Origin of the sequence: Bacillus sp. AFS041924 (assembly GCF_002577195.1) — a bacterium.
Lineage (GTDB): Bacteria > Bacillota > Bacilli > Bacillales > Bacillaceae_G > Gottfriedia.
Map to the genome: position 1 here is coordinate 115,344 of NZ_NULG01000007.1, position 57,671 is coordinate 173,014.

General features: G+C 33.8%; 52 protein-coding genes, 1 pseudogene and 1 riboswitch (2 of these 54 cut by a window edge). Of the genes and pseudogenes, 15 read left to right on the top strand and 38 right to left on the bottom strand.

The window, feature by feature from the left end:
• Positions 1–373 carry the end of a ThiF family adenylyltransferase gene (locus COC46_RS02590; protein ID WP_098808216.1) on the top strand. The gene continues 638 nt to the left of window position 1, outside the view, so 373 of the gene's 1,011 nt are visible here — the last part of the coding sequence; the start codon falls outside the window, past its left edge; it ends in the stop codon at positions 371–373.
• Between the two features lie 203 nt (positions 374–576).
• Here COC46_RS02590 and COC46_RS02595 read toward each other — a convergent pair whose 3' ends face one another.
• The 3 genes from COC46_RS02595 to COC46_RS02605 are packed head-to-tail and all read right to left on the bottom strand — an operon-like array spanning position 577 to position 3,499.
• Entirely contained in the window at positions 577–777 is a 201-nt protein-coding gene (locus tag COC46_RS02595; protein ID WP_098808217.1) for a cation transporter, read from the bottom strand.
• Between the two features lie 13 nt (positions 778–790).
• A complete protein-coding gene (locus COC46_RS02600; RefSeq protein WP_098808218.1) occupies positions 791–3,184 on the bottom strand; it encodes a heavy metal translocating P-type ATPase in 2,394 nt (797 codons plus the stop codon).
• Positions 3,185–3,199: 15 nt separating this feature from the next.
• The gene (locus COC46_RS02605; protein WP_098808219.1) at positions 3,200–3,499 is read right to left on the bottom strand and encodes a metal-sensing transcriptional repressor; all 300 of its coding nucleotides are present in this window, start codon (positions 3,497–3,499) and stop codon (positions 3,200–3,202) included.
• A gap of 116 nt (positions 3,500–3,615) precedes the next feature.
• Here COC46_RS02605 and COC46_RS02610 point away from each other — a divergent pair, with 116 nt between their 5' ends.
• The 3 genes from COC46_RS02610 to COC46_RS22530 all read left to right on the top strand — a co-directional run bounded on the left by COC46_RS02610 (position 3,616) and on the right by COC46_RS22530 (position 5,223).
• Positions 3,616–4,152, top strand: a complete 537-nt coding sequence (locus COC46_RS02610; protein WP_098808220.1) for a hypothetical protein — start codon at positions 3,616–3,618, stop codon at positions 4,150–4,152.
• 267 nt (positions 4,153–4,419) lie between these two features.
• Positions 4,420–4,770: an ASCH domain-containing protein gene (locus COC46_RS02615; protein ID WP_098808221.1), complete on the top strand. Its 351-nt coding sequence runs from the start codon at positions 4,420–4,422 to the stop codon at positions 4,768–4,770.
• 18 nt (positions 4,771–4,788) lie between these two features.
• Positions 4,789–5,223 (top strand): hypothetical protein, encoded by a 435-nt coding sequence (locus tag COC46_RS22530; RefSeq protein ID WP_098808313.1) that lies wholly within the window; start codon positions 4,789–4,791, stop codon positions 5,221–5,223.
• An 89-nt stretch (positions 5,224–5,312) separates the two neighbouring features.
• Here COC46_RS22530 and COC46_RS02625 read toward each other — a convergent pair whose 3' ends face one another.
• On the bottom strand, positions 5,313–6,977 hold the full coding sequence (locus COC46_RS02625) for an acyl-CoA dehydrogenase family protein (protein WP_098808222.1): 1,665 nt from the start codon (positions 6,975–6,977) through the stop codon (positions 5,313–5,315).
• Between the two features lie 25 nt (positions 6,978–7,002).
• Positions 7,003–7,377, bottom strand: coding sequence for a MerR family transcriptional regulator (locus COC46_RS02630; protein ID WP_098808223.1), 375 nt, complete (start codon positions 7,375–7,377; stop codon positions 7,003–7,005).
• A gap of 255 nt (positions 7,378–7,632) precedes the next feature.
• Between COC46_RS02630 and poxB the strand changes: the two genes are divergently transcribed.
• Positions 7,633–9,369 (top strand): ubiquinone-dependent pyruvate dehydrogenase, encoded by a 1,737-nt coding sequence (poxB, locus tag COC46_RS02635; RefSeq protein WP_098808224.1) that lies wholly within the window; start codon positions 7,633–7,635, stop codon positions 9,367–9,369.
• A gap of 233 nt (positions 9,370–9,602) precedes the next feature.
• Here poxB and COC46_RS02640 read toward each other — a convergent pair whose 3' ends face one another.
• The 4 genes from COC46_RS02640 to COC46_RS02655 all read right to left on the bottom strand — a co-directional run bounded on the left by COC46_RS02640 (position 9,603) and on the right by COC46_RS02655 (position 13,549).
• Complete coding sequence (locus tag COC46_RS02640) at positions 9,603–10,286, bottom strand: ABC transporter ATP-binding protein (protein WP_098808225.1); 684 nt, start codon at positions 10,284–10,286, stop codon at positions 9,603–9,605.
• Entirely contained in the window at positions 10,286–11,371 is a 1,086-nt protein-coding gene (locus COC46_RS02645) for an ABC transporter permease (protein WP_098808226.1), read from the bottom strand. The genes COC46_RS02640 and COC46_RS02645 overlap by 1 nt, the downstream gene beginning before the upstream one ends.
• 115 nt (positions 11,372–11,486) lie before the next feature.
• Positions 11,487–12,875: a HAMP domain-containing sensor histidine kinase gene (locus COC46_RS02650; protein ID WP_098808227.1), complete on the bottom strand. Its 1,389-nt coding sequence runs from the start codon at positions 12,873–12,875 to the stop codon at positions 11,487–11,489.
• On the bottom strand, positions 12,872–13,549 hold the full coding sequence (locus tag COC46_RS02655) for a response regulator transcription factor (protein WP_098808228.1): 678 nt from the start codon (positions 13,547–13,549) through the stop codon (positions 12,872–12,874). Before COC46_RS02655 ends, COC46_RS02650 begins: the two co-directional genes overlap by 4 nt.
• 421 nt (positions 13,550–13,970) lie before the next feature.
• On the opposite strand from COC46_RS02655, the gene COC46_RS02660 reads away from it, so the two are divergent.
• Complete coding sequence (locus COC46_RS02660; RefSeq protein ID WP_098808229.1) at positions 13,971–14,354, top strand: DUF4183 domain-containing protein; 384 nt, start codon at positions 13,971–13,973, stop codon at positions 14,352–14,354.
• Between the two features lie 401 nt (positions 14,355–14,755).
• Here COC46_RS02660 and COC46_RS02665 read toward each other — a convergent pair whose 3' ends face one another.
• Positions 14,756–16,000: a helix-turn-helix domain-containing protein gene (locus tag COC46_RS02665; RefSeq protein ID WP_098808230.1), complete on the bottom strand. Its 1,245-nt coding sequence runs from the start codon at positions 15,998–16,000 to the stop codon at positions 14,756–14,758.
• Positions 16,001–16,188: 188 nt separating this feature from the next.
• Positions 16,189–17,904 (bottom strand): M4 family metallopeptidase, encoded by a 1,716-nt coding sequence (locus COC46_RS02670; protein WP_098808314.1) that lies wholly within the window; start codon positions 17,902–17,904, stop codon positions 16,189–16,191.
• 271 nt (positions 17,905–18,175) lie between these two features.
• Here COC46_RS02670 and COC46_RS02675 point away from each other — a divergent pair, with 271 nt between their 5' ends.
• From COC46_RS02675 to COC46_RS02685, 3 genes are all read left to right on the top strand, one after another.
• On the top strand, positions 18,176–18,976 hold the full coding sequence (locus COC46_RS02675) for a DUF4047 domain-containing protein (protein WP_098808231.1): 801 nt from the start codon (positions 18,176–18,178) through the stop codon (positions 18,974–18,976).
• A 10-nt stretch (positions 18,977–18,986) separates the two neighbouring features.
• Positions 18,987–19,535 (top strand): signal peptidase I SipW, encoded by a 549-nt coding sequence (gene sipW, locus COC46_RS02680; RefSeq protein WP_098808232.1) that lies wholly within the window; start codon positions 18,987–18,989, stop codon positions 19,533–19,535.
• A 67-nt stretch (positions 19,536–19,602) separates the two neighbouring features.
• The gene (locus tag COC46_RS02685; protein WP_098808233.1) at positions 19,603–20,217 is read left to right on the top strand and encodes a TasA family protein; all 615 of its coding nucleotides are present in this window, start codon (positions 19,603–19,605) and stop codon (positions 20,215–20,217) included.
• Positions 20,218–20,263: 46 nt separating this feature from the next.
• On the opposite strand, the pseudogene COC46_RS02690 reads toward COC46_RS02685, so the two are convergent.
• Positions 20,264–21,374, bottom strand: a pseudogene (locus COC46_RS02690) (oxalate decarboxylase family bicupin).
• Positions 21,375–21,544: 170 nt separating this feature from the next.
• Positions 21,545–22,105: a DEAD/DEAH box helicase family protein gene (locus tag COC46_RS02695; RefSeq protein ID WP_098808234.1), complete on the bottom strand. Its 561-nt coding sequence runs from the start codon at positions 22,103–22,105 to the stop codon at positions 21,545–21,547.
• A gap of 283 nt (positions 22,106–22,388) precedes the next feature.
• Here COC46_RS02695 and COC46_RS02700 point away from each other — a divergent pair, with 283 nt between their 5' ends.
• Entirely contained in the window at positions 22,389–23,741 is a 1,353-nt protein-coding gene (locus COC46_RS02700; RefSeq protein ID WP_098808235.1) for an Nramp family divalent metal transporter, read from the top strand.
• 159 nt (positions 23,742–23,900) lie between these two features.
• Here COC46_RS02700 and COC46_RS02705 read toward each other — a convergent pair whose 3' ends face one another.
• Entirely contained in the window at positions 23,901–24,776 is an 876-nt protein-coding gene (locus COC46_RS02705) for an alpha/beta fold hydrolase (protein ID WP_098808236.1), read from the bottom strand.
• A gap of 349 nt (positions 24,777–25,125) precedes the next feature.
• Positions 25,126–27,189, bottom strand: coding sequence for a sigma-54 interaction domain-containing protein (locus COC46_RS02710; protein ID WP_098808315.1), 2,064 nt, complete (start codon positions 27,187–27,189; stop codon positions 25,126–25,128).
• Positions 27,190–27,483: 294 nt separating this feature from the next.
• Here COC46_RS02710 and COC46_RS02715 point away from each other — a divergent pair, with 294 nt between their 5' ends.
• On the top strand, positions 27,484–28,905 hold the full coding sequence (locus COC46_RS02715) for a YfcC family protein (protein WP_098808237.1): 1,422 nt from the start codon (positions 27,484–27,486) through the stop codon (positions 28,903–28,905).
• A gap of 42 nt (positions 28,906–28,947) precedes the next feature.
• Positions 28,948–30,120 carry a beta-aspartyl-peptidase gene (gene iadA / locus COC46_RS02720; RefSeq protein ID WP_098808238.1) on the top strand — a complete coding sequence of 391 codons (1,173 nt, stop codon included), beginning with the start codon at positions 28,948–28,950 and terminating at the stop codon, positions 30,118–30,120.
• A 90-nt stretch (positions 30,121–30,210) separates the two neighbouring features.
• Here iadA and COC46_RS02725 read toward each other — a convergent pair whose 3' ends face one another.
• The 13 genes from COC46_RS02725 to COC46_RS02785 form a co-directional block, all read right to left on the bottom strand.
• Positions 30,211–31,401 carry a M20 family metallopeptidase gene (locus tag COC46_RS02725; RefSeq protein ID WP_098808239.1) on the bottom strand — a complete coding sequence of 397 codons (1,191 nt, stop codon included), beginning with the start codon at positions 31,399–31,401 and terminating at the stop codon, positions 30,211–30,213.
• A gap of 60 nt (positions 31,402–31,461) precedes the next feature.
• The gene (locus COC46_RS02730; RefSeq protein WP_098808240.1) at positions 31,462–32,307 is read right to left on the bottom strand and encodes a MetQ/NlpA family ABC transporter substrate-binding protein; all 846 of its coding nucleotides are present in this window, start codon (positions 32,305–32,307) and stop codon (positions 31,462–31,464) included.
• Positions 32,304–32,972 (bottom strand): methionine ABC transporter permease, encoded by a 669-nt coding sequence (locus COC46_RS02735; protein WP_098808241.1) that lies wholly within the window; start codon positions 32,970–32,972, stop codon positions 32,304–32,306. The genes COC46_RS02730 and COC46_RS02735 overlap by 4 nt, the downstream gene beginning before the upstream one ends.
• Complete coding sequence (locus COC46_RS02740) at positions 32,962–33,978, bottom strand: methionine ABC transporter ATP-binding protein (protein ID WP_098808242.1); 1,017 nt, start codon at positions 33,976–33,978, stop codon at positions 32,962–32,964. Before COC46_RS02740 ends, COC46_RS02735 begins: the two co-directional genes overlap by 11 nt.
• A 168-nt stretch (positions 33,979–34,146) precedes the next feature.
• Positions 34,147–34,264, bottom strand: a riboswitch (SAM riboswitch).
• Between the two features lie 325 nt (positions 34,265–34,589).
• Positions 34,590–35,381, bottom strand: coding sequence for a sulfite exporter TauE/SafE family protein (locus COC46_RS02745; protein WP_098808243.1), 792 nt, complete (start codon positions 35,379–35,381; stop codon positions 34,590–34,592).
• A gap of 61 nt (positions 35,382–35,442) precedes the next feature.
• Positions 35,443–35,670, bottom strand: coding sequence for a sulfurtransferase TusA family protein (locus COC46_RS02750; protein WP_098808244.1), 228 nt, complete (start codon positions 35,668–35,670; stop codon positions 35,443–35,445).
• Positions 35,671–35,694: 24 nt separating this feature from the next.
• Positions 35,695–36,822 carry an MBL fold metallo-hydrolase gene (locus COC46_RS02755; protein WP_098808245.1) on the bottom strand — a complete coding sequence of 376 codons (1,128 nt, stop codon included), beginning with the start codon at positions 36,820–36,822 and terminating at the stop codon, positions 35,695–35,697.
• A 44-nt stretch (positions 36,823–36,866) separates the two neighbouring features.
• Entirely contained in the window at positions 36,867–37,439 is a 573-nt protein-coding gene (locus tag COC46_RS02760; protein ID WP_098808246.1) for a sulfurtransferase TusA family protein, read from the bottom strand.
• Positions 37,440–37,495: 56 nt separating this feature from the next.
• Positions 37,496–37,792 carry a rhodanese-like domain-containing protein gene (locus tag COC46_RS02765; protein ID WP_098808247.1) on the bottom strand — a complete coding sequence of 99 codons (297 nt, stop codon included), beginning with the start codon at positions 37,790–37,792 and terminating at the stop codon, positions 37,496–37,498.
• Positions 37,793–37,812: 20 nt separating this feature from the next.
• Entirely contained in the window at positions 37,813–38,289 is a 477-nt protein-coding gene (locus COC46_RS02770; RefSeq protein WP_098808248.1) for a DsrE/DsrF/DrsH-like family protein, read from the bottom strand.
• 125 nt (positions 38,290–38,414) lie between these two features.
• Positions 38,415–38,675: a metal-sensitive transcriptional regulator gene (locus COC46_RS02775; RefSeq protein WP_098808249.1), complete on the bottom strand. Its 261-nt coding sequence runs from the start codon at positions 38,673–38,675 to the stop codon at positions 38,415–38,417.
• Between the two features lie 398 nt (positions 38,676–39,073).
• Positions 39,074–40,549 carry an aminotransferase class V-fold PLP-dependent enzyme gene (locus COC46_RS02780; RefSeq protein ID WP_255294791.1) on the bottom strand — a complete coding sequence of 492 codons (1,476 nt, stop codon included), beginning with the start codon at positions 40,547–40,549 and terminating at the stop codon, positions 39,074–39,076.
• A gap of 302 nt (positions 40,550–40,851) precedes the next feature.
• Entirely contained in the window at positions 40,852–42,189 is a 1,338-nt protein-coding gene (locus tag COC46_RS02785) for a D-serine ammonia-lyase (protein ID WP_098808250.1), read from the bottom strand.
• A gap of 167 nt (positions 42,190–42,356) precedes the next feature.
• Between COC46_RS02785 and COC46_RS02790 the strand changes: the two genes are divergently transcribed.
• Positions 42,357–43,550, top strand: coding sequence for a chromate transporter (locus COC46_RS02790; RefSeq protein ID WP_098808251.1), 1,194 nt, complete (start codon positions 42,357–42,359; stop codon positions 43,548–43,550).
• A gap of 99 nt (positions 43,551–43,649) precedes the next feature.
• Here the strand turns inward: COC46_RS02790 and COC46_RS02795 are convergent, their stop codons facing one another.
• The 9 genes from COC46_RS02795 to COC46_RS02835 form a co-directional block, all read right to left on the bottom strand.
• On the bottom strand, positions 43,650–44,771 hold the full coding sequence (locus tag COC46_RS02795; protein ID WP_098808252.1) for a glycerate kinase: 1,122 nt from the start codon (positions 44,769–44,771) through the stop codon (positions 43,650–43,652).
• A 9-nt stretch (positions 44,772–44,780) separates the two neighbouring features.
• A complete protein-coding gene (locus COC46_RS02800) occupies positions 44,781–47,003 on the bottom strand; it encodes a glycoside hydrolase family 65 protein (RefSeq protein WP_098808253.1) in 2,223 nt (740 codons plus the stop codon).
• Positions 47,000–48,034: a Gfo/Idh/MocA family protein gene (locus tag COC46_RS02805; RefSeq protein WP_098808317.1), complete on the bottom strand. Its 1,035-nt coding sequence runs from the start codon at positions 48,032–48,034 to the stop codon at positions 47,000–47,002. Before COC46_RS02805 ends, COC46_RS02800 begins: the two co-directional genes overlap by 4 nt.
• Positions 48,034–48,846 (bottom strand): sugar phosphate isomerase/epimerase family protein, encoded by an 813-nt coding sequence (locus tag COC46_RS02810; RefSeq protein WP_098808254.1) that lies wholly within the window; start codon positions 48,844–48,846, stop codon positions 48,034–48,036. Before COC46_RS02810 ends, COC46_RS02805 begins: the two co-directional genes overlap by 1 nt.
• Positions 48,847–48,912: 66 nt before the next feature.
• Positions 48,913–49,971: a zinc-dependent alcohol dehydrogenase gene (locus tag COC46_RS02815; protein WP_098808255.1), complete on the bottom strand. Its 1,059-nt coding sequence runs from the start codon at positions 49,969–49,971 to the stop codon at positions 48,913–48,915.
• Positions 49,972–50,006: 35 nt separating this feature from the next.
• Complete coding sequence (locus COC46_RS02820; protein ID WP_098808256.1) at positions 50,007–50,861, bottom strand: carbohydrate ABC transporter permease; 855 nt, start codon at positions 50,859–50,861, stop codon at positions 50,007–50,009.
• Entirely contained in the window at positions 50,845–51,729 is an 885-nt protein-coding gene (locus tag COC46_RS02825; RefSeq protein ID WP_098808257.1) for a carbohydrate ABC transporter permease, read from the bottom strand. Before COC46_RS02825 ends, COC46_RS02820 begins: the two co-directional genes overlap by 17 nt.
• Before the next feature lie 166 nt (positions 51,730–51,895).
• Positions 51,896–53,164 (bottom strand): ABC transporter substrate-binding protein, encoded by a 1,269-nt coding sequence (locus COC46_RS02830; protein WP_098808318.1) that lies wholly within the window; start codon positions 53,162–53,164, stop codon positions 51,896–51,898.
• A gap of 30 nt (positions 53,165–53,194) precedes the next feature.
• Entirely contained in the window at positions 53,195–54,877 is a 1,683-nt protein-coding gene (locus COC46_RS02835) for an alpha-amylase family glycosyl hydrolase (RefSeq protein WP_098808258.1), read from the bottom strand.
• Positions 54,878–55,323: 446 nt separating this feature from the next.
• Between COC46_RS02835 and COC46_RS02840 the strand changes: the two genes are divergently transcribed.
• Positions 55,324–56,343, top strand: coding sequence for a LacI family DNA-binding transcriptional regulator (locus COC46_RS02840; RefSeq protein WP_098808259.1), 1,020 nt, complete (start codon positions 55,324–55,326; stop codon positions 56,341–56,343).
• 22 nt (positions 56,344–56,365) lie between these two features.
• Entirely contained in the window at positions 56,366–57,037 is a 672-nt protein-coding gene (pgmB, locus tag COC46_RS02845) for a beta-phosphoglucomutase (protein WP_098808260.1), read from the top strand.
• Positions 57,038–57,114: 77 nt separating this feature from the next.
• Here the strand turns inward: pgmB and bioB are convergent, their stop codons facing one another.
• On the bottom strand, positions 57,115–57,671 hold the 3' portion of the coding sequence (gene bioB, locus COC46_RS02850; protein ID WP_098808261.1) for a biotin synthase BioB. It continues 439 nt past the right edge of the window; only the last 557 of its 996 coding nucleotides appear in the window; its start codon lies beyond the right edge, outside the window; its stop codon occupies positions 57,115–57,117.

The window sequence follows — 57,671 nt, forward strand, 5'->3', positions numbered from 1 at the left end:
ACAATCGATTGATGTTTGGAAGCATGAAAAGTCTGATATAAACATCGAAAAATTAAAGAATCATAATTGCCCAACTTGTGGTCCTATCAGAAGTTATCCATATTTAAACGATGATTATCAAATGAAGTCATATGTATTATGTGGAAGAGATGCTGTCCAATTGAGTTTATCTTCTATTAAAGTTCCGTCACTACGCGACCTTTCTAAAAGATTAATAAGGGTAGTAAATGATTTGATTGTGAATCCTTATTTATTAGCATGTACCTTTGAAAATCACCGAATTGTTTTATTTAAAGACGGTCGAGCAATTATTCACGGTACAAAAGAACCAGCTGTTGCTAAAGAGATCTATCGTAAAATTTTAATAGAATAGAAGAAGTCCCTTTCGAGGACTAATAATTTTTGTTTTTATTAGTCTTAGAAAGGGACAATTATAATTAACTCATTTAAATTACTTGGACTCTTGTCCTGCTGTTCCCGCTAAAGCTAGACTCTTCATCAATTGGAAATTCAATAACTGTTCTTCCAACATTAATACAGCATTATGGCACATCCACTTTATTTATATATCATTAATTAAACGATATCGTAACCTTGATCTTCAATAGCCTCTTTCACTTTTTCAATTGTTTCATCGTTTGAAGAATTGAATGTTACTTCTTTATTTTCTAAACTTACGATTACATTATTTGTACCAGACACTCCTTCTACAGCTTTCATAACTGCAGCCTTGCAGTGTCCACATGTCATACCATTTACTTTTAAAATTGTTTCCATCACTTAAATCCTCCTAAAGTTTTATGCGTTTTAATCTTAATGCATTTAAGACTACCGATACAGAGCTGAATGCCATTGCAGCACCCGCAATCCAAGGCAGTAATAAGCCTAAAGCAGCAATCGGTATACCTAAACTGTTATAAAATAACGCCCAAAATAAATTTTGGCGAATATTTTTCATTGTTTTCTTACTTAATGCGATAGCTTTTGGAATATGCGATAAGTCGCCGCCTACTAATGTAACATCCGCTGTTTCAATCGCTACATCTGCACCAGTACCGATTGCCATTCCAATGTCAGCCTTCGCTAGAGCTGGCGCATCATTAATCCCGTCTCCAACCATCGCAACGATTTTCCCTTGTTTTTGTAGATTAGCTACTATATCTGCCTTTTTCTCTGGTAAAACTTCAGCAAATACATTTTCGATCCCAACTTGATCAGCAATCGCTTTTGCCGTATGACTATTATCACCTGTTACCATAAATACATCTATTTTTAAATCCTTTAATGCTTTTATGGCATTTCTTGAAGATTCTTTAATGGTATCGGCGACAGCAATCATTCCTTCTAATTCATCGTTTATTGCTACTAGCATGCCTGTCTTTCCAGCCGATTCAAATGCTATTAATTGTTCATCAACAGAAGAAAAGTCAATCTTCTTATCTTTCATTAATTTTCGAGTACCGATATACACCTTCTGATTATCAATCATTGCTTCTACCCCATGTCCAGGTATAGCAATAAACGCTGTAAGATCTGTCAGCTGCACATCCTGTTTAAGAGCATATTGGACAATAGCCTGTGCTAAAGGATGCTCTGACATTTTCTCTACACTTGCAACAAGCTTCAAAAAATCTTCTCGTTGTTTTAAATTAATGATATCTGTTACTTCGGGCTTTCCTTTTGTAATCGTTCCTGTTTTATCAAGAATGATTGCATTTATTTTTTGTGTAGTTTCTAAATATTCTCCACCTTTATACAAAATACCGTTTTCTGCACCTTTTCCACTTCCAACCATAATCGAAGTCGGAGTAGCTAGACCTAGTGCACAAGGACATGCAATGACTAAAACAGCAATAGCTACTTCAATCGACTTAGGTAAATTTTGCGGATCTATTACGAAAAACCAAATAATAAATGTTAAGATCGCAATCCCAATTACAATTGGAACAAATAGATTCGAAATTCGATCGGCTAGTCTTTGAATAGGAGCTTTCGAACCTTGAGCTTCTTTAACTATTTTCACAATATTGGCTAGCGCAGTGTCTTTACCAACCTTTTTTGCTCTTATTGTTAAAATACCATTTCCATTTACAGTTGCTCCAACTACACTGTCTTCAGCCTTTTTATCAACTGGTAAAGACTCTCCAGTAATCATTGATTCATCGACTGTAGAAACTCCCGAAACTATAACTCCATCGACAGGAATCTTCTCTCCAGGTTTAACTAGAAGTAAATCTCCAACTTTTACAGCTTCCAATGGTACGTATAGTTCTTTTCCATTTTCTAAAACTGTTGCTTCCTTTGCTTGTAATTCCATTAGTTTAGAAATTGCCTCGGTAGTTTTTCCTTTAGCGATGTGCTCAAAATATTTACCAAGCAAGACTAATGTTATTAAAACTGCACTTGTCTCAAAATAAAGATGTGGCATATACGCACTATTCGTAATTGTCTTAATCGACTCAACTAAACTATAAAAATAAGCAGCTGAAGTTCCTAGTACTACGAGTACATCCATATTTGCACTATAATTTCGAATTGCTTTAAATGCTCCAACGTAAAAATGCCAACCAATCATAAACTGAACAGGAGTCGCAAACAGTAATTGGAACCACGGATTCATGAATAAATGTGGCATCCAACTATTCGTACTAAATGGAAGATGTGATACCATAGAGTACAATAATGGAAGAGAAAGCAAGATTGAAACGATTAATTGAATCTGTTTGATTCTTGTTGAGTCCTTTTCTTTAACTTCATCTTCATTTTTTATAGATGCCTCATAGCCTATGTGACTAATTTTATCTATTATTGATTGAACTGAGCGCACTTCAGGCAAATAGGAAATCGTAGCTATATTCATAGCTAGATTTACATTAATTTTTACAACTCCATCCATTTTACCTATTACTTTTTCAATTCGGGCCGAACAGGCAGCACATGTCATTCCTTCGATATTTAATGTAACTTTTTCTAATACAACCTCGTAACCAATCGTATGGATTTTTTCGATTAAATCAGTAGTTTGATATTGTCCTTTATCATATAGTATAGTGGCTTTTTCTAATGCAAGATTTACATTTGCTTTTAAGCCATCCATTCGATTTAAGCTTTTTTCGATTCGGGTTGCACATGCGGCGCAAGTCATCCCCTCAATACCAAGGGTTAACTGCTTTGCTTCATTCATTATTGATCAACCCCCTTATTTTACGTAGCGCTTAATAACCTCCATTAATTCGTTTACCGATGCTTCACCATTGTTTTCTTTAACTGCTTTCACCATACAATGATTCGCATGTCTTTCAATTAATGAGAAACTTACTTTTTTCATAGCAGCTTCAATTGCCATTATTTGCGTTAATATATCTATACAATAACGGTCCTCTTCGACCATTTTTTGAATCCCTCTTACTTGCCCCTCTATTCTACGAAGACGCTTCATTAAGTCATTTATTTCGTCTTCACTTCTAGGAACCATTTGATCATCATGGCAATTTTCCATTTTATCACCTCACCATTATTATATACTCGTAGGGGGTATAGGTGTCAATTTTTTATTCTATTTATTTTAAGTTGTCCATATGATGATATAAAGCAAATAGTTAGGGGGTATCAAATATGTTCATCAGTTGGGTATGTATTAGCATAATGCTCTTTATAACGCTCATTTCGATTTATCTCAAACCAACTAAAAATGACCACATGCATCAAATGATGTATATGATGACGATCAGTATGACTACTGGTTTAACAATAGGTGTGCTAATTACCCTTTCCAATCAACAACAATTTTTCCATTCCTTACTGATTTCTATGGCGGTCTCTGCACTGATTGGATTATGCATCGGCTGGAGATTGCATTTCCTTGCACTACTTGAGGGAATATTCACAGGAATGATGGCTGGTATGATGGGTAGTATGATTGTTGTCATGCTTTCAATATCAGAGGCACGATCTTTGTTATTAATTTGTTTATTGTTATTAACTTGTTCGACAATATTTTGTTCTACTATGTTGTTAAACGAGCGATTTCCGAAACTACTATCATCATTCTTTCCAGTAATTATCATTTCTAGCCTGCTGCTTATCTTAACAGTGTTTTATTCTTTTACTCATTTTGAAACTACTTCTGTTTCACAAGAATTACAAGATTAATATGTTGAAAAAGTAGGAAGACGAAGGCAACTAACCATAGAAATTAAAGCCTTTATCGTTATTCAAAACTCCCTTAAGATAATGTTTCTGAAGGGACTTTTCTTATGCCTAAAAAGATTAATCTTCAATTGATTAGTAACATAATTTTTTATGTCGCTGTGTTATTTGGGCAAGGATATTATTAATAGCTATCCATTGTTTGTGGGAAGCTATATGATAAGATGAACCTGTGGTTGAAAATTGAATTGGAAAAGGAAGATTGCACAGATGACAAATCAGAATGAAACTAACGCTTTACCGCCAAAAACATGTACAATTGAACGCCTGATCACGCAAGTGGAAGATATCGAAAAAGTGCTGAACGGACAAAAAACGGCTACTCGTCGCAATGGGAGATATGCAGATATTGGGGAAGTGATGAGTCTTCAAAATCGCCAGTATGTTGTTGAACGGGTTTATTCGCAATCTCTTGGTGAATTGACCGATGAGGATGCTAGGCAAGAAGGTTATACGAATGTAGAAGAGTATAAACAATCGATCCTGTCAATCCACCCAGGTATGCCTTGGCTGCCAAAAATGAGGGTATGGGTTCATGAGTTTCGCCCCATCCAAGATTGATTGGATATAAAAATGGATATGCTATATCGATTACTTCTTTATATACATATTTTTAGTGTAATCTTATCGATTGGTCCTTTTTTTGTATTGATTCCTTTACTCAAAAAATTGCATACCTCTGAGTCCACGATACAACAAGGTTATCTGGATGTGTTCCGTTTTGCTGTCAGATTGGCTAAGCATGCCGGGCATGTGCTTGTTTTGTCAGGAGTCTTATTGGTACTGGCAGGCTCATGGTCATGGAAAACATCTTGGATCGTGATGACTATTCTTCTTTTGGTGAGTTCATTATTTTTTCTTGCTAGAGCCTTCTCGCCGACAATTAGGAAATTTAGTCAACCAGACCAAGACCAGAGCATCTTGATTCAGTTGCTTCGCCGATCTATTTGGATTTATATCATACTTTTGATGGTGATGCTATTATTTATGGTGGTAAAGCCTACATTATGGTAGGCAAGATTAAGCAGACTGGCATTCTTTAATTGTAGAAGTCAGTCTGCTTTTTTATTTCTTTACTTAAACGAATCAACACTAATTTGATATCATTTATTTATCGAAACCTTATTATTAACAATTTCATCATAATACTTTAAATGAATTTGTTCTTTATTTATATCATCTTTAAAATAACGTTCATGGATCATTACTTTAGCAATATACTCTTTTCGAATATGATCTTTCGCATCTTCAAGAGCAGTAACAGCTTCAACCAAATCTGCCATTTTATTTGCTATTTTCTTAGCATAATATGTTTGCGTATTAGCATCCAAAGTATATACATATTGAACAACTTCATTTAATTCATCGAGCTTTTTCCTTACAATTTTACTTTCATCAACTAATGTTTTGGGTACCTCTATTAGTTTTTCCTCAATATATGATTTAAAAATTGCGTAACCATTCATCTTTTTAAACAGTCTTAAAATCTCTAAACCTAAAATATTAGCTGTTCCTTCCCAGACTGTAAGTACTTGAGCATCTCTTAAGAGGCGAGGTGTAACAAAATCTTCTATATATCCATTACCTCCGTGCATTTCTATTGCCTCGTGTGAGAAATGTATCGCTTCTTCAGCTGTGCGCATTTTTAAGATAGCAATTAAAAGTCTGACTAGTGCTTGTTCTTCTTTTGTTCCATTTTCTTTACCGATAACTCGATCGTATAAAGCGACTAGATTAAATACTGCACTTGTTTGTACTTCTTGAATTGATCCAAGTTTTGATAGTGTCTCTTGAATCATTGGAAACGTTGTAAGTAATTGTCCATATGCAGGTCTATTTCCAGCATATTTTTTCGCTTCTATATAGGCCCTTCTCATTATTCCAACGGAGGCTACAGCATTACATATTCTAGATAAATTCAATGCTTCCATCATATAGTTAATTCCTCTAGAAGGATCTCCAATTAGAAATGCTTTCGCTCCGTTAAACTCAATTTCTCCTGACGGAACCGCTCTGACACCTAACTTATCTTTTAAACGACGAATCGTGAATCCATTATTTGTTCCATCATCATTCTTCCAAGGAACTAAAAATAAGCTTAAGCCTTTACTTCCAGAAGGCGCCCCCTCAATTCTTGCTAATATCGTTGTAATACCACACTGGCCTGCATTACTAGCAAAATATTTTTCTCCATAAATTCGATAGTAATCTCCTTCTTTAACTGCTTTAACTGTATTGGCTCCAACATCTGAACCGCCCTGTCTCTCAGTTAAAAAAGTCGCTCCTTCATATAATTCTGTTTCACCGGTCGATAATAAATGAGGGAGATATTTCTCTTTCAATGCTTCATCTGCATATCTTTCAACTAAAAATGTGGCAGCCATTGATAACGTAACCGGACAATAAAAACCAGCCTCAGTTTGTGATAATAAGTAGCCTTGCGCATAGGAATATATATAATTTCCTATAATCCCTAGCTTTGGAATTGGTTTATGGAGATAGCCAACAATCCCTCTATTATAAGTATCCTTAACAGTTTGCTTATAACCTTCATTTACCCAAACATGTGAAATATCATTACCGTATGCATCATACTTGATTAATCGTGGTTGCCCTTCTCGATCTGTATGAATCGCACGCTGATCAATTTCATTCGCACAAAGCTCTCCAAATTCCTCTAATTCACTATTAGCCCATGCAAAAAAATCTTCATTTAAGAATTTCCTTAAAATCATTTGTAGATTAAGATCTTCTTTATAAAAATTCATTAAATCTCCCACCTGCCTCTATTTATTAAATCTCTAATAAATTCCGTTCAAGCTTACTTTTCATTTTTCTGATTTCTTCTTTTAGTTGGAGGAGCTCGTTTACTTTTTCATCGATCTCTACAATCTTCTGATTTCCATATTCAATTGTTTTCTGTAATTGTTTTTTACCTGTTTGATCAGCCGTAAATAAATCAATCATTTCTTTTATTTCTTGCAAATTAAACCCTAAATACTTCCCTCTTTGAATTAAATAAAGACGTGTACGATCTTTTTGAGAATACTTTCTTCTACCACTTTCTGTATACGTAGGGTGTATTAATCCGATTTCCTCATAATATCTCAGGGTTCGATGAGTCGTATTAAATTCATTAGTCAACTCCCGAATCGAATAAAACTTCAATATTCCCTCCTCCTTTAAGCTATAGATTTATTATAAATCTTACGTAAACGTAAGTTTCAAGATAGAATCCTTCGACAAATTAAGAGCTAGATTGATTTTAATAGACATTAAAGTACTTATTCTTAGTATCCTCTGCTTTTCCTGCCTTTTTTTGGTATAACGATTTGAGTTTCTGCAAAGCATAAATTTATCTGTAGCCTAAGGCTTAATAAATTGAATTTGTTCCCAATAATGGTGAACTAGAAGGAGATTACAATGAGGAAAACGATTGCTGATTTACTGATTGATTCATTGATTCAGGCGGGAGTTACTAGAATTTATGGTATTGTTGGCGATTCTTTAAACGCAGTTTTAGATTCAATTAAAAACTCAAAAAGAATTGAATGGATCAGTGTTCGCCATGAAGAAGTTGCAGCCTTTGCTGCGGGTTCAGATTCTCTATTGAGTGGAAGTATAGCGGTTTGTGCAGGAAGCAGTGGACCTGGTAACCTTCATCTAATTAATGGTTTATACGATTGCCACCGAAGTCGGATACCTGTTCTTGCGATTGCAGCTCATATTCCAAGTATTGAAATTGGAAGTGAATATTTTCAACAAACTAAACCTGAGCAATTATTTAAAGAATGTAGTCACTTTTGTGAAACGGTGTATCGAGCAGAACAAATGCCACGTCTAGCAACGATTGCCATGCAGCATGCAATTGCAAGAAAAGGTGTATCTGTACTTGTACTACCTGGCGACATTGCTGCACTAGAAGATCATCAAACTGTTCCAGAACAAGTCATTCATGTTACTAATCCACTGATTAGTCCATCTAAACCTGAGCTAGAGAAACTAGCTGGGTATCTAAATGATGGAAAAAAAGTTACGTTACTTTGCGGAGCAGGCTGTGAAGGTGCACACTCTCATTTAATGCTTCTTTGTGAAAAATTAAAATCTCCAATGGTTATTGCGCTTAGAGGTAAAGAATTCTTAGAATACGATAATCCATATAACGCTGGGTTAACTGGGTTAATTGGTTACTCATCAGGATATCACGCGATTATGGATTGTGATGTACTATTGATGCTTGGAACTGATTTTCCTTATCGTCAATTTTATCCGGATGACTCTGTAATCTTACAAGTAGATATTCGAGCAGAGCATTTAGGTAGACGAGCTGCCATCACTTATGGATTATGTGGAGATGTAAAAGAGACAATTAGTCAGCTATTACCTCTTTTAACAGATGTGAAAGATTCCAGTCATTTAGAAAAGTATGTATCAGCTTACGAAAATGTCCGTAATGATTTAGATAAATTTGCTGTAGGAAAACCAGGTCGTACACCGATCCACCCTCAGTATTTAACGAAGATGGTAAGTGACCTTGCAAATGAAGATGCTATATTTACATGTGATGTCGGTACTCCTACATTATGGTCTGCAAGATATTTACAAATGAATGGAAAGAGAAGATTACTCGGATCATTTAATCACGGAACAATGGCTAATGCGATGCCTCAAGCGATTGGTGCCCAAGTTTCACAACCTGATCGCCAAGTTGTCGCATTATGTGGTGATGGAGGCCTATCAATGCTAATGGGCGATTTATTAACAATCCACCAGCATAAATTACCTGTAAAAATAATTGTTTTTAATAATAGTGCGCTAAGTTTTGTAGAATTAGAAATGAAAGCTGCCGGTTACTTAGAAACTGGAACAACTTTAGAAAATCCTAACTTTGCTTCATTAGCCCAAGCGATGGGAATAGAAGGCTATCGTGTAGAAGACCCGGCTGATTTAGAATCTACTGTACAACGTGCGTTTGAGCACAATGGACCAGCATTAATTGATGTTTTAGTAAACCGTCAGGAATTAGCAATGCCTCCTAAAGTGAGTATTGAACAAGCTCATGGCTTTACTCTATGGACATTAAAAGCTGTATTAAATGGACATGCTAGTGACGTGATTGATCTTGCTAAATCGAATCTATTAGATCGATTCCATCTATAATTTAAGGACCCGTTTGGACTAAAACGGGTTCTTTTGCTGTTGAACACATATTTTCATATCATCCTAATTGATATTTAAGCCACTTTGATCGTTAATTAATCCACTTTCTCTGTTAATTAAGCCACTTTCTCATTTAATTAAGCCAAGTTCACTATTTTTCAAGCCATGTTCACACACTGTTCGCGTTTTTCACTATAAAAAAAGAACCCGCTCAATTGAAACGGGTTCTTCCACTAAATTTGTTCAGTAAGTTTTCCATTTTCGATATAAACTACACGATCACATAAATCTAGCATCCTTTTATCATGCGTAACCATAATCGCAGCTTTTTGTCTTTGTTTAACTTCCTTTGAAAGCATTTCAACGACTGCTCTTCCTCTTTCAGAATCGAGACTAGCTGTTGGTTCATCCGCAAAAATGACTTCTGGATCATTCATAAGTGCTCTAGCGATTGCCACTCGTTGTCTTTCACCACCTGATAGATTTTCTGGATAATTTCTCATCCTTTTAGATAATCCTAATTGCTCAAGTAGTTCATTAGCTTTCTTTTCTGCAACTTTATTTTTTATCCCTGCTAATTCTGCAATTAATAAAAGCTGATCTTTAACTGTTAAATATGGGATTAAATTAGACATTTGAAAAATGAATCCAATTTTAGATAGTCTAAATTCATTCAGCTTATTTGCAGGGAGATTGCTAATTTCGATACCATCTATTAAAATTTTCCCATTACTCGGAGATAGTAATGCTCCTGCTATTGAGAGGAAGGTACTTTTTCCTGAGCCTGAAGGACCTACGACTGCTACTAGTTCACCAGCTTTTACTTGAATGGAAACTTGATCTAATACCGTTGTTGCTAACGAATCTCCATCATTATATATTTTGCTAATATTATCTAGTACTAGTTTATTACTCATTAAAAAGCCCTCCCTATTGCTTCAATCGCATCAATTTTTACTACTTTTAATAAAGAAATTAATGAGCCAACAATTGCAACAAATAGAAATAATAAAGAACTTCCTATAATTAATTGAGCATCAAATACAAAAGGTAAACCTGCTGGTAATACTTTCGATAATCCAAATGTTATTGAAATGCTAATTATTAAGCTAAAAAGTGTAAGCGTTAAAACTTGAAAAATGATGTTTTTCGCTAAATAACTAGTTTTTGAACCTATAGCTTTTAGCACTCCGAATTGATTAATTTTTTGAATTGTAATGATATAGAAAAAGACTGCCAACACAAATGCACCGATAAAGAATAGAAAAACAATCATCATTAGTAACGAGCCCTGTTCTTCTTTATAACCAGGTATTCCTTTTAATGCTTGTTTTTTATTAATTACTTCTACTCCTGAGACTTTTTCATTTATCTTTTTTGCAGTAAATTCATTTGTTTTTAATGCAATAGTATTAAATGAATTCTGCCTATTCAAAAGGGGCCACTCTTTATAATTCACATGAATAACCGGTGCATGACTATATGACTGATTCTCCGTAAATCCAACAAGTTTGAACTCTTTACCTGAGATTTGATCTGTAATACTATCACCAATTTGGATTCCTTTTTCTTTCAAGGAAATATCTCCAACAACTTCATTCGTTGTTGTATTATTAATCATTTTGCCTTCAATTATCTTAGGAGCTGCTATTCCATTCACATCAATTCCAAATATGGTAGCATCTATTTTTTTAGATGTCCCTTCCTTCAGAAAAGTAGTCATTTGAACTCCTAAAGTTGTTGAATTTTTCTCACCAGCAAGTTTCTGAACTTCATTTATTTGTTTTTCCGTTAACATTGAATGATTAATTTGTTTACCTGATTCCTTTTGTAAAACAAAATAGTTTGAGGCCATGCTATCAATGGATGAAGCATTATCAAATGACAATCCTTTTGCTAATCCTGAAACAAATAACACAAGAAAAGATATGAGGATCATGATTAAGCTGATTAATAAAAATCGTAATTTTGCATGTTTAAATTCCCTTAATGCAAGAAACACCTGTCATTCATCTCCTTTAACATACTAAATTTGTAGAGTATAAAAAATAAAATCACTCTTTGTAATTTAAAGTATAGGAATGTTAGATGAACAACAGGTGAACAGTCGATTACAATTATAAAATATGATTATTTGGAATGGATAGATGAAATTTAGTTCCTTCGCCAACTTTACTGATTACCTCAATACGCCCATTATGCAATTCAATGATTTGTTTTACGATTGCTAAACCTAAGCCGCTGCTAGATTCTTTTCGGTTCCTTGCTTTATCAACAATAAAAAATCGATTAAAAATTTGCGTTAAATCATGTTCAGAAATGCCAATTCCAGTATCTTGAAATTCGATTTGAACATGATCTTCATTACTACTAAGTTTTATTGAGATTGATCCACCTTGATGATTGAATTTAATACTATTTGTCATTAAATTTGTCCAAACTTGATGCAGCAAATTCTTATCAGCGTAGACTAAAGTTTGTGGTAATTCTAAATCAATAGCCAAATCCTTGTTTCTCCAACTCCATTCAGTTGTAAAAACTACTTGTTTTATTTGTTCTGCCACATCAAACGATGTTTTTTGTAAAATACTTTCTTCCTTATCTAATGCAGCTAAGGTTAATAATTGTTTACTTAATAAGGACATTCTTCTACTTTCTTCTTCTATGATCGATAAGTAATGATTTCTCTGCTCTTCAGATAAGCTTTTAGTTTGAAGTGATTGCGAAAACCCTTGTATTGATGCAAGTGGTGATTGAATTTCATGAGATACATTCGAAACAAATTCCTGGCGCATTGCCTCAATTTGCCCCAATTTTTGTGACATATGTGAAAAGTTGTTTGCAAGTTTTCCTATTTCGTCTTGACGATTAATTTGCAAATGAACATTGTATTTTCCTTCTGAAATCTTTTTAGTTGCTTCAGTTAATTTAATAATCGGTTTTACAATATACCTTGTACTAACTAAAACTAATATAATACTTAATATGATTGTCAGTAAAAGGAGAATTGAAAAGAGAATACGTAATTCTCCAAATTGAAGCTGTACATTTGGTCTCATAAAAAGTGCTAGCTGATTATTCCCTGACTTGACCGGAACACCAATTGTATTACTCAAAGTGTTATCAAAAAAACCAGTCACAAATAATGATGTAGGGAATTCAGCAATGCCGTGATAAACCTTTCCGTTTATCACGGAATCAATCACTTTACGATCTAGTTTTTTATCTCTAAAAGAACCACCATAATAGGATTTATTTTCTTCTTCATCCACTATTAAAATTTGATATCCTAATTTACTCACACTATTTAAATAGTTACTTAGCTCTATTTCATTATTATCTTCATAAAAAGTGCCAATATCTAGAGCCATTTTAGTTAATTTTTTATCATTATAAGGCTTTAAATTATAGTGGTAATACACATTAGAAAAAAAGAATGACAATAAACTGCTACAGATCATAACAATGATGATTGTAAGAACAATTCTTATGTATAAAGTTTTCACTTTTTAGAGACCTCCAATTTATACCCAACACCACGAACAGTTTTAATACTAAAATCATCTGTTAGAGTAGAAAATCTCTCACGTAAACGTTTAATATGAACATTTATTGTTCGATCATCACCCTCAAAATCAGCACCCCATATTAATTGGATTAACTCATCTCGTGTAAAAATTCGATCCGGATAACTTGCCAATTGAGATAATAATTCAAATTCCTTCATCGGAAGCATTAATAATTTGCCACTACAATAAACCTCATAGCTCTTCCGATCAATAACCGTCTCGTTCAGCTTAATTTTTTGAGAGCTAATCATATTGTATCGCCTTAACAATGCCTTAATCCGAAAACATATTTCTTTTGGCTCAAAGGGTTTTGTTAAATAATCATCTGTTCCAACAGCAAAACCTTTTTCTTTATCAGAAAGCTCGCTTTTTGCAGTTAATAATATTACTGGAAAATCATAATACTCTCTAATTTCTTCACAAAGCTGATACCCATCTTTACCAGGCATCATGACATCTACAATCGCTAAATTAATTTGTCGACTCTCTAGTAAAGCAGAAGCCTCATCTCCGTTAGCTGCTTCAAATGTCGAATAGCCTTCTGATTGTAAATACATTTTCAGCAATTCTCTTATATGTGAGTCGTCATCAACGATTAAAATTCGAATCATAATTTATCCCCATTCTTTGAAATTAGTACAAATCATATCATATTTTAATTTTAATATCCTTTTTCGATCTAATTCATGGGTAGAAATACCGAAGTAATATAATACGAAAAAAAAAATTCAATAATATAGTTTGTCCCCCATACATTTCTCTATTTTTAAACATAAAATTATTATGTAGTTTAATAATGGCTGTTTTCGTATATCTTGTTGTTCTTTAAGAAGATGAATGGCTGATTTCACTCCTAAATGTTTATTTATTGAGTAATTGGCGAACAACTCAAAATTTCACTTTTTCTGATACTCCTACAGAAACCCCACACTTTTTTCAAATAAGCTTCCTTATTTACTCTGTGTTTTAAAAGATATGTTAATATACGACAATCATTTCGAAAAGAGTCCATTGTAGAAAGAGCAAATCCAAATGGCACTTCAACTAGTGAAAATTCTCGACTCTGCTTCTTCAACTATTGAAACTGTCCCAACTGATTCAAGATTCTTCTACGTAACAACCACTTCAACAGCAGCTGGTGCAACTTTAACAATTGACCCAGCTGATTTTTTAACTGATACTAGTGCAGCAGTTGCTACACTTCCTACTTTACCTACAAATAATAGTTACTTTAATATCTACATTAACGGTGTTCTACAAATGAGTGGTATTTCAGCATATCCCCCTGGAGCAACAGGCGTTGGTTCATTAGCGATTACTGTACCTGCTGGAGGAGACGGAATTTTAGCCGATACTCCAATAGTGTTAGAAATAGTAAGTTTTGCACCTACATCTAATATTACTGTTTCAACCTAAAAATGCTCAAAAAAAGTTCCTTTATTTATGGAACTTTTTTTAATTATTTACTAATATTTTGATTATAAAAGCACTTGTGTGAGGATAATTTCTACTTTCGGGTTTGCTTTCTGTTGGGATCAAGGGAATAGTGGAGATAATTACAAGATTGCACCAATTTTTTCTCCGATTTAAAAAGAAATTAGAACGATTCTGTTAGCTTTCCATCTGAAAGTCAATTCCACTGTCAACATTTAGTGTGAAATCCATTAACTGGTATGGATAATTTTATATCTTATTTGCAGTTTTGATCATTTTATTTTCACTTCTCTAAGTTATATTTGTAGCTATGACGAAACTACAGTATTTATTCTGAAATAAAATAAAAGAACTGCCTACAACAGTCCTTTAGTTATTAATTTTCACAGCCCTATTAAGTAGTTAGACATTTCAACTGCCTTCTCAAACTCTTTTTCTTTTACATAATAATCATATAACTGCTTACCATATCGCTTCATCAAAATAGTATGATTACGTGACTTAAAATAAGGAAATGCTGTCTTTTCTATGTATTTAATATATTCTTTCGTTTTATTTTCAATGGAATAGATTAGTAATGTAAAAAGTACTTGATAATGTTCATTATTTAGACCTTCTGCAACTGATAGACCCTTTTGAGCATTATTCAATAAGGCGGATTTTCGCATTAATTTACCTTCTAACGAACTTTTAAGATAATTATTAAGTCGTTGGAGATAGTTTACAGAAGGCTTTTTCTCCAATTGTAACGCCGCTTTATAATATTTTTGTGCTTTTTCATAATCTTTTCTTTTAAAGTATTCCAAAGCAAAGTTATTTAATAACATCCCTGTTTTATCTGGTGCATTGAGCGTTTCACTATCATGAATTAGGTTTATATATGATTGTTTCAATGCTTTAAAATCTATGTGTACATCGTTGCTTGCATGTAAAAGCATAATTGATTCAGCATTTATAGCACGTAAATAATTACTTGTATCTTTAAAATGTTTAAGAGCCTTTTCTGCATATACATATGCCATCACTTTTGAATCACTCCAGCCATATGCTACCGCTAAGTGATAGTAGTATTCCGGATTACCATACTCATTTATATCAATTTTCTTTAAAGTTTGTATTGCTTTATGATGATTCTCTGTACTTGAGTTATTGTAATTACCTAAATAATAAATCCCCATTACGTGCAAAAGGAGATTTCTTTCAAAAGGAGTTAGATTCTTATAGTTTCTTTGTACACATTGAATTATCGTATTAGTGTTTATAAGGTCGTTTTGTAAGAGAAAATATCTTGCTAAAAGTAGTTGATATAGGGCATCATATTTTGGCGAATTAATAAAAGGGCTTTTATCCAGCTCATTCTTAAATGATTCAACTTCTTTCATTCTTAGCTTAATTATTGCTGTATGCCAGTTTTGTAGTTTCTTTTCTAGATTTTCAAAGCTAGTAATTTCTTTTCGAATATCAATTTGTAATCGTTCAGAAAATAAGGTAATAATCTCAGAGGAATAGGATGTAGTCCCTCGTTCAATTTTCCCTACGTGCTTGGAAGAGCAAATTCCTTTTCCTAGTTCTTCTTGCGTTAGTCCGGCTTTTGTGCGATAAAATTTTATAACTTCTCCCTCGATCAATGAATGCTCCCCCTATCCTAAAATTTATACTAAATATACTATATATTTAATATTTTTTAACAGTTATATTGTCACTGTTTATTAAGTTTTTTTAATAGAAAACTAATTATTCGGACTAACAGGAAAAAGTTAAAGAAAATAAGAAAACCATGAACAGCCAAGTTTGTTCATGGTTTTTAAGTTAATTATTATTTAACACCAACAGCATCATATGCATCCATTACTGCTTTTGTTTGTGTTGATGGTAGACCAGTAGTTTTGCTATCTGGATATAGATCACGAGCAGCTTGGATTGCAGCTTCACGCATTTCTTTAAATCCAGAAGAAGGTGTTAAATACATTGTTAATGCGCGGTAGTAAATTCTCTCCGCTACTGTACGTTGCAATTTAGCTACTGTTATGCCATTATGTGTGCCACCCTCAGCGATTAAGTATGCAGCTTTATTGTTGATACTACTGTTGATGTGCACGCCACCTTTGTCTTCTGCCCCCAAATAACGATCATCATAATGATCAGGGTATTTATTATCCTTTAATCCATAAATCGGATTAAGTGACTTAGTTTTTGGATTGCTTAATGAACGAAGTCCGCCATCTCCATCTTTTGTAGGAGTGTAGATATCTTCACCCATTTCCCAATCAGATGGAACTGTTGCACCTGCAGCATTCATTTCGGCCAATGCCCCAAAGATATCTGCCAATGATTCATTAATTGCACCAGACTCTCCTTGGTAAGTTAGGTTTGCTGTTTTTTCGATTACACCGTGTGTCATTTCGTGACCTGTAACGTCCAAACCGCCAGCTAATGAACCAAGAATAATTCCATCACCATCTCCGTATAGCATTTGTTTTCCGTTCCAAGCTGCATTATTCCATTTTGAACCAATATGTACCGTACTGATTAACGGCATACCTTTACCATCTAAACTGTTACGCTTGTGTATTGATTGGTAGTACTTATTTACTTTATCAGAGTTCATATGCGCTGATACTCCAGCAGGATCATAGAAGAAATTAGTTGAATTTTTTGTTTCTATTTCAAATCCTGTAAATCCAAATAATGCTGAAAGAAGGATAAACGGTGTTTCCCCCATACGATGAGCATCGAAAGTTGCAAGTGGCACGATATTTGGTGAAGTAGTAGTACCACCAGCAATTGATCCTCCATATAAATAACTTGTACCAGTTGTAGTGTCTTTTCCTACAGGGAATGTCTGCATTTTACCAAATACATCTAAACCTCTTCCAACCGCAACAGTAAGTTTTGCTGGATCCGCTAAACTGTCAATTGCATTGAAGCTATCGATTATTTCTCCATTTGTTGCATCAACAAAATAGTGGAAATATCCAGGTGCAGGTACAGAAGTTGAAGCCTTAACTAAATATGTTAAATAATACTTTCCATTATGTGGATAAATTGTTAAATCAGTTTCTATTCCATCATAATTAGTAACAGTTCCAATTTTGGACTCAATGCTCTCTTTAGCAGTTGTTTCTGCATCTTCCTTAGAAATATCCGCTTCAGTTGGAATAATTGTACGTGCTAATTTTTGAGTTACATTTCCAAATGATGCATATACATTGTTATTTGCGTCTATTGCTACGGCTTGTCCTGAACCATAGATTGGAATTCCTTTATATTGTTCAACCGTTCTTACATGGTAAGTATTTGTCGTGCTATCAGCTTGTTCACTTACAATTTTAAACTGTTCCCAAGTAGATCCCGTTCTAGCAAGATCAGTTACTTTAGAGTTAAGGTATGCTTTTACAACTTCTTCCTTACTTAAAGCTTGATCAACCGTTGCTGCACTTGCTTTTACATTTACAAATGAAGGTAAAGTAGTTAGTCCGCCTCCAAATGCTACAGTTAATGCCATTATTGCTGGAATTGCTTTGCTTCCCATTTTTTTCTCTTTTTTCATTTTCAAAACATTCACCCCTTATTTAATTTGTTTTGCGACTGCAATTTTCATTATTGAGAAAATTCCAAATTAAATCAATACGTCGAAGTCGGGTTCTTTTTTAGTTGTTTTTTCAAGTGTCTCCCTTATCAACGACTAATTTCGACAATATACTACTAGTATTTAACCCGAAAATAACCCGGTTTCAATTTTCTGACAACTAAGTAATAATGAATTTCAACAGGGCTTTTTGCAAAGGAGTGATAAACAAGCGATGAAAAAAGTCTCGATAATAGTGAGTTTATGTTCGATTCAATTTTACTTAGCTATGCAAACAATTGGTCAAACAGAGGCTACATTTTCTAGCCAGGCATCAACAGAACAAGTTGTTTCTGCAGCGATTGTATTTCCTAAAACAATCCAAACTCACTTAGTTGCTGCAAAGGTTCATTCATCAAAGGCCAACCAATTATATGAATCAATGATAAATACATCAGTTAATGGTGCTTCTGACTCTGAATTATCCGATTTACTTAACAACGTTCTTAATGAGGAACAGGAATTGTATGAAGAACTAAAAAGTTTACATACAATTCAAGAGGAAATGAATTCCTATCAATCTCAAATTCAAGCACTTTCGAAAGCAGAACGTAGTAGCTATGAATATGTAAGTAGCAGCTACCAAGAAGTTAAACAATTGAGTTTACAAATTAATAAAACCATCAATCTACAAGAAATTAAAAAAATCAAATCTAGCATTCAAGAAAAAATCAAGGATCGTACAGAGAAAGTAGAAAAAAATAATGGACCTCAAAGTAATACTGACTCTGTAAAACACGATACTAACTCTAAATCAGTCCAAAATGAGACAGACTCTGTCATAAACAATACTGAATCCATTCAAAATGACACGGATTCTGTCAAAAACAATACTGAATCCGTTCAAAATGACTTGGATTCTGTCAAAAACAATCCTAAATCCGTTCAAAATGACACGGACTCAGTTCAAAACAATGCTGATTCAGTCCAAAATGAGACTTCAGATAATTCTAACAATAAAACTCAGAATGAATAGGTGATAACCCATGTTAAAGAAAGTTCTATCAATTATAGGTAATATTTTAAAAAGTATCTTAGTAGTCATACTGTGCTTCTTAGCTTTTGTTGTCATTTCTTCTAGGTTCACGGGTGGTGAATCTACTATATTAGGCTATCAATTAAAAGCAGTGTTATCCGGTTCCATGGAGCCAACCTTTCATACTGGATCAATAATTGCAGTAAAACTAGGTGCAAATCCCTCATCTTATCATAAAGGAGACATTATTACCTTCCAAATGGACAATAAGCTAATTACTCACAGAGTAGCAGCTGTTCATAATAAGAATGGTGAAATTTCATATAAAACTAAAGGTGATAATAATGATGCCCAGGACATTTGGACAGTTTATCCTCAGAATATCATTGGAAAATATACTAATTTTTCAATTCCGTATGTTGGATATGCACTAAATTTTGTAAGTTCAAAAGCTGGTTCTGCATTATTATTAATCGTTCCAGGCGTACTTTTAACACTATTTGCAGTACGTAATTTATTCCAATTAAAAAAAGAATTTGAGCAAAAAACAGCAAATTAATTTAGATTAGATCTCTTAAGAATACAAGCTTAAGAGTTTAATAAATAAACCTTAAGGGGGAAAAGAAATGAGTTTTACTAAACGTATAGGTCAAGTTGTTATGAGTGGGGCAATGGGGTTATCATTAATTGGTGGAGGTACTTTTGCATATTTTAGTGATACAGTTAACACTGAAAATACATTTGCAGCAGGTACATTAGATTTAAATATGAATCCAAAAACTGTTGTAAACATTAGTAATCTAAAACCTGGTGATGAGATTTACCGTGAGTTTACACTAGAAAACAATGGAACTTTAGATATTAATAAAGTTTTATTAGATACAAATTACACAGTCGAAGATGCAAAAGATGATAATATAAATGATTTTGCTAAGCAAATTAAAGTAACGCTTATGTACAACACTAGTAGTGCTACAAATCAAATCGTTGAAACAACTTTATATGAATTACATACTCAAAAACCTGATTTAACAACGATCTTCAACTTTGTTGGTAGTACAAAAGATCCTGATGGCATCGCAGCAGGTCAAAAAGAAAAGATTTTCGTATTATTTGAGTTCGTTGATAATGGACAAGACCAAAATGAATTCCAAGGCGACAAACTTAAAATTGACTGGACATTCAATGCTCAAACTGGCGGAAGCACTTACCACGACGATACTGATCCTAACAGTAACTAATCAATGACAAAACCACCTATTTTTAATTAGGTGGTTCTTTTTTCTATTAAACTTCCGGCCATTTTTGCTTACGAAGTTTTTCAATTAAGTCATTGCCTACATTTAAATTCTCTTTCACTAACTCATGTGGAGTTAGTGCCATCCATTGATTTAATGATACATCTTGGAATCGACTACTCTTAAATATTTCAAGAAACCAGAGGCTAGTCTCTCCTATATTTTCTATATAGTGTCCGAATGCAAATGGTACGTATCCTACATCCCCCGCTCTATAGTTGAATGTTCGTGCATTTCCACTCCCTCCGAATACTGTCATCCTACCTGTACCGGTTAGGTAGTATTGCCATTCATCATTATTTGGGTGCCAATGCATTTCTCTCATTCCACCTGGTTTTATTTCTACTAAAGCAGCAGCGACTGTTTTCGAAATTGGAAAATTAGTCGAGTCAACAATCCGGACTGTCCCACCAGGCGTTACGATTGGCTTTTGTGCCAATAATTTATATGCAAAACTGTTTGGCACACTTCCATATGGATCATCCACTTTCTGACTTCCAAGCGATTCTGGCACTTTTTCTTGAAAAATGTATAGCTGTTTTGTAGGTATATTTCTGAAGATGTTTTGCACTATTCCAAAATTTTTGGCTAAGACTTCCTTAGGAGTGTGCGCAAACCAATCTGAAATCGATATAGTGTTTAAATCCGAAAATTTTCCATCATCAAAAACTAGTAGAAACTCACATCCCTCCTCAAGTCCTTGAATTGAATGTGGAATGCCTGGTGGAAAATACCAAATATCTCCCTCTTCTACATCTGCAATAAAATTACGCCCATCTTGGTCTACTGCAGTAATTCTAGCTTTACCTAAAATCATATATGCCCATTCTGCTTGTTGATGCCAATGTAATTCTCTAACTCCACCTGGAGTTAACCTCATATTTACGCCAGCAATTGTCGTAGAAATTGGAAGTTCTCTTACAGTAATTTCCCTTTGGAATCATCCCTGCATCAGTAACTGGAGGAACTAACATATCCGGATTTTCCATATCTCGCATAATATCGCATGGCCCATTATCTGTAGCTCCTGCGCCATCTGGCCTTATTGGTTGTGGAATGCGACTATTTAAACCCCTTTTTTGTTTGATATTCTCATCCATGACATTCTCCTTTCAGATCTACTCGTACCAAATATATGTTTTATCTACTTTTACTATGCAGTATTAAAATGAGGCAAAAAAAGAAGCTGTATTAAACAACTTCTTAAGGAAGAATCTATTCTAGTTTTTTAATTCCTCTACACTCCTTACAATGTCTTTCAGATTACTACCTATAAATCAAACCTCTCCTTTATCAAAGTCGCTACCTCTTCTGCACTCAAATTTGTATTATTAATTTTTATATAATTTTCCTTCTTAATTTCGTCTTCTATAGAATTTAATCTGTATTTCTCCATCGTCTTAATCAAATTGTTCTCAGACCATTCAATATCTCTTTTTGTTGGCTTATGCTCTAATCTGTGTGGAGTTTTATTTCGGGCAAGTCTTTCATCTAATTCCGCCTCTAGTTCGACAAAATAGGTTGTTGCACCTCTTGACTCAAATATGTTACAAACTTCCTCAACATAATCCCAGTCGGATTTTAAATCGAGAGCCCAAACATATGTAAAAATAATTCCATATAAGTTACTTTTGGATACCTCTTCAAAAATTTCATTTCGGAATAAGTTGACAAGTCGACTGCCTTCTTTTGTCCCATAATCAAAAAACTTGCTAACTAAATCGATTGTCATATGATTATGAAACAATTTTAAGTCTGTTATTTTTTCTAATTCATGTCCGACAGTCATTTTCCCTACTGCTTGAGGCCCAAATAATAATATAAACTTCATTTAACTTCCCCTTTATATAACTGAATTTTTTGACTAGTATATCACAATTATAACGACTTACCTTCTCCTATAATTTCAAAATTGTATAGAAAATAGTAAAAAAGCAGAAACCAAAGAAAACCCTATTAATCAACGTTTATCAACTATTTACTGAAAATTAACGAAGTTATAAAAAATTTTTTATTACATTTAAGAACTATTGTGTTAAAATCAGCATATAATTTAAAAACTTTCCCTAGGGAAAAACTATTTGATGTGTACAATAAAACAGGTGGTGGGAAACATGTCACAAGAATCACAAGAAAAAGTCATATATGACGAAGCCGGCTGGAGACAACAACAAACACAACCTAGTTTGCAAGAAGTTCATCGATCATTACCTGTTCCAAAGAAAGCTAGTAATTTTCGTAAGTTTCTTGCATTTGCAGGACCAGGTTATTTAGTTGCAGTTGGATATATGGACCCAGGAAACTGGGCAACATCAATAGCAGGTGGATCTGCTTTTAATTACAATTTATTATCTGTTATTTTAATATCAAATCTAATGGCTATCATTCTACAATCTTTGGCTGCTAAATTAGGTATTGTTACTGGTAGAGATTTAGCTCAAGCATGTCGAGACCACTTTAGTAAACCTGTATCTTTTATACTTTGGTTACTTTGTGAAGCTGCAATTGCCGCGTGTGACTTAGCTGAATTAATAGGGTCAGCTATCGCTTTAAATCTATTATTTGGTATTCCGTTATTTTATGGAATTTGTTTGACGACTTTAGATATATTTATTGTTTTACTTTTACAAAACAAAGGATTTAGATATATCGAAGCATTTGTTATTTCTTTAATTATTTTAATTACAGGTAGTTTCGTTTTTGAATTGATTATGTCTCAACCTGATATAAAAGCTGTATTTGGAGGATTTATTCCAAGTTCTCAAGTTATAACAGATCCAAAAATGCTTTATATTTCTTTAGGAATTTTAGGGGCAACTGTTATGCCACATAATTTATATCTGCACTCTTCAATTGTGCAGACAAGAAAATTTGACGTTTCTGATACTGGTAAGAAAGAAGCGATTAAATTTGCTACGATCGATTCAACTGTTGCTTTAATGATTGCATTATTCGTTAACGCAGCAATCTTAATTTTAGCTGCGTCTACTTTCTACCAAAGTGGTCACACGAATGTCGCATCGATTGAAGATGCATTCCAATTACTTACACCGTTGTTAGGAACAACTTTAGCAAGTACATTTTTTGGATTGGCTTTATTAGCATCAGGTCAAAACTCTACTTTAACAGGTACACTTGCTGGCCAAATCGTCATGGAAGGCTTTTTAAATATTAAACTAAGACCATGGCTTAGAAGACTGATTACTCGACTAATTGCCGTTACACCAGCATTAATCGTAACTTACTTTTACGGTGCAAAAGGAACTGCAGATTTATTAATACTAAGCCAAGTAATATTGTCTTTACAGTTATCTTTCGCCGTTATTCCACTAGTCATGTTCACAAGTGACCCTAAGAAAATGGGCAAATTTGCTAATAAAACATGGCTAAAATCAGTAGCTTGGACGATTGCTTCTGTCATTGCAGTCTTAAATGCATATTTACTTTGGGCAACATTCTTCAAGTAAAAAATAAAAAGATTGAACAGATGTTTGAATGACATTTGTTCAATCTTTTTTTCTCTTATAATGAAATTTTGCAAATAGAAATTCTATCCATTTTGACAGTGGTAAGAATCCCTCATAGAGGGTTTTCAATGGATCTTCCAATAAGTACATTTTTATTAACTAAGCTTCTTTATAAAATTTATCAATGATTGAAATTTGCTCATTCGTATTTAATGCAGGTGCATGACCAACTTTAGGTATGGTTTCCATTTGAAACTTCTGAGTATCCTTCATTTTTAATGCTACATCAAGCGGCAATACATCTGAAACTTCTCCTCGGATGAGCATAATCTTGGACTGAATAGCCTCCCAGTAACTCCATAAAGTTAGATCTTCTGTATGCTGAAATTGCAATGCAATTTTAGGATCATAATCAGGACTAATTCCACCCTCATCTCTTCTACGGTAAGAATTTCGCGTAAAATCATTCCATTCTTCTTCACTTGTAACACCAAATGATTGATAAATTAACTTATAGTAATTCTTCAATTCTGTAACTGTTTTAAATTGAGGAGGTGTACCTACATAGGTAATAATTCTCTTAATTCCTTCAATATCTTGTGGTTGGTTTTCTGAAGCACCTGCTCCAATATCATTTAAAACTAAATGAGTAATACGATTTTTGTGTTCCGGTGTTCCAGCAAGTCGCATTCCTATTGCTCCGCCCATTGAAGTCCCTACCCAACGAACTTGTTCGATTTCTAATCGATCTAATAAACCAATTGCAATATTTACATAGTTTTCAAAACAGTAATCCTGCTCCGGAGAAGTACTCCACTGACTTAATCCACGTCCGATCGTATCAGGGCAAATTACATGATACTCACCAGCTAAATGACGAGCTAAAATATCAAAATCCCTACCATTTCTAGTTAAACCATGCCAACACACAACAGTTGGATTTTTTCTATCACCCCACTCCGTAAAATGAAGCTCCATTCCATTAATCGATTCAAACCGAGACTTTGGATACAAAATATTAATCACTCCATTCATTTTAGTGTCCACTTTATTTAATATTCGATTTTTTTAAAATTATCCCTATAAAAAGGACAAGCAAACGGAGGATTTTTACATCTTTAAGACTATTATCATTTAAATAATAATAACGAGAGGTACATCACAATCATGAATACATCAGGTATTCTTTTAGTTTGTTTAAGATCATTAAATTACTCCTTACTTATAAAACATCAATAGAATAATAAACCAGGAAAAACTTATTTCTATATAATTGGTCGCAAAGTTCAGCTTACGATTATATGAAGTAGCTGGGAAAAAGAAAACTTCTATAAAATTTGAAATGCCCTAAAAAAGAATTTCTTTTAGGGCATTTCCGTTTGAACTAACTTTCTCTATTTTGACTGGATTGTATTGATTTTGACATAAGATGTTGTAAGTAATCCACACCTTCTGTAGTGATCTTTGTACCTGCTCTACCTCTACCTTTTGTTATAAACCCTTCTGATTCTAAATGATCTAATCGAAGCCTAATTTGTTGCGTTGTTAAAAATGTGCCAGATTTTTTACTACGATTTGAAATAAATTCTCGACTTGCAGACTTACCTAAATCATTACACTGTTTTATTGCTTCTAAAATAATAATATGTTCTTTTAATTCAAGCACACTAGACGGCATTTTAAATACATTTGTTTCTGATTGAGCTGATTGGTTTAAATCTGAAACAATATTATGTGGAAAATCATTTTTACTAATAATATGTCCATCACAAACCGTCAGCATATAATCGATCAATCCTTTTAATTCTCGAATATTTCCGGGCCAATCACGTAGCATTAAATCTTCTAATACATCATTCTTCATCGGAACCCACTTACCACTTTTCGTAATAAAATGTTTTGTTAATAATGGTATATCCGTTCTTCGTAAACGTAATGGAGGAATAAAAAGACTTAAAACATTAAGTCGGTAAAATAAATCCGTACGAAATGCACCATCTGAAATTTTTTGATGAATGTTCTTATTCGTAGCCGCTATCACTCGAACATTAATCGGAATAATTTTCCTTCCACCTATTCTACGAATTTCCTGTTCTTGTAGAACCCGTAATAAATGTGACTGAACATTTAAACTAATATCTCCGATTTCATCTAAGAAAATAGTGCCTCCATCTGCCATTTCAAAAAGACCTTTTTTTCCGCCCTTTTTAGCTCCTGTAAAAGACCCTTCTTCATAGCCAAATAATTCGCTCTCTAGTAAGCTCTCGGTAAATGCACTACAATTTACTGCCAAGAATGGTCCATTCTTTCTGAGAGAGCGCTGATGGATAGAATGTGCGAAAAGTTCTTTTCCTGTCCCCGTTTCACCTTGAATTAAGATGGGATGTTCAGCAGCTGCAAGCTTTTTCGCTATCTCCTTACATTTAACAATCGACTGATGTTCACCGATAATATCATCAAAATCATATCTAGCATAAAACCCTTGGTTTCGAAACTCTCTTTGTGCTGTTTTTTCAATTTCAAATGCTTGATTTACACTTTTAAATGTTGCTACAACTCTACCCTCTTCTTTAATAAAAAATCGATAGATTACAATATCAACGTTATTTATTGTAAAAAATTTACTTTCTTCTTCACCATTTATGATAAATTCTTTAATTACTTGCTGCGAAATGATTTGATCGATCTTCATTCCTACCGCGTTTTCAGTTGAGATTTGATAAAGTGCAGCTAACCGATCATTAAACACTGTGATCGTACTAAATTTATCAATTGCTAAAATACCATCATCAACTGCATCAACGACATTTTGAATATGTTCATTTACTATTTTGGTTTCATGCTCGGCATGTATGAGCTTTCTTTGCAATTCAATAATATTTCGGATGTATTTCTCTGATATTAAGGAAGCGATTTTTTTATCCAGGTGACAGTATTCAACAATTTGCAAAATTGTCGTCATGTCAAAAAGACGTACGCCAATATCGATCACTTCTTTTATATGATGTGGACATAGATGAGTCTCCCCTGGGGATATAGCTATATTTATGTCAGGATAATAGATTTGATCTAATTTGCGAGGAAAATAGTCCAAGTGATTAATTCCTAATTGATACAAAGACTGAATCAGCTCAACCGTTGAATTATAATCGTCATTAACTACTAGTACTTTTGTTTCTCTAGTAATCCGTAAGAGCTTGTCTAAATTTTCATGATTAGGCGTTCTTTTTCCAACCATCACATTCTTCGCATTAATATGAGCCATTTTTTCTGACTCTATTTTCGCTTCATTTGATGAATAAAGGATAATATCATCCTTTAACTCAAACTCAATTCCTTCTTCAGTTGAAAAACTTTTTATTGATAGATAGTCTCCTAGCAAATGTGAAAGCTGACTATACAATGCCCGCTTTGTTTTTACACTTCCTGTTATTAATGTTAGAGACATTTTCACACTACAACACCCATCCTATCTTAAATAATTGGGTATATTATAACACCAAAAGAACCAAAAACACCCAAATAAAATCATTAATTGATTAGACTACCTTAAAAGTAGCCTTTTTAAACTTGGCACACTACTTGCTTATTATGAGTAAGTAGTCGTCATTTTAATAAACTGTATTCTATCAAAGGAGGAATGGAGATTGCTTTAATTAGTTTCGTATTTTCTTATTAAAAGTTTAGTGTTTAAACGAATGGATTTATTAACTGTTTCTATTTTAATTAAAGGAGAAAATAGATGAATCAGCTACAATCGCAGGAAATTTTGCCTAAAACTACAGCTAAAAAAGAAAAAACAACCAATGTTTTTACATTATTACTTATCATTTTAGTAGTCGCTACTGTCCTTACTCATTTTTTACCAGCGGGTGAATATGCACGAATTGATCGGGCTGGACATACTACAGTGGATCCAAATTCTTTTAAATGGATCAAGTCTACACCAGTTAGTTTTTTTGAAATGACTAATTCAATTCATTTAGGGATGATAGAAGCCGCAAATATTATCTTTTTTATCTTAATTATTGGCGGATTTTTCGGAGTATTAAATGCTACCGGAACAGTTGAAGTATTAATTTCGACAATGGCTAAAAAGTTAGCTTCTCGCGAAAAGCTGTTAATCCCGATTATGATGTTTTTCTTTGCTATAGGGGGTTCATTAATGGGTATGGCTGAAGAAACATTAGCCTATATTCCTTTATTAATTCCGCTAGCACTCGCGTTAGGTTTTGACACAATTACAGGAACGGCAATTGTATTAGTTGGTGCATCTTCGGGTTTTACAACAGCTATAATGAATCCTTTCACAGTAGGAATTGCACAAGGGATAGCTGAACTACCTACCTTTTCAGGAATTGGATTTCGACTAATATTATTCGTGGTCGTTTATCTTGTTTCAGTCCTATTCGTTTACCGTTATGCAATGAAGGTTTTGAAAAATCCTACTATTGGAATTTACGGCAAGTACTCATTGGAGCAAACAAATGTGATTTTAACATCTAAAGAAAAGCTCACTTCAAGACATAAACTAATTTTTATGACTTTTCTTATCAACTATATCGTTCTAGCTTTTGGTGTAATAAAGTTTCAATGGTATATTACAGAAATCGCTTCGTTGTTTATCCTTCTAACTGTTGCTATTGGAATAATTGGGAATTTATCTATTGATCATCTCGTTAAATCATTTACTCAAGGTTCTGCATCATTAATAAACGGCGCGCTAATTATCGGCGTGTCACGTGCTATTGTAGTAGTTTTAAACCAAGGTCATATCGTTGATCCAATGCTTCATGAAGTTTCAGAAGCAATTAAGCATATTCCCTCTTACTTAAGTGTAATTGGAATGTATAATTTCCAAGCTGCCATTCACTTTATATTAGCCTCTGGGAGTGGACATGCAATGTTAACAATGCCGATTATGGCACCGTTAGCTGACTTATTAGACATAACACGTCAAACAGCTGTATTATCTTTCTCATTTGCAGATGGTATCGGAAACATTATTTTCCCAACAGCAGGTACATTAATGGCAGGGCTGGCAATTGCGGGGATTCCTTGGACTAAATGGGCTAAATGGATTTTCCCACTAGTATTGGTTCAATATTTGATTGGATTAATAGCAGTACTTGTCGCTCACTTTATTCAATACGGCCCATTTTAAAAATAAAATATAAATCACTTACATTATTAGGAGGAAAACTAGTTGTTAACTTTAATAAAAAACGGTCAAGTATACACACCACATTCGATTGGTCGCAAAGACATACTGATTGCGAGCGGAAAAATTATCTTAATTGCGGATCGTATTCCATTACCTCCTGACACATATAATTGCAAGATAATAGATGCCACCAACAATGTAGTAGTACCAGGTTTTATTGATTCACATGTTCATATTATCGGTGGTGGAGGAGAAGGTGGATTCAAAACACGTACACCTGAATTAATGTTAACTTCTGCTACTACTGCAGGTGTCACTACTTTGGTTGGTTTACTTGGTACAGATGGAACAACAAGAAGAATGGAAAGTCTTCTTGCAAAGGCAAGAGGTTTAGAGGAGGAAGGTATTACATGTTATATTCATACGGGTTCTTATCATGTCCCCGTAAAAACGTTAACGAGTAAAATTGAAGACGACATACTATTAATTGATAAAATAATTGGTGTCGGTGAAATCGCTATTTCGGATCACCGTTCTTCAGAACCTACATTTGAAGAATTGGTAAAAATCGCTACCGCCGCCCGAAATGGTGGTATTTTGTCCGGCAAGGCTGGAGTATTGGAAATTCATGTGGGGGATGGCTCTGATAAACTCTCTCTATTACATGAAATAATTGATAAAACAAACATCCCAATACGTCATTTCCACCCTACACATATTAATCGTAATGAAGAGTTATTTAACGCAGGAATTCAATATGCACTAAAAGGTGGATATGTAGATTTTACAACAAGTACAATCCCTCAGTTTTTAGAGGAAGGCGAGGTCAAATGTAGCAAAGGGTTACGCATGATGCTCGAGCATGGTGTATCTATTGGGAATATAACTTTTTCATCTGATGCACAGGCAAGTCTTCCTTTTTTTGATATGAATGGTGAGTATCTTGGCCTTCAAGTCGGAAAAATGGCCTCTCTTTTCCAAGAAGTAAAAGATGCAATATTAGAAGAAGCTATTCCATTAGAAACGGCTATTCAAGTTATAACATCCAACCCTGCACAAGTGCTAAAGCTACCTCAAAAAGGGTGTCTACAAGTAGGTAAGGATGCAGACCTTGTACTATTACAACAAGATAACTTAGAAATTGAAACAGTTATTGCAAACGGAAAAATAATGTTAGAAAAAGGAATTCCGATCGTAAAAGGAACATTCGAATAAGGACGAATTCTTTCTTATTTACTTAATGACAAAAACCAGAAAAACTCGTTAGTTTTTCTGGTTTTTGTATTTTATTCATTTTTAAGTTAACTATTTTTCAGTCTGCTGAAATTCAGTTTGAACCTTTTCTAAAAGATTTTTTTCGGTAATTAATCGATACCCTGTTAGGGCCAATGCCTTCGCCCCTGTTATTAGAGCTTGATCACCTTGTAGCGACCGGGCAGCTTCACGGAACTCATTCGTATGAGCAACTAAATCATCAGGTCCAATTTTAATATATGCGTGAGAAGTTGGAACAACGTGACTTACATTTCCTGCATCAGTAGATCCAAGTCCACCATTTTTTTCTTTTACTTCTTCACCTAATAACGTTAATTCTTCACCTACAATACGATCGAGTGAACGGTTGATAATAAAATCATGAACTTCATTTTGAAATCTTTCAATTTTAACAGTACTACCAGTTGCGAGTGCCGCTCCTTGAGCAATATTACGAATCTTAGTGGACACTTCTTCCGTTTGTTTCCATGTACTAGCTCGAATGAAGAATCTTGCTGAAGCATACTCTGGAATAATATTTGGCGCATCGCCTCCATGAGTGATTATTCCATGAATACGCACATCACTAGAAAGTTGCTGACGAAGAGCACTAATTCCATTAAATAACTGGATTACAGCATCTAGGGCATTAATTCCATGTTCTGGTGCTCCAGCAGCATGGGCTGCTCTACCATAAAAATGGAAGTCTAACGGATCTACTGCCAAAGTTGGACTAGACAATTCTGTATTACCACTTGGATGAAGCATTAGAGCTGCATCAATGCCTTCTAATAATCCATTTTTCACGAAACTCCCCTTGGCACTTCCATTTGGTCCACCCTCTTCTGCAGGTGTTCCAAATATGACAACTTCTCCTCCAGTCTCAGAAATGACTTCAGCTAAGGCAATACCTGCAGCTACACTCGTTGTCCCAATAATATTATGTCCACATGCATGACCAAGACCAGGAAGTGCATCGTATTCTGCTAAAAAGGCGATGCTAGGACCTTGCTTTGACGATGTTTTTCTTGCCACAAATCCTGTTTCATGACCCGCGATATTTCGTGATACATCAAAACCAGCTTCTACTAAAATCCTAGTATGTGTTTCTGATGCAAAAAACTCTTGATTACCTATTTCTGGTTTCGCATGAATTTGGTGGCTAGTTTCTATATAGAATTCCTTTGATTCCTCAATACTTTTCACAATTTGATCTCTATGTGTCTCAGTTTGGACTGCCATGTGACCAATCTCCCTTCTAGTCTTTTATATTAGAATGAACCTAGTTTAATATGATCGCTCTTATAGATTTTTAATTTTTCCGATTGAAATGACAACCGGAACCGTTGCACCTTTATCACGTTTAATAATGTAATCATGAACCTCTTTTGATTGATACGCCTTCACAATTTTTAAATAATCCTTGTCATTTTTATCCTTCGTACGAGAAGCAATAACATTGATATACGGCATTGCAGCTTTTTCATTCGGGTCTTCTTTATAAAGTGGGTCCTTAGCAGGATCTAGGCCCGCTTGAACGGCGAATCCATTATTAATGATTGCTGCTGCCACATCCTCCAACGATCTAGCTGTTTGCCCCGCTGCAATAGGTTTGATTTTTAGATGCTTAGGGTTCTCTTTAATTTGTTCAATACTTCCTTTTGGGTCAAAATTATCTACTAAACTAATTAACTTTGAAGATTGTAATAGTTTAAGAGCACGGCCTGCATTCGTCACATCATTTGGTATCGTAATCGTTGCACCATTTGGAATATCACTTAGGTTTTTATATTTATGTGAATAAATTCCCATTGGGGCGATAACTGTTGAACCAATCGCAGCAATATCTAAATTATGATCCCCTTTAAATTGGTTCATATAAGTAATCGTTTGAAAAGCATTTAAATCAAGGCTACCATCATTTAGTGCTGTATTTGGCTGAACATAATCTGAAAAAGAAATGATTTTTAATTTAATGCCGTCACTTTTTACTTGCTTTTGTATAATTCTCCAAAGATCATTGTCATCACCGTTTATTCCAATCTTAACTGTTCTCGTTTTGTTACCTGCTGATTCTTTAGAGCCACATGCTGCCAATACCGAAACTGTTAATAATAATACTGCAAAAAAAGTAAAAAACTTTTTCATCCTCTTTTCCTCCTCACATATCTTGACCACGTATTCCCTAAACTTTGAATGATTTGAACAATCAATACTAGTAATACAACCGTAATGACAATAACTACGGTTTCAAATCGTTGATAACCATATGTAATAGCTAAGTCACCTAAACCACCAGCCCCAACGGCACCAGCTGCTGCAGTTGATCCAATCAATCCAATCGTTGCCGTTGTAAATGAAAGAATCAACGATGGAATCGCTTCAGGTAAAATAAACTTCACAATGATTTGAAACTTTGTTGCTCCCATTGCATAGGCTGTTTCCAGCACTCCTTTATCTACCTCAAGCATGGAGTTCTCTATCAATCTTGCTAAATAAGGTCCAACAAAAATCGACAGTGGAACGATTGCTGCAACAACGCCAATAGATGTTCCCGTCAATAATCTAGTAAACGGAATGATGGCAACTAGCAAAATAATAAATGGCACAGATCTCAAAATATTAATAATGGTATTTAACAACGTAAAGACTGGTTTATTTTCCATAATATGTCCGGGCCTTGTTACAACCAAGATAATACCTAAGGGTAATCCTATGATTGTTCCAAAAATAAACGACCCTAGTACAGTTAGAAATGTTTCTTGGCATGCCTGCAAAAACTGTGGCCAGAAGAATTCCCAATTAAGCTCCAATTATCTCAACCTCCTTTATATCGATTCCTTTTTCTAAAATAAATTTAATTGCTTTTGCACTTTCTTCTTTTGATCCTTCTAATTCAACAAGTAAATTCCCATACGGTCTTTCTTGTAGCTCCGTAATCGATCCATAAAGAATGTTTAAATGAATATCGAATTTTTTAAGAACCTCCGATATTAAAGGATTGGCTGCCTTGTCTCCTAGAAAGACTAATTGATAATATTTTCCCTTTGGGAGTGATTTCGTTAATTTAGTTGGCACCTCATTTTGTAATACGGTATTAACAAAATTCTTTGTAATGCTTTTTTGTGGATTTGTAAAAACGTCGTAAACATTACCTTCTTCTACAATTTCTCCACCATCAATGACGGCCACTTTATCACATAAATCTCGAATAACACTCATTTCATGAGTAATGAGGAAAATGGTAAGATGATAAGATTTATTTACTTTTCTTAAAAGCTCCAATACATTCTTTGTTGTTTCAGGGTCTAATGCAGATGTTGCTTCATCGCATAATAGAAGATCTGGGTCTGTTACAAGTGCCCTTGCTATTCCCACTCTTTGCTTTTGCCCTCCCGATAAATGTCCTGGATAAACATCTTGTTTCCCTGACAGTCCAACAAATTCGATTAATTCCATTACCTTTTCCTGAACATCCTGTTTCTTCTTTCCTTCAAGGTAAAGTGGCATTGCTATATTATCGAACACCGTTTTTGCTGAAAGTAAATTAAAGTGTTGAAATATGACGCCAATTTTTCTACGTGTCTTACGTAATTCCTCTTCGTTTAATGCCATCAAGTTCAATCCATCAATCGAAACTGAGCCTTCAGTTGGTTCTTCAAGTCTATTTAAACAACGAATCAATGTACTTTTTCCTGCTCCTGAAAAGCCAATGATTCCATAAATTTCTCCTTTCTCAATTTTCATATTAATATTTTGCAAAGCTTTAATTGATGGCCTTCCAGGATAAACCTTGGAAACATTTTTAATCTCAATCAAATTTATTTCCTCCAATGCAAGTAATATCTAAAACTAAGTATTCACATTTGAAAACTAGGGATTATATTTGTTTTTCCCTCTTTTTTTCTCTCATAACTCATCAAAAAACCCCTCTCCTTATCCAATAACACAGATAAGAAGAGGGGTTAAATATATAAGCCACTTTACTTCTTATCTTTCAAATCGCTTAAACGATTTGCAGGAATTAGCACGGTATTTGTTACGAAACAACAAACCCGTTGCCGAGGTATCGTAGGGCCAGTCCCTCCACCTCTCTGGATAAGTAATAGAATTTATTAAGTTTTAAAATGATTGTGTTTATATTATCTCGCTTTTTTGAATACGTCAAGAAGCAATTTCAGATCTTTTTTTGAGAAACTATGTTAAAAAATAGAAAATTTTTACTTACACTATCTAGCAAATCCTTTATAAACACAAGGAGAAGAAGCTTTTTCATACAAAAATTTGAATTAAATCAAATTTAGAATATTTTTCATTTTTTTAATATTAAACATTGGTTAATACACTGGAATATCCACAAACTATTTTAAAAAGCAATAAGAAAAAACAGAAAAACTCAAAAAAGTTTTTCTGTTTTTTTAAATCCCAATTCAAATCATCCATGATTTAATAATTGTAAACCAAATTTTCAATGCTGTAAAACCGATTAGAACTGCTAAAATCCCTCTTAAAACCTGCGTTTTTGTTTTTTTGCCTATTTTTGCTCCTAATGGTGAAGCAATTAAACTGGCAATTACAACGATGATCGTTGGTAAAATCTCAACTTGCCCAGTAGAGATTTTACCGATTGTTACTCCTATTGAAGAAATAAATGTAATCGCTAATGAGGAAGCAATTGTAATTCGTGTTGGTATTTTTAAGATTGTTAACATGATTGGCACTAAAAGAAATGCTCCTCCGGCTCCAACAATCCCTGCACTAGTGCCTACAACAAAAGCCAGACTCGCTGCAAGCCAGACGTTAATTGAGATTTGATTATTTTCTGACATCTCGATTTCTTTTCTAGGAATGAACATTAAAACGACCGCAATCATTGCTAGAATACCATAAACAAGATTAATCCCATGTTCTGAAAGCAAATTTGAACCAAATCCACCTATAAAACTTCCAATTAGTACACTAATTCCCATACTTAAGATAACTTTTTTATTTAAATAGCCACTTTTACGGTAACTTAATACACCACTTAATGTTGCAAACACTACTTGGACGGCACTTATTCCCGAAACTTGATGTGAAGTGAAAGATGCATAACCTAATAGTGGAGGAACAAATAAAAGCATCGGATAATTTATAATTGCTCCACCTATTCCAACCATGCCTGAGATAAAGGACCCAAGAAATCCAACTAAAAAAAGTACTAAAATTAAGGTCCACTCCATTTTAAGTCCCCCTATAAAAGAAAAGGAGAATTTGTTCTCCTTTTCCTATTAATCTATTAATTTACCCTTTTTTAATCCAAAATTTCAATACATTATCTTCTTCAGTATAGTCTAATAATTCATGTCCACCTGACTTAGCCCAAGCAGCTAGATCATTTTTAGCGCCTTTATCAGTAACATGAATTTCTAGTACTTCACCTACTTCTATTTCAGCAATTGCCTTTCTTGTTTTTACAATTGGAATCGGACATGCTAAGCCTTTTGCGTCTAATAATTTTGTAGCTTCCATTCAATTTTCCTCCTAGATTGTTACTTATCGTACTGCACAGCGATTTGGACCAATTTCCATTTCTCTCTGTTTTTCTGCATCTAATTTAATCTTACCCATATTTACTTCACGAATTTCTTGATAAGAGTTTGGTTGTGACGGTAAATTTTCAGTTACTAACTGTCTAAATTCACTTTCACTCTCAATGTTCAACCCATGGTTTTGAGCAAATAAAAATCCAAGGCTCTTATAAACGCTACCGTCTTCATTCAATTCGTTGATCACCATAAAGTGTGACGGTAGAACAATTAATTCAGACGATAAGTTTCGATATCTTCTATACAGGGTATCGCGTAGATCCCCTACCCAATCCTCTGCCATTCCTGCTAGATCGGGTCTTCCGATTGAATCAATAAATAGAATATCACCAGATAGTAAGAACTTTTCATCGATAACAAACGACGTCGATCCGATCGTATGACCTGGTGAATATAAAGCCTCAATATTGATTGCCGTTTCACCAATCATAACTTTATTCCCGTCTTCTAATGGACTATATTCAAAAGTAACTTCTTTTGCATCCTTAGGAGGTAACCAGTATGTTGCGCCAGTTAATTTAGCAATTTGCCTTCCACCAGAAATATGATCTGCATGAAGATGAGTATCAAATACATGAGTGATTTTAGCTTTCTTTGTATTTGCATAGTCAATGTAAATATCAGTCATTCGAGTCGAGTCAATAATAGCAGCCTCGCCATTAGAGATGACCATGTAAGATAAACATCCTTTACCAATTCGTACAAATTGATACATTTCTCCACCATTTCTTAAATCAGCAATTTTTACTGGTTCTAGATGCTCACTCCACTCTTTCATTCCGCCCTCTAGGTAAAAAACATCAAGTCCCTCATCTGAAAGCATCTCTGCGATCATAATGGAAGATCCTTCTTTAGCGCACACCACTAAAATATCTTTACTTGTAGGAATCTGCCCTAAAATATCCTCTACCCCATCAAGTAAATCAAAATAAGGTATATTTAAATGTTCAAAATTTGAACCTTCAATTTTCCAATCATTATAGTCGTCAGAATTGCGAACATCTAAAATAAATAGTTCTTCTTTATCAAATATTTTCTTTGTAATCTCTTTTGCAGACATTGAAGTGACTGCCATCCTTTATACCCCCCATAGAATATTTTTAACTAAAAAAAATTGGATTAACCTTTGATACTTACTGTTTCACCAGACCACTCGCTCATTCCAGGTAATACATTAAACACATTAGTAAAACCATTTGAAGCAAGCAATTGAGCAGCAAAATCACTACGGTTACCTGTTCTACAAATAATATAAATTTCGTGTTCTTTATCTAATTCAGATAATCGGTTTTCTAATTCACCTAAAGGTATAGATACCGCGTTTGGTATATGATTAAATACATATTCTGCTTCTTCTCTTACATCTAAAACGATTGTATTTTCGTTTTGTAGCTTCTGATCTAATTGTTCATTCGTTACGATCTTTTCAAACTTCTTTTCAACTGTATTTTCATCTGAAGATTTTCTTAAATAATGGCGTAATACTTCACCGTTTTCGATCGTTCCTAAGTATTGATTTCCAGTGCTTTCTGCCCAAGCTTTAATGTCTGCCTTAGAGCCTTTATCAGTCGCTTGAACCTCAATAACTTGGCCACTTTCTAATTCCTTCATTGCTTTTCTTGTCTTCACAATCGGCATTGGACATGCTAATCCTCTTGCGTCTAATTTCATGTTTGATTTTATGAATTCCATTTTTCGTCCTCCGTACTTTAAATACCATTAGGGGTATTATTTTATTCAAAAAAAAATTATTCTACGCTTCCTTCCCAAGAAAGCATGCCGCCTATCATATTTTTTGCATTATACCCATTAGATTGGAGGAAATCTGTTGCACGACCACTTCTAGCACCAGATCGACAAACCATAATATATTCTTTTGATTTATCTAATTCGTCTAATCGAAATTCAATTAATCCAAGCGGAATATGAATAGCCTCTGGAATCTTACCAGCAGCAACCTCATCTACTTCACGAACATCGATAATATTTATTTCTTTCCCAGTATTTACATGCTTCTCAAGTTCGATCGGAGTTATTTCTTTCATGTTATTCAGATCCTTTCAAATTAAATAAATAAGTTAACCTGACCTTCTTCCGCTTCACCAATGTAGGCTGCAACACCTGCATACTCAATATTTTCTAATAGCTCTTCGGTTTGTAGACCTAACAAATCCATTGTCATTGTACAAGCTACTAAATTTATATCTTGTTCTTGTGCCATTTCGATTAATTGTGGCAAAGGTAGCGCATTATGTTTTTTTATAATATCTTTAATCATTTTTGGTCCGAATCCAGCAAAATTCATTTTAGAAAGTCCCATTTTATCAGCACCTCTAGGCATCATCTTTCCAAACATCTTTTCAATAAAACCTTTTTTAGTAGCCACATGCTCGCCTTTACGTAATGCATTTAATCCCCAAAACGTATGAAAAATAGTTACTTCATGATCAAAAGCTGCCGCTCCATTTGCAATAATATAAGCTGCCATCGCTTTATCATAATCTCCACTAAATAGAATGATATTTGTTTTCTTCGTTGTCATAATTTTTTCTCCTCATCGCTTTTTATACCCTTAAGGGTATTTTACAAAGCAAAAAAATATATTTATATATACTATTACCCCCATGGGTATATGATGTCAAAAATAAAAAATTGTGTCAATTCTTGTTATCTACTTTTTACAAGTAAATTCACTGCTTCTTTCACTAAATCTTCAGCATTTTGTCCGTTTTCATTTGCACTTCGTACACAATCCACTAGGTTTGAACTTACAATGACTCCAATCGTACGATCCAAAGCTGATTTAACTGCTGATAACTGTGTTATGACTTCTTTACAGTCTTTTTCTTCTTCCATCATTTTTAAAATTCCACGAACCTGCCCCTCAATTCGCTTTATTCTATTTTTTACTGGATCATCATATTTCATTATATTCCCCCTAACTTATAGAACTAATTAAGCTTAACCATGTATTTAGAATAAATGTGTCATATTCTTACTTGTAATATATACCCCTAAGGGTATAATGTCAACCAATTAATTTTAACTAAATTGGGGCATATTAAAGTGAAGTTCTCCGCATTTTATTGAAAGAATTATTATTTATGAATCTACAAAAAAGATCACAATAAAATGATCTCAGACTGCCCGCCAAACGCTCGCTTTCTTCGTCGCTTCGCCTGCTGTGTGCGGTGCTCATTACCCTTTAGGGTAACTCCCCGCCTTGAAAGACAAGCGCTTGTAATCAGTCTGAAAATCAAATTTTTGAGACTTTGTCTACTCACTGAGTTCACAATAAAGTCAACTTAAATACTCTCGTTTATATTTCAAGATTTTACTGTCAGTTCCATCTCAAAATAACTCTCCACTTCCATAACTGCTTCGTCCTTATGGATAAAGTCATTTTTCTCTTTTAGATAAATATAGTCTTTAGACCATTCTCCAATATTTTGAATAATATCTTTTAAAGCATTCGTAAAAATTAATGCTTCTTCATTTGTAGTCGTTGGATGAACACTCATACGAATCCAGCCAGGCTTTACGCTAATATTTCCATTATCGATTTCATCCGTAATTGCTTTAGACATTTCTCTTGTAATATTTAGTAGCATATGCCCGTAAGTACCAGCACATGAACAGCCACCTCGTACTTGAATACCGAAACGATCATTTAATAATCTAACGACTAAATTATGATGAATATCTTTTAAATAAAAAGAATAGAAGCCTAATCTTGGATTACTTGAATCTTCAAGTAACATGACATTTTCAATTGTTCTAAGTTCATCTAATACGATGTGTGACAATTCTTCTTCACGTTTTAATATATTCGTTGTACCCATTGCATCTTTTACCTTAATCGCAAGTGCCGTTCTAATTGTTTGTAAAAATCCTGGAGTGCCTCCATCTTCTCTTTCACGAATATTGTTAATATATTTTTTCTCACCCCAAGGGTTTGTCCACTCCACAGTTCCTCCGCCTGGATGATCTGGAATTTTATTTTGATACATCGAAGAATCAAAAATTAAAACTCCACTACTACCAGGTCCTCCTAAAAACTTATGTGGTGAGAATAGAATTGCATCAAGCTTTTCCATTGGATCACTAGGGTGCATATCGATGTCAACATATGGTGCAGAAGCTGAGAAGTCAACAAAGCAAACTCCATTATATTCATGCATCAGTCTAGCTAGCTTATGGTAAGGTGTAATTAATCCAGATACATTAGAGCAAGCACTAAACGATCCAATTAATTTTCGTTTATTTTTGTAAAACTCAAGACGTTCTCTTAAAAATTGTAAATTGACTACATTATTACAGCAATTAGGTACAACTTCTACATCACAAATCGTTTCTAGCCACGAAGTATGATTGCTATGATGCTCCATGCTTGTTATAAAAACAATCGGTCTTTCTTCTTCAGGTAAACTTAAACGAAAATGAAAATTTTCATGAATTTTCAAGCCTAAAATTCGTTGAAACTTATTCATCACGCCTGTCATTCCTGAACCATCAGTTATGATCGTGTCGGAAGCGCTTGCATTAACATGCTCCTTTATAATCTTTAATGCTTCATGATAACAATTCGTCATCGTACTTCCAGTTATATTTGATTCAGTATGTGTATTTGCAACATACGGTCCAAAAGTTGAAACCAATTTTTCTTCAATTGGTCGATATAACCTACCGCTCGCAGCCCAATCTAAGTAGACCATTTTCTTCTCGCCAAATGGTGATAAAAATGATCCTTCACTTCCAATAATCTCTTTTCTAAATTGTGAAAAATACTTTTCTAAATTCAATTTTATCGCCCCTAATGAGAATATGTTATGTGCTTTTTAATTCATGACCCTGATCAAAGGATTTAGATAAATCCAAGTATTCCAATACCCTATTGGGTATTTTTTCGAATGCACTGAAGCCAATCCGTTCGTATCGGAGTGGCTTATATCATCCATTTTTTTACAGTGAAATTAAAAAGAAAATTTCTTGCGTCAAAATCTAAATAGAAAACTTATTTACTTTATAAATATATGTCAAATTATTCTGCATTAAAAGAATTTTTTCACTTTTAAAATATGAGTAATGTTTAACTCTATATATTTTATTTAGAAGGAGACCCCTTTTGATAGTACTCTTTCATCATTTTTTCCGGGACCATACTACCACCTGTCCCCCAAATTAAATGAGTACTTTTCTCCATTTTTTTTACTAAATTATTTTTTGCTAAATAATCGTTACCTTCATTAAATAATTTAATTGGACCAATCATACCCGCTAACGCCGATGGTTCTAAATATAGCTCCTCAGTGTCGACTAATTGCTTTAACATTGAATATAATTTTTCATCACTGACAGTATAACAACCACTTAAAAAGGGCTCAATAATTTTTCCAACAAAACCGGATGGTCGCCCTACTGCTAATCCATCTGCATCTGTTTTATTATCAATACCAAAATCTTGAACCGAAACTTGATCATTTAATCCAGTCATTAATCCAAGCATCATACAAGGAGAATGAGTAGGCTCGGCAAAGAAGCAATGAACATTATCTTCAAATAATAATTTCAAACCAAATGCCACACCCCCGGGTCCTCCACCGACTCCGCAAGGTAAATAAACAAATAACGGGTGATTTTCATCAATCGTAATGTCTAATTCCTCCAATTGCTTCTTCAAGCGTGAAGCCGCAACCGCATACCCTAAAAATAAATCATGTGAATTTTCATCATCTACAAAATAACAAGCAGGATCGGCAGCTGCTTGCATTCGCCCTTCTTCAACTGCCTTGCTATAATCTGCTTCATATTCAATAACTTCGACGTTCTTACTTCTGAGTAAATCTTTTTTCCATTGCTTTGCATCTGCCGACATATGTACAGTTACTTTAAAACCTAATTTGGCACTGATGATACCTATACTCAATCCTAAATTCCCTGTAGACCCTACTGCAATTGAATATTGTGAGTAAAATTCTTTAATTTGATCACTAGCTAAAATCGAGTAATCATCCTCTTTCGTTACTAATTGGTGCTCAAATGCTAAGTCTTCGGCGTGCTTTAAAATTTCATAAATACCCCCTCTTGCTTTAATTGAACCAGATATCGGTAAGTGACTGTCACATTTTAATAATAGTTTTCCTAATATAGTTTCCTCGTAATTTTTCTCTAACGATTGTTTCATGAAAGGAATTTGTACTAAAGGAGATTCAATGATCCCATTTGTTTCCTGCGTTTCTGGAAAAACCTTTGAAATATATGGGGCAAAGCGTTTTAATCGCTCATCTGCGTCCTTTACATCCTCTTGAGTAAGAGGTGAGTTTTTAATTGCTGATTGAAATTGAACAAGATTAGGATTCGACCAAAAATATTCTTCTAAATTAATAACTTGATTTAGCATAGGATAGTTTTTCTTATATGTCTCGATATTTATTTTCTGCATCTATTTCCCCCCTAGTTTTATTTATTTGTAGTTTAACAGATATTCTACCTAGATATCATATCCCCCTTTCCATGAAGTAAATCTTATGTAAAAATGCATAGGACTTCATTGGATTAGTAGATGAATGAAACTATACTATTTATAAGCAATTGCAACTGGAGGAAATTATGAAATCTATTCATAAAAATAAGGAATTAAATGCTTTAATAGAATTATTATTTGTTTCTACTAAGCTAGGCTTAACTTCTTTTGGAGGACCTGTAGCTCATTTAGGTTATTTTTATAAAGAATATGTAAGAAAGCGAAATTGGATCGACGATAAAGAATATGCCGACTTAGTCGCATTATCACAATTTTTACCTGGACCAGCCAGCAGCCAAGTCGGAATTGGAATTGGTGTAATACGTGCAGGAGCCTTAGGTGGCATCGTTTCATTTATTGGATTTACATTACCATCTGTCATAGTACTTATACTATTTGCATTATTTCTACAAGGCTTCGATCTAAAACATTCAGGATTAATCCATGGATTAAAATTGGTTGCGGTTCCGATTGTTGCACAAGCTATTTTAGGCATGATAAAGAACTTGACCCCTGATTTAAAAAGAAAAGCTCTTGCTATATTTGCAATGATTGCTACATTATTATGGCAATCATCTTTTACACAAATAACGGTCATTTTAATTTCTTCAATACTCGGATATTTTCTATATCAAGATAATGAAAACAGTGATGAAACCACCCTTATTACGAATATCTCCAAAAGGTTTTCCGTGATTTGTCTAGCTCTATTTTTTATTTTATTAGCCGTATTACCTATCATTAATTCTTTAACAACCACTAAGTGGATTTCTATATTTGACAGTTTTTATAGGGCTGGATCAATGGTTTTTGGAGGAGGCCATGTGGTTCTTCCTTTACTTGAACGTGAGCTTGCCCCTACTGGATGGCTAAACAAAGAAACTTTCTTAGCGGGATATGGCGTGACTCAAGCTGTACCTGGACCATTATTTACGTTTGCAGCCTATTTAGGAACTGTTATGAAGGGTTGGCAAGGTGGATTAATCGCAACGATTGCCATCTTTTTACCTGCATTCCTACTTATTTTAGGTACTCTACCTTTTTGGTCAAGTATGCGTCGCAATTCGAATTTAAGGAGAGCTTTGCTTGGCGTAAACGCAGCAGTAGTTGGAATTCTAATTTCAGCTTTTTGTAACCCAATATGGATTAGTTCAGTGTTATCGATTTCTGATTTTGTTTTAGTACTGATTTTATTTAGTATGCTGGTGTTTATGAAATTGCCTCCTTGGGTCATTGTAGCTGTAGGGGCTATTAGTGGAGAAATTTTAACTAGATTATAAAATTGTTGATGATTCATAATCATTATTATCGCTAAAAACTTTTTAAAATTAAAAAAGCAGAAAAACTTTTTAAAGGTTTTTCTACTTTTTTAATTTTAATTATTTTAATAGTACAGCAATATTTCTTGCAGTTCTTTCAATATTTTCAAATGCATTTTTCATAACATCTTCGATCGGTAAGATTGCAGGGATCGTCGGAAAAATGGCATCGATTCCGTGTTTATACAACTCCTCAATTCCATCACCGATACCACCACAAATTGCTATTACTTTCGCATTTGGTGGGGCACAAGCAGCCGCTCCAACTGGGGCTTTACCATAGGCAGTTTGACCATCCATTCTACCCTCTCCTACAATTACGATATCAGCATTCTTGCATACCTCTACAACATTAAGTTGTTCAAGAACAAGTTCAATACCTTTTTTTATAGTAGCATTCGCAAATAGCATTAGACCCGCACCCATGCCTCCACCAGCTCCACTACCAGGTATCTTTGATACGGTCTTATTAAGAAATTGTTCAGCAACCTGATAGAAAATTCCCATTGCTTCATCTAATTCAGCTAATTGATTAGTCAAAAGTCCTTTTTGTGGACCAAATATATATGTTGCTCCATTTTTTCCGGTTAATGGGTTAATAACATCTGCTGCAATCGTGATTTTAGCTTTATCCAAAAGCGGTGATTTGTTTCTATCAGATATTGAAGCTACTTTTAGTAACGCTTCACCGTTACTTTCAACTTCTTCACCGTTTTGATCGAAGAATTGATAACCTAATGCTGTGGCCATTCCAATTCCACCATCATTTGTTGAGCTACCTCCGACGCCAATAATAAGCTCAGAAGCTCCACGTTCAATCGCATATAATATTAATTCACCAACACCAAGTGACGTAGTTTGTAAAGGATTACGTTGATCAAGTGGTACTAGATGCAAACCACATGCTTCAGCCATTTCGATAAATGCCGTTTTACTATCTTTTGAAAATGCAATTTTAGCTTGAACTATTTCCTTAAGAGGTCCTGTTACATTAATCGTTTCTACTTTTCCACCATTTGAAGCGATTAATGCTTGAACAGTGCCCTCTCCTCCATCAGCTAGTGGTAATAAATGATACTCTGCATTCGGAATTACTGAGTGAAAACCTTTATGAATGGCTTTCGCTACATTCGTTGCATCCAAACTTTCTTTAAAGGAATCAGGTAAAATTACAACTTTCATTTGTCCTCCTTAAAGTGATGCGCTAATTTGATCAGTTAAATTAAATAATTCTCCATTAATTTCGATTGAAACTTCAGAACTAGATTGATTCGTCACAGATACGGAATCATGTGTAATTTCAATTTCGAGATTTGTACCTTGCCAATGGAATGGGAATAAAAGTTTGTCCCAATTTTTAGGTAAGTTGGGATTAATCTTTAACTTATTAGATTCCATCTTAATGTTTGCAAAGCCAAAAATCGTTGCTAACCAGTTAGCACCTAGAGATGCTGCATGGATTCCTTCATCTGATGATTTCGGGTTTGTTCCTAAATCGATTAAGCAAGCTTCTTGAAAAAATCGATAAGCAATCTCTATATCTCCACATCTTGCTGCAACAATTGCATGGATCGCCTTACTAAGCGAAGAATCATGAATTGTATGCTCCTCATAATATTGCAAATTCTTTTTTACGACATCGTTTTCAAATAATTTAGGAAATAAATAGACTAACATCACTACATCTGCCTGTTTTAAAATCTGCATCTCATTTACTTCTTGACGTGAATAATCAAGGAGAATTGCTTGACTACCTTGTTTCTGTTTATAATTCGTTAAATCAATCTCTTGTTTTGTTAAAAATGTATCATCCTGTGGAATAATTTTCTCTTCGTTTGGTTGTGGTAAATAAAGTCGATTTAAAAAGTCTTTTCCATCTTCAACTAGTTCTTGATCAATCTTATTATATTTCTCCATATAAGTTAAAGCTTGTTGAACATTATAATAAGCCATATAGTTCGTATAAGCATTGTTATTAATATGTTCCGTATATTCATCTGGTCCGATTACATCTTTAATAGAGAGTACTTCATTTTCATCTGTCGTGCGACTAATCCAAAAACGTGCTGTTTCTTTTAGTAACTCTAGCCCTTCACATGCCATAAATGCTTCATCGAATGTATTTTCATAGTATTGACATACTGCATAAGCAATGTCAGCTACAATATGATGCTCAGCTAAGGCCGAGGCAACCTTTTGACGTTTACCAGTTAATATATTAATAGCCGCATATTCGGGCGTTTCTTCCATACCAGAAAATGCACTTTCCCAAGGGAACAGAGCACCAGCATAACCATTTTTAGTAGCTTTATCTATCGCTTCTTTTATATGAAGATATCGGTAAGTCAATAGCTTTCTCGCTACTTCTGGTTCAGTGAATAAATGAAAAGGTGCAATAAAAATTTCCGTATCCCAGAAAATATGTCCTTTATATCCTTCTCCTGTTAAACCTTTTGCCCCAACACTAAAACGTTCATCATGTGAAGGAGTCATAATTTCAATATGGTAAAGTGAAAAATCTAATGCTACTTGATCTATAGCTTCTTTAGAAGAAATGATAACGCGCTTCTTTTTCCAAAACTCATTCCATTTTATAGATGAGCTTACTAATAAACGATCGTAACCATTATCAAGATTTTCTTGAACAGTATGAATACTTGATAGTGCCGGATCATCCACAGACAAATCATTTGAAGTATAAACAGCACTTATTTTTTCTAATTCAAACGGCTGATCAACGACTAAATCATGTTTAATGATCGTCAAAAGCTGTCTGTTTTTAGCCACAAAAGAAACATCACTTTCACTTGAAACTTTACATGAAGTTGCCATTGCGATTGAGTGAGCGCTTTCAGTTGTTCTATATACAGCATGCATTATTTTTTTATCAATAACTCGTACATTTTCTTCTAAAAGATGTTGCTTTCCAAAGTTAGACATTTGCGCATCGATACCAGTCGTAACTTTAATTGATGCACTACAATCTAAACTGACTACACTAACTTTAGAAGCAAGTAAATGTAAATTATCTTTTGAAACAAATCGTTGGAATTTTAAACAAAAGCGATTACCTTCTTTGTTTTTCCAGATAACTTCTTTCGTTAGTTCTCCATTTTGCATATTTAAAGTACGGTCATAAGATAGTACTTCTCCTGTTAAAACTGAAAATATTTCATCATTTATTTCGATTTTTATACCAACTAAATCTGGCAAATTGACTAACTCTGTAATATCATTAGGTGTAAATTTATTATAAATTCCAGCCACATACATACCACGAGTTTGTTCAGAATAATATTCCTCATGACTAGCACGTAAACCTAAATATCCATTTCCAAGAGCCATGATCGTTGCATATTTATTTATATATTGTAAATCAAATTGTTTTTCATTAATTACATTTACTTCATTCATAAAGATATACTCTCACCTTTTTCAGCTGATTGATAAATCGCTTCTACAAGTCTTTGAATAGCATAACCTTGTTCTCCATCCGCTAACATAACATTCTGTCCTAAGCAACGATTAACAAAGGCTGCCATACTTTTAGTATGACGGTCAGGGTCAGCCTCTTCTCTCTTTAATAGGGATACAAGCTCTCCTTTTTCATCCGTATAGATTTCAGCCGGGAACATTGTTGCACCAGCTTCTTCTCCGCATAGTTCTACATTCATTTCTGATTTTTCTTTTATGTTTAATGCAAAAGATGTTTCAAGCTGAATTAAACATCCATTCTCTAACTCTATATAAGAAAATAAAGAATCTTCTACTTCAAATTTTGATGGGTCCCATTTACCAAATGCACCCTCATCTTTCTTAGTACCAATCTTCTGAAACATTTTTGCTGTAACTTTCTTTACTTTTGGATAATTCATAACGAAAAGTGCAGCATCAAGCATATGAATTCCTAAATCGATTAGAGGTCCCCCACCTTGAATTTCTTTATTAGTAAAGCTACCCCATCCAGGAATTCCATTTCGTCTTAAAGCTTTAACTTTTACAAAATAAATTTGACCTAATAAACCTTGATCTATTTTTTCTTTTATAATCGTTACGTCATCAGCAAATCGATGATGAAAATCATAAGCAAGGATAAGCCCTTTTTCTAAAGCTGTTTCATACATTTTTCTTGCATCCTCTGCCAAAATTGCAGGAGGTTTTTCACAAAAAACATGACAATTATTTTCTAACGCCTGCATTACATTATCAAAATGAAATTTATTCGGAGTGCAAACACTTACAATTTCCGGTTTTTCATTCGCATACATTTCAGCAGCATCCGTGTAATAGTTAGGAATCTCATTACGCTCTGCAAAGCTCTTTAATGCTTCCTCATTTATACCGACTACGGCAACTATTTCTAAATCTTCTCTAATTTTATAGTAAGCAACGTGAACTTTTTCAGCTATTTGGCCCCCGCCTATAATAGCTACTTTCTTTTTAATCACAGTGCTTCACCTTTTAAGTTTAAAGCTTCTTTTATATGATGAAATGCTTTAATATATTCATCTTCTAAGTTATTTCCTCTTACACGACATTCAAATGTTAAAAAGCCTTCATACTCATCTTCTTTAAGTTGGTCAAAATACTTTTTAAAATCAAGAGATCCACTTCCTGGTTGGAAACGGTGGTTGTCTGCGATGTGAATATGTTCAACTAAATCACGATTAGCGTGAAGTGCCTCAGAAATACCATCTTCTTCAATATTCATATGATAAAAATCTGCAATGATTTTAACGTTTTTAAACTGATTATCTTCAATATATTTACGTGCATCAGCTAAAGTATTAATCATATGATCTTGATAGCGATTTAAAGGTTCTAAGTAAATAGTCGTTCCAGTTTCACCAGCCACTTTATCTAGAAAAACTAGTGATTCAGTAACTGCTTTGCGATCTCCTTCTAGACTTCTTGGAGAAGACATAGGTGGTAATCGGAATGTAAACATTCCCCAAGCTGCAGGTACAACAATACCTTTTCCTCCAATTTCTTTTAAAGCTTTTAGAATTTCTTCAATATCTGCTAAACCTTTTAAACGACGCTCTTCAATAAAATCACCAATCCAACCATAATAACCACCACAAGCTGTCGTTACCGGTAAGCCAGTCTCAGCAATTGCTTCTTTAACTTCTTCTAAATTATCAACTAAAAACTTGCCATCGATTTCAAATCCTTCAAAACCAATTTCTTTTAAGTATTTAAATTTTTCTTTAATATTTTCTGGAAAAAATGCTTGATTTTGTGTTCCAATTTTCAACTAGATCCACTCCTAAACAGAAGGGAGTGTAATACACTCCCATGATTTTAATGATTGATATTCTTATTATTTTTTAAATTGAACACCCATCTTAATGCTTAGCTCGGGCTTTTGATCAACAAATTCCATATACGATTCAGCTACTTCTTCAAATGAAACAACTGGTTCAATTAAATCTTCACAATTTAAATAACCATTCATTAATAATTCCCAACAAGTATTTTCGATTCGTTTACGTGACCAACGTGGATGATCCGGGTTTGGTTCACTACTACCTCTTGAAAATACAATTTTAGCATTGTTAAAATGTGCTTCACGACCGAGATTAAATCCTTCTGGGAAAGGTTTAGCAAAAGCTACATAAGAAATTGTTCCACCGTATGCAATTCCTCTTAGTGCTGCTTGCAGTGAACTTGATACACCACTTGTTTCAATGATTGAATCTGCACCTAATTTATTAGTAATTTTTTTAATTTCATATCCTAAATCGCAGTTAATTGGATTGAAGCAATAATCCGCTCCATTTTTTAACGCGATATCGCATCTATGTTGTAATGGATCTACACCAATTACAATACTAGCTCCAGCTTTCTTTGCTAACTGGATAGCAATTTGTCCAATTGCACCTAGTCCTACAACTACTACATAATCACCCGCTCTAACATTTGCATCCCTAACTCCGCTCATTGCAAATTGTGCTGGATCATAATAAACTGCATTCTTCCATGAAGAACCTTCTGGCATTTTACGTAATTTATAATTATCTACAGCATTAACGATTACGGTTTCCATGATTGGACCATAAGTACAAACTTGATCTCCTAATTTGTACTCAGTCACTTCATCACCGATTTCACAAATGCTACCTACAACCATATTTCCTAATTGAAATTCACCAAATACGATTCCACGAGCAGCTCCTTCTTCACGTGGCATAAACATTTTCCATTCTTCATTGAACTCTTCATCAATAAATGGACTAAGTCCTCTAAAATCAACCACTTCTGTACCATGTTTTGGTGAAGCAAATTCGACTTTAATTTTTACTTCATTTGGTTGTACAAGGCGATCTTCGTACTCGACTAATGCTGCAACTCTTGGTTCAACTGCTACTAATTTTTTCATTTTATTTCATCCTTTCAGTAAAAAATTATTTCGAATTAACCTTTTACTCCACCTTCAGTTAAGTTACCTTTAATAAAGTGCTCAGATAATGCATACATAATAACTACTGGTAAAGCAGTAACTAAAGATGCTGCCATCATACGACCCCACACATAATCTGGTGTACTAAATAAAGTATTTAAACCGATTGGTAACGTAAAGTTTTCTGAACTTGATAAGAAAATTGATGCAAATAAATAATCATTCCATGCAATCATAAATGCATATACGAAAACAGAAACGATTCCCGATATTGACAAAGGAATAATTATATAGAAGATTATTTTTAATCGACTAAGACCATCAATCATAGCCGCTTCTTCCAAATCTTCAGGAATTGTATCGAAATAACTCTTTAACATAAAGATTGCTGTTGGTAGAGTTTGAACAATCATCGTAATGATCAATGCCATTTTTGTATCATATAAACCGAAACCAGAAATGATTTTAAATAATGGTACAACTAGTAAGATCCCTGAAAACATATAAACAGTGTAAAAACTAGCATTTATCGTCACTCTTCCTTTAAACTTTAGTTTCGATAAAGCGTACGCTCCTAAAATACCAAGAACGACTGATAATGAAGCTGCGATTATAGCGACAATTAAACTATTTTTAAAGTAGTTTAAATATGGGAAAATTGTCGGATTAAAAATATCAATATAATGCTGGAAAGTCCATTCATGTGGCAATAATGTCGGATTTGTTGCAATTGCTTCTTTTGAACTTTTTAATGACGTCATTAGCATAATAAAGAATGGAAATAACATGATTCCAAGAATTAGAATCAGTACTACATAGAAACCAGTTTTCTTCATAATTTTATTTCTTTTACTACTTACTGCTGCCATTTAAGTTCACCTTCTTTCTTGATACGATAATAACAATGAATAATATGATAAATAAGATTACTGAAATTGACGATGCTTTTCCTAAATTATTGAAAGCAAACGCTGTTTCATATAAATAAATACCTAAAATATTTACTTTTTTTGTTAATAAGTAAACATCTGTAAACATGTAGAACATCCAAATAAATCGTAAAGTTACAACAGTTAGTAATACCGGCATAATCGCTGGTAAAGTTACAACTTTAAACTTTTGCCAAAGTGAAGCCCCATCGATATCAGCAGCTTCGTATAATGATTTATCTATCGTTTGCAAGATTGCTAAAAACGAAATAAATGCATAAGGGAAATACTTCCAAATCGCAAAAACTACTACAACTATAAAACTATAAACTGGATTGTCAAACCATAGTGGCGCCCTTTTAAATAGATGAAAAACATCCGTTCCTAAGTAATTGATAATCCCATATGAGTTATTAAACATATATTTCCAAGCAAAAACTAATGAAATAGATGGAGTTACATAAGAAAGGATTATTAAAGAACGAGCAGTTTTACGGAACTTAAATGGACGATTAAAGAATAAAGCAACACCAAGACCAACTACTGTACTACCAACTACAGTTAAAACTGTATATAGAATGGTAATTCCTAAAGATTTATAGAACTCGATATCTTTAATAACATCTGTGTAATGAGATAAACCAACAAACTTAGCTGGTAATCTAGGGTTAATCGGCTGATCAAAAAAACTTATTTTAATATTAGATAACATCGGATAAGCAACTAGCAATAATAGTAGGAAAATACTTGGTAAAAGTAGTACCATGGCTAGCTTTATATCAGATTTTTTTCGGGCTATTGGTTTCATACTTCCTCCTAAAAAACAATCTATTCTCTTATTTGATAGATTGGTGATAAAAGAAAAGTTGTTTAAAAAGCAACTTAGCTTGCTTTTCAAGCGTTCGTTCTTCTCAAACAACTTTCAGTAATTAAGGAATCAAATAATTATTACTAGTAAATTGAATTAAAAGTAATTATTTTATTACACCTTTTAATTTTTCTCCCGCTTCTTTAATAGCAGAATCTACGCTTTTTCCACCAACAGTCACATCATTAATTAACTTAGCAACTGCTCCTGAACTTGTAACATCACCCATTTTTAAGAAGTTCTTGTTATCAACAAGACCAAATACTTGAATGTTATCAAAAGCGCTTGCGATTTCAGTTGAAAGCTCACCAAATGAATTTACAACTTTATTTTCTTTATATTCTTTGCTTTCTGTTACTTCTTTATTTACTGGTTGAGATCCACCTGGAGACATTAATACTAACTTCGTATTATTTTCAGGTTTCGCCATAAACTCTACTAATTTTTCTGCTGCAGCTTTTTGGTCATCATCTAAACCAGAAGAAATCGTGTAAGCAGATACTGTTCCATAAACTGCTTTTGTTTTTTCAGTTGGAATTACAAATCCAATATTGTTTGTTTTACCTTCTTCATATACTGAAGGAAGAATATAAGTAGAATAAACAGCCATTGGAGCAGATCCATTCATGAAAGCATCTTTTACTTCTGTAACATCATTAGAACCTGGCATTGTATATTTTGATAATTCTTTATAGTAGTTTAAAGCTTCTTTCATTTCAGGTGTATTTAATGTTAAATCACCTTTGCTATCGAACATATTTGCATTGTTTGATAAAGCGAATTGTGAGAAGGCTTGTTCAGAAAAACCACCTTCAGCAGTTGGAATTGCAATACCGTATTTTTTACTTCCACTATTCGTAAATGCCTTTGCAATCTTTAAAACATCATCCCAATTTTTAGGTTCTGCGAATCCTTTGTCAGCAAGCATTTGCTTGTTATACCAAATTCCTTGTACCCAACCACTAATTGGAACACCAGTATAGTTTTTGCCGTCCTCAGTTTTTAAAAGCTTTAACGCACCTTCATAATACTTATCTTCTCCAACTTTAGAGATAATTGATTTAACTGCATCTTTATCAATTAATTCGTCCTTGTCCATAACTTTTGCATAGTCTTGTCCAACTTCAATAACCGCTGGAAGCTTGCCTGAGCTTGCCAAAGTTACAACTTTCGTATTGTAAGAATCTTCCTCAACTGGAACTTGCTTTACTGTAATATTTGGGTTTACTTTTTCAAATTTAGAAATTAAATCAGTAATTACTGCTAATCTCTCTTGTTCAACAGAAGAATGCATAAATTCAATCGTTACTTTACCATTCTCTTTTTTCCCACCACACGCTGTTAATCCAACAGCTAACATTAAAACTAAGAACATACTTAATACTTTTTTCACTTGTTCTGCCTCCTATTTTAAAGGTTTTAACCAAAGGAATTCATATGGATTTAAAGTAATGTTTTCATTAAATTCTTCAACATTTCCCGTAATAATATTCATAAATTTTCCGTTTAAATCGCAGTTCGCTTGCTCATTTGATAGGTTATGAAGAATTACAACACTATCCTCTTCATTAACACGTTTGATCGCAAATACATTTTCATTTACTTCAAGTACTTCCATTTTTACATCAGGATTAAATAGTTTTTCCTCTTTACGTACTTGGATAATTTTTGTAAGTTCTGTGAAAACTTTATTTCTTAATGAACCTTCTTCCATTAATTCCTTTTCAATCGTATCAAGTGCATATTTTTGACGATTAATTGAGCGATTCATTCCAGTTTTTTCAACACCCGCATAATCATTTCTAGAACCTAACATACTTTGGATGTAAATAGCCGGTACACCTTGGAATGTTAATAAGATTGAATGCGCTAACAAGAATCTTTTTACTCTTATATCATCACTTGTAGATTGTTTATTTAAAGCATCTAAATAAGTTACATTTATTTCATATGGACTTTCTGTGCCATCTGAATTTTTCTTATAATTTACTAATGCTCCTTCTACCTTTAAATCTTCTACTAACGAAAGAATTTCTTCTTCATGGATAATTCCACGAATCGGATTTAAACCAATTCCATCATGTGAAGCTAAGAAGTTGAAAAAAGTTGTATCTTTTCCAGAACCTTCTAGATTTTTTGCCCAATTTGTTAATACACTACCATTCCCTTTATGAAGTGAATATAAAACTAATGGAGGTAGTGGAAATTGGTAAACCATATGTGCTTCATCATGTCCGTTACCAAAGTAAGAAATATTATCTAAATGAGGAACATTCGTTTCAGTAATCATTACTGTACCCTTAGCTGCTTCATCTAATAAATCACGGAATAATTTAACGATTTCATGTGTTTTTTCAAGATGGATACATGAAGTACCAACTTCTTTCCACATATATCCTACTGCATCAAGTCTTACATATTCCGCTCCTTGTTCAAGGTAAAATAGTAAAACATCAATCATATCTAGTAAAACTTGTGGATTACTAAAATTTAAATCAATTTGGTCATCACTAAATGTTGTCCAAATGTATTTTTCCTCACCATTCGCTAATTTAAACTTTGATAGCAATGGAAGTGCTCTAGGTCTAGTTACTGAGCTTAAATCAACTGAAGGATCCATATCAATGAAATAGTCTTGATATTTTGGATCGCCGTTTAAGTATCCTTGGAACCATTCACTCTTACTTGAGATATGATTACATACATAATCAAACATTATTCTTGCTGATTTTGATAAGCTCTCGATATGTGACCAATCGCCTAATTCTGGATTTACTTTTTTATAATCAACTACTGAAAAACCATCATCAGATGTATAAGGATAAAAAGGCAAAATATGAACAAGTTCAAATTTATTTGCTAAATGTTCATCAAACATTTTTTTAAATGTTTCTAATGTTGGTTTCCCCTCTTCTTGGAACTGATCACCGTAAGTAATTAAAACTACATCTGACTCGTCCCAATTTTGTTTTCTTTTTTTCGTAATTTTTATTTTAGCTTCTTCAATGCGATTTACGATTGCACTATAAAGTTGATCAATTTCTTTGTTTTCATAAATATAGGCTAATCTTTCTTTAATTTTACTCATAAGATTCCTCCTTGTGGTATCGCTCCCACAGAGATGTGAAATTTCCTTGGTACCGCTCCCACAATCAATATATTATAGAAAGCGCTTACTGTCAATTTAAAAACTTTATGAAAATATGATATTTTTTTGAAAAATATGTCACATTAAACATTTTAATCATAGATTTAAAACAATCACTATTCATATAAAGTTCTAACGATAGATAAGGTAACATTATTTACCTATCAGTATTTTGTCTATAGTCTTGACAAAAATAATAGAAAACTCGATACTATCATTTATAATTACGAAAAATTTTCGTACTCGCTCCTAAATAAATTTATCTACAACACTATTTTAGTATAACTATACCCCTGCGTTTTATTCTTAAATAAAGAATCATTTAAAAAATCAAAAATGAAAACGTTTTTATGAAATAACTTCAGAAAACAAAGAGGAGAATACAAATGGGCCCAACAATTTACGATATTGCTCGCGTGGCTAACGTTTCAAAGTCCACTGTATCTCGAGTACTTAATAATAAAGATAATATTTCAGAAGAAAGCCGTATACGAGTAATGAAGGCAATTGAAGAGTTAAATTACCAACCTAATAAATTAGCTAGGGCTCTTACATCATCAGGCTTTGATGCAATCTTGGTAATGTCCCGTTCTACGAAAACAACTGCCGGAAACACGTTTTTCTCTGAAATTATTCACTCTATTTCAACGAGATCAGAAGTAGAAAATTTCGATGTCATTATCCAAACATCTAAAAATAGCAAAGATGAGTTAAATAAGTGTATCGAGAAGATTCGAGGGAAAATGATTAAAGGAATTCTAATGCTGAGTTCACCTGCAAATGAGGACTTTTTCAAAGAATTAGATAAATATAAAATTCCAGTAGTAGTTATTGGAAGAGTAGAAGGAAACTATCAACATATTTATTCAGTGGATACTGATAATTTTAATGATAGTTATCAATTAGTCCAACACTTAATCAATCAAGGACATACTGACATTGCATGTCTACATTCTTCTCTCGATTACCATGTATCAATTGACAGACTGGAAGGATATAAAAAATGTTTAATTGATAATGGAATTCCTCTTCGCCCTGATCGAATTATTGATAGTGGGTATACAATGGAAAGGGCATACGAAGTTTCAGAATCACTTTTGAAATCTAAAGATTTACCTACAGCAATTTTTGCAATAGATGACCTGAAAGTGATTGGACTTTATAATACAACTGCAAAGTTAGGAATATCCATCCCGAAAGATGTATCAGTTATAGGATATAATAATGGGATTTTTTCACCATTGTTCTCGCCACCTTTAACAGGGATTGAAATTCCTGTTATGAAGCTTGGTGAAATTGCTACAGACTTACTTTTTAAGCGAATAAAAAATGTACCTAAAAAATCAGAGCACATTATTGTTCCAACAAAGTTGGTCGAACGAAAATCAGTTGCAAAATTAAATTGATCGAATCTATGGAGGTATCATTTTGAAAAAACAAATTGAAGCATTTATTTTTGATTTAGACGGTGTAATTACTGATACTGCTGAATTTCATTATTTAGCGTGGAAAAAGTTAGGTGAAGACTTAGGAATTCCTTTTGATCGTGAATTTAATGAAACATTAAAAGGTGTAAGCCGAACAGATTCATTAGAAAGAATCCTAACGTTAGGAAACCGACAAAATGATTTCACTGAAAGCGAAAAAAATGATTTAGCAACAAAAAAGAATGCACATTATGTGGAACTAATTCGCAATATATCTGAAAAAGACTTATTACCCGGCATTGAATCATTTTTAAAGCAAATTAAAGAAGCTGGTATTAAAATTTCAATGGCATCTGCTTCAAAAAATGCATTAATGGTCGTTAAAGCTTTAGGCATTATTGATTATTTTGACCATATCGTTGACGCTGCAACAGTCATTAATTCTAAGCCAGATCCAGAAGTATTTTTAAAAGCTGCCGAAGCAGTTTCTGCTAAACCTGAGAACTGCATCGGTGTGGAGGACGCGGCAGCTGGTGTAGACGCGATTAACTCGGCTAATATGTTCTCAGTTGCGATTGGAGATGCTGCAATTTTAGGCCATGCTAACCTAGTTTTATCATCAACTGAAGAATTAGAACTTAATCGTATTATTGATAAGTATTTAACAGTTTAATACCAAAGTAGCATTTTGATTAATTAATAATAAAAAACGAAAACCTAATTTTCATTTTCTAGGTTTTCGTTTTTTTATTATGAGAATATCTTTTCTTGTTTTCCAACCAACTCAATCTCAAACCCCAAATCTTCTAGCATTGCATGGTCACTATTTGTTTCCTGCCCCTCCGTTGTCAAATAATCACCTATGAAAATACTATTTGCCACATAAAGTCCAAGTGGCTGTAAACTACGCAGATTTACTTCACGTCCTCCAGAAATTCGAATTTCTTTCGTTGGATTAATGAATCGGAAAAGTGCCAACACTTTTAAACAATAACGTGGATTTAATTCGTTCACGCCTTCTAGTTTCGTTCCATTAATAGCATGTAAAAAGTTTACCGGAATGGAGTCTGCATCTAATAATCGTAATGACCTCGCGATTGAAATAACATCTTGTTTCGTTTCCTTCATCCCAATAATTGCTCCTGAACATGGAGATATACCTGACTGTTTAACTTTCTCAACCGTATCTATGCGATCCTGATATGTATGGGTTGTTGTTATATAATTATGATGCTCCGCTGAAGTATTTAAATTATGATTATATCGATCAACACCTGCTTCTTTCAGTTCACTAGCTTGATGATCCT

Coding starts and splice junctions, on each gene's coding strand:
- COC46_RS02595 (WP_098808217.1), bottom strand. CDS start 777: ATGGAAACAATTTTAAAAGTAAATGGTATGACATGTGGACACTGCAAG.
- COC46_RS02600 (WP_098808218.1), bottom strand. CDS start 3,184: ATGAATGAAGCAAAGCAGTTAACCCTTGGTATTGAGGGGATGACTTGC.
- COC46_RS02605 (WP_098808219.1), bottom strand. CDS start 3,499: ATGGAAAATTGCCATGATGATCAAATGGTTCCTAGAAGTGAAGACGAA.
- COC46_RS02610 (WP_098808220.1), top strand. CDS start 3,616: ATGTTCATCAGTTGGGTATGTATTAGCATAATGCTCTTTATAACGCTC.
- COC46_RS02615 (WP_098808221.1), top strand. CDS start 4,420: ATGACAAATCAGAATGAAACTAACGCTTTACCGCCAAAAACATGTACA.
- COC46_RS22530 (WP_098808313.1), top strand. CDS start 4,789: ATGCTATATCGATTACTTCTTTATATACATATTTTTAGTGTAATCTTA.
- COC46_RS02625 (WP_098808222.1), bottom strand. CDS start 6,977: ATGAATTTTTATAAAGAAGATCTTAATCTACAAATGATTTTAAGGAAA.
- poxB (WP_098808224.1), top strand. CDS start 7,633: ATGAGGAAAACGATTGCTGATTTACTGATTGATTCATTGATTCAGGCG.
- COC46_RS02640 (WP_098808225.1), bottom strand. CDS start 10,286: ATGAGTAATAAACTAGTACTAGATAATATTAGCAAAATATATAATGAT.
- COC46_RS02655 (WP_098808228.1), bottom strand. CDS start 13,549: ATGATTCGAATTTTAATCGTTGATGACGACTCACATATAAGAGAATTG.
- COC46_RS02660 (WP_098808229.1), top strand. CDS start 13,971: ATGGCACTTCAACTAGTGAAAATTCTCGACTCTGCTTCTTCAACTATT.
- COC46_RS02670 (WP_098808314.1), bottom strand. CDS start 17,904: ATGGGAAGCAAAGCAATTCCAGCAATAATGGCATTAACTGTAGCATTT.
- COC46_RS02675 (WP_098808231.1), top strand. CDS start 18,176: ATGAAAAAAGTCTCGATAATAGTGAGTTTATGTTCGATTCAATTTTAC.
- sipW (WP_098808232.1), top strand. CDS start 18,987: ATGTTAAAGAAAGTTCTATCAATTATAGGTAATATTTTAAAAAGTATC.
- COC46_RS02685 (WP_098808233.1), top strand. CDS start 19,603: ATGAGTTTTACTAAACGTATAGGTCAAGTTGTTATGAGTGGGGCAATG.
- COC46_RS02695 (WP_098808234.1), bottom strand. CDS start 22,105: ATGAAGTTTATATTATTATTTGGGCCTCAAGCAGTAGGGAAAATGACT.
- COC46_RS02700 (WP_098808235.1), top strand. CDS start 22,389: ATGTCACAAGAATCACAAGAAAAAGTCATATATGACGAAGCCGGCTGG.
- COC46_RS02705 (WP_098808236.1), bottom strand. CDS start 24,776: ATGAATGGAGTGATTAATATTTTGTATCCAAAGTCTCGGTTTGAATCG.
- COC46_RS02710 (WP_098808315.1), bottom strand. CDS start 27,189: ATGTCTCTAACATTAATAACAGGAAGTGTAAAAACAAAGCGGGCATTG.
- COC46_RS02715 (WP_098808237.1), top strand. CDS start 27,484: ATGAATCAGCTACAATCGCAGGAAATTTTGCCTAAAACTACAGCTAAA.
- COC46_RS02725 (WP_098808239.1), bottom strand. CDS start 31,401: ATGGCAGTCCAAACTGAGACACATAGAGATCAAATTGTGAAAAGTATT.
- COC46_RS02730 (WP_098808240.1), bottom strand. CDS start 32,307: ATGAAAAAGTTTTTTACTTTTTTTGCAGTATTATTATTAACAGTTTCG.
- COC46_RS02745 (WP_098808243.1), bottom strand. CDS start 35,381: ATGGAGTGGACCTTAATTTTAGTACTTTTTTTAGTTGGATTTCTTGGG.
- COC46_RS02750 (WP_098808244.1), bottom strand. CDS start 35,670: ATGGAAGCTACAAAATTATTAGACGCAAAAGGCTTAGCATGTCCGATT.
- COC46_RS02755 (WP_098808245.1), bottom strand. CDS start 36,822: ATGGCAGTCACTTCAATGTCTGCAAAAGAGATTACAAAGAAAATATTT.
- COC46_RS02760 (WP_098808246.1), bottom strand. CDS start 37,439: ATGGAATTCATAAAATCAAACATGAAATTAGACGCAAGAGGATTAGCA.
- COC46_RS02765 (WP_098808247.1), bottom strand. CDS start 37,792: ATGAAAGAAATAACTCCGATCGAACTTGAGAAGCATGTAAATACTGGG.
- COC46_RS02770 (WP_098808248.1), bottom strand. CDS start 38,289: ATGACAACGAAGAAAACAAATATCATTCTATTTAGTGGAGATTATGAT.
- COC46_RS02775 (WP_098808249.1), bottom strand. CDS start 38,675: ATGAAATATGATGATCCAGTAAAAAATAGAATAAAGCGAATTGAGGGG.
- COC46_RS02785 (WP_098808250.1), bottom strand. CDS start 42,189: ATGCAGAAAATAAATATCGAGACATATAAGAAAAACTATCCTATGCTA.
- COC46_RS02790 (WP_098808251.1), top strand. CDS start 42,357: ATGAAATCTATTCATAAAAATAAGGAATTAAATGCTTTAATAGAATTA.
- COC46_RS02795 (WP_098808252.1), bottom strand. CDS start 44,771: ATGAAAGTTGTAATTTTACCTGATTCCTTTAAAGAAAGTTTGGATGCA.
- COC46_RS02800 (WP_098808253.1), bottom strand. CDS start 47,003: ATGAATGAAGTAAATGTAATTAATGAAAAACAATTTGATTTACAATAT.
- COC46_RS02815 (WP_098808255.1), bottom strand. CDS start 49,971: ATGAAAAAATTAGTAGCAGTTGAACCAAGAGTTGCAGCATTAGTCGAG.
- COC46_RS02820 (WP_098808256.1), bottom strand. CDS start 50,861: ATGGCAGCAGTAAGTAGTAAAAGAAATAAAATTATGAAGAAAACTGGT.
- COC46_RS02825 (WP_098808257.1), bottom strand. CDS start 51,729: ATGAAACCAATAGCCCGAAAAAAATCTGATATAAAGCTAGCCATGGTA.
- COC46_RS02830 (WP_098808318.1), bottom strand. CDS start 53,164: ATGTTCTTAGTTTTAATGTTAGCTGTTGGATTAACAGCGTGTGGTGGG.
- COC46_RS02835 (WP_098808258.1), bottom strand. CDS start 54,877: ATGAGTAAAATTAAAGAAAGATTAGCCTATATTTATGAAAACAAAGAA.
- COC46_RS02840 (WP_098808259.1), top strand. CDS start 55,324: ATGGGCCCAACAATTTACGATATTGCTCGCGTGGCTAACGTTTCAAAG.